Raw genomic sequence first — 57,671 nt, 5'->3', positions numbered from 1 at the left:
AAAACAAAGATAACCCAAAATTTAATTTGACAATGATAATCATTATCACATATGATTTTGTTAATTCAAAATTCATTCTTTCTTCATAGTGTGAATATAACATGATCAAACTAAAGTGAGGGAAAAATAGATGGCTAAATTGTTAGTGGCTTATGCGAGCATGACAGGAAATACAGAAGAAATTGCAGAACTGATTGTGGAAGGAATTACACAGGGAGGCCACGAGGCAGACCTGAAATCCGTAACGGATTGTAATGCATCTGATGTATTGGACTATGACGGATTCATGATCGGCGTCTACACCTGGGGAGACGGGGAGTTGCCAGATGAATTCCTTGATTTCTATGAGGAGCTGGATGAGCTTGACCTGAGTGGTAAGAGGGCTGCGGTGTTTGGTAGTGGTGACACCTCGTATGAGCAGTTCTGCGGTGCAGTTGATCTCGCGGCTGCCAAGCTGCAAGAGCGTGGGGCGGAGGTATCTCCAGAGATGTTGAAAATTGAATATAGTCCGCTTGAGCAGGAGAAAGAAACATGCCGTGACTTTGGCAAACGCTTCGCTGCTGCCGGATTACAGGTGTCCTAAAGATCATGTTAAGACATAATGTTCAGGCAGCGATGCCAGTCGGAAGGAATGATCTTCCTGGACGTCTGCTTGAAGATTACAAATTGGAAGAAATGCTGCGCAGCCCACACCGATTCATCCGCCCTGAACCAGTGTCTGAGCAGCGTCTTCCACTGCAATGGAGGCACCGTGTACAATATGCGGTGAGCCATGCGGTCAATGCCTTTTACAGTCTCGACCCCGATGTTCGCAAAGAGGTACCCGTACAGTATTTACTTGAGAAGTGGTGGCCCAGAAAAACGGATGGTTTCGAATCTGTTCTCCATTACTGGGATGTGAAGAACAAGATTACGGATGAATTGTCACTCGCCATTGCAATGAACGATGATCTGAAGCATCCAGCCATACTTTTTGAACAGTGGAGAACGGAGTTACCTTCATTATCCATGCATCTGTCGATGATATTTCAGGCGGCCTGGCAACCAGAAGGCTGGGATTCGCTGCTTATTCAGAAATATATGGTTGTCCATGACCCAAACGTAGTTGAGGCGTTTCAGCATATGGTCAGTGCATTCTGCTGGGAAGCCTTCGAAAAATTACCGGGTATGATCGAGATATACTGCTTGTTGGAAGGACGCAAAATCAGGTACATCCCTGGACGCCAGTCTCTGATACGTTCCATGGACTACATTCGCTTGATACGTGACAGCATGCCGCAAGCAGAAGTGGTGGAGTCAGAACAGTTTACGACGCGTGATAAAGCGCGCATACAAGAAGAGGTAGATCGCTGGAGAACGGAAGCCATTGAACCGAAAAAAACATGGTTGATGTGAAGACAGTTGAAGGATAACGATATATCATGCAGATAGAGGAGGGGAAGTTGCCATGTCTACCGGTCTAAGTCAAGAGATAAGCAGCGGCAAGAGACGTGCAGGAACTTGCGAATTCAGTCCGTTGCCAGTACCCCAGTCGGTTATACGAAAGTTGCTTGATGAAGCAGACCCTTCATTATATGTAATGAGTTCAGAACCTTGGAGGTTTATGTTGTTTGCAGGCGAAGGACGACAGCTTTATCTGGAAGCGGTCAGACAGAGCTATCCACCCCATCTGGCTGATCGCTACGGCGATTGGGCTACATATCAATACACGGAAGCAATCCCTACCCATCTGGTTGTAGTGGCCCATAGAAATGCCCGCGAGGATGATCTTCTGCCGGCCAAAGCCTGGAGCAAACGTTTTAGTATTCTGGCTGCGGAACAGGGTTTGAATGCTGTCTGGAAGATCAATGATTATCAACAACATCCTGTGTTTATGAATTTGATGGGTTTGACAAGTGAAGAGAAGGTGCTGGGGGTATTCCATATCGGTTACGGAGACCAGCCTGCATTGCGGGATATGGATGCAAGCAGACCAGCCTCTGAACTGATGACGGTCTATGACCATCTGGTATAAAAAAATGTTCATTAGTTCTTTATTTGCTGGTGTTGAATAGGAAATCACGAACGAGTTGACGATTCGTCTGATCTTTGTTGTAGACGGAGAACAACCGATTGGATACCGTAAGGACATTGCCAAAAAAGAATCGTTCGAATTGGGTCTGTCTGCCCCCGAATGATCCAGCCCCAAGCTCCCAGATCAGGCGGAACAAAGCGTTGCGTTCGTGAGAAGCCATATCGTTCCCTTTCAGATATATATTCAGTGAAGGAGCGATATCGGATTGGAACTCTTCTTCCTGAGGGACCATAATCACCCCGCTCGAACCCAAGAGTTGCAGAATTTCAATCATCTCAGGATAAAGTTTCGGAAAAAGGAGATTGGCTGCCATCAACGGTTTGGGTGCAGGTAATACAAATCCTCTTCCATCTGGTATGGCACCTGCCTCCGCGGCCAAGACCAATGCTTTTAACGATTCAAGACCTGCGAACACACGTGCAGATTTCTCTATAACATGTGCTTCCGTATTCAGATCCAGCGTATCCGTGAGAAGCTGGATTGTACCGAGAACAAATTCCGTCTTGGCAATATAACGACACAATACCTGATGACCAGCGTGAATATGAAAGTTGCTACCACTGAAGAGACGCGAGGACATTTCCTCACTTCCTGCAAAAAATATCCGTTCATGCGGAACGAGCACCCGGTCAAAGATGACGATATTGTCCATTTCTTCATATCTGGAACTCAGGGGATAGTTGGTGTGAGATTCGGCTGCGTAGGTGTCTCTGCATACCAGACTGATTCCCGGAAGATCATTGGGGACAGCAAAAGAGAATGCAAACGGATTTTCGTCATCAAATGGGGCGGGAGAAGGTGACGGATAGACAAAAATCTCATCCGAAGTGGCAGCTTGTGTAGCCATCATGAATGCTCCGCTAATAATGAGGCCTTCCTCGGTGCGTTCTACGACCTTTGCGGCAATAGCATCCTCCGTAGCATCCAATTGCCCTGAGATTTTGCTGGCATATGGCTGAATGAAGGCATGGGATAGCGTGATATCATGATCACGGCAGTACGCATAATAATTTCTGAGATTTTCTGCATACTGGGGAGATAATTCTTTCAGGAGATCGGCACTGGTGTAAAAGGACATTATGGCTGTATTCATGTAATCGGGTGAGCGACCAAGAAAACCATGATGGACATTCGTCCAGATATTCATCCCTTCCCGTCGTTTACGGAGGTCGTCGGCACTGGTTGGAGGCAGGAAGGATATGCCCACAGGTTTGCCGTCTGCCGGGGAGGCATACGTCATCGTTTCTGCAAATTTAGGATCAGATTGCAGATCATACATGTACATCTGAGTCTCCATTAAACCAGCAAATGCTACATGTTCAGAGCGTTTTCCAGTAATAAGGTTACCTTTGTACCAGCAAGGGACGGACTGGGCATCAATTCGTTCGCGATACTGTGAGCCACTTTTAACAGGCATTGTTATTCACCTCTTGGTTCTAATCGTTCATGGGATACTGATTTCTTACGTAGTGTACGTAGGTCATCTGTCCAATGTGCATTTAAGAGGTGAGAAGGATTTTTACAGATTAGGGCTTGATAATAATTATCATTCTTGTTACAATAGACAAAGAAAAAAGGAACCGGTAAGGGCTCCTTTAAGTGGATCACATGAAATTACTTATTTTACTTCAAAAGTCTTACAGTCTGTTTCAGCAGACTGACTTGCTTCCTTGTTACTGTGACTCACGATGTAGATCGAAGAAGCGTTACATTTGTTCTCTTGAGCCCAGTGACGACAGGAATTAACTTCACACAATACGTCTTTTGCCATGATTGTTAACCTCACTTTAATTGGATTACATTCGTTGGTATAAAGAAGCCAGATACAACAAGTTGCCGCTTGTGAATCTGGAAAATTTTTGCTCTCGCGAAATTTGGAGGGCATTTTTTGCATTATACACAACGATGCATACTTAGAATAGCAAATTTTTTTGATGCTTGCAACTAAATGCCTCTCTTCTGTGGCAAAATAGTGGACGTGCTGTGGTTATATTTGCAAAAAGGTAGTAGCATGTTATTATTTAATAGTAATAATTACGATTAAGAGTCTAAGTTATTCTATATAATTTGAACTAATCATTTACACGAAACGGAGAGGACAGAAAGAACCTGAAGAAGCGGAGCTAAAAGCTTTTTGAAAAAAAGCTGCATCGGAAGCATATACTTCGCCTTTATCCCCGGATTTCCCCTCTAGGGAAATAATCAAAAAATCTAGGGATAACAGCGATCGGAAGGTTGTTCTGTCATCGAAGTGGTCAGTGTAAATATTCATTAGTTCAACTTATATAACTTGAATCACGGACTAAAACCATAAATGAAGGAGCATGTGGATACATGAGCAAAATAAATCATATGAACCGGATTCCCCGCGCGAAAGGGATCGATATGGCTGCTTTTTACACGCCAAAAGAGTGTAGGCGTAAAGCCCAGCATATTGTATTTTCCGCTGAAAATGAGCGTATCATTAACGAATTCATCACCATTCTGGGCATGAAAGAGAAGTTCAGAGCGCATGATGTATCGATCCCCAACAAAATGGTCATGTTCGGGCCTCCCGGTACAGGGAAAACATTAACGGCATCACATCTGGCAGAGCGCCTTGATCTGCCACTGGTACTCGTGAGATTGGATGCAATCATTCATAGCCATCTTGGGGAGACGGGGAGTAATGTACGCAAGTTATTCGAATATGCACGAATGAATCCCTGTGTGTTATTTCTGGATGAATTTGATGCCATAGGCCGTACGCGTGAGAGCAATGATGAAGTGAAAGAGATGGCTCGTGTCGTCAATACGTTGTTGCAATGTTTGGATGAATTCGATGGGGACAGCATTCTGGTCGCTGCGACGAATCTGGAAACCCAACTGGATCATGCCATCTGGCGGCGTTTTGATACGAAGATGACCTATGGAATGCCTGATGATTCAAGTCGCAGATTGTATATCAGCAAGTTAGTGGGGGCATTTGAACAGGAGACCCGGCTGGAAGATTACATATGTGAACGCTTGAACGGGTGCAGTTATGCGGATATAGAGCAGATTGTTTTGAAAGCAAAGCGGAAAGCGATCATTACCAGTAGTGTACTTCATAAGCAACTGATCTCGGATGCTTACGATGAATACAGGCCACGTGTCTTAGAGTGTTGACTGCTTCCGTTTTGGATAGTTTGGATAAAGCAACAAGGAACAACACTGAAATAGCCCAGTCTCCTGAATGGAATCCTGGGCTATTTGTCATGTTAGCATGTTGCGTTACACTTTAACGGCTGCTCCGTATGCTTTTTCTGTATTCATGGCTTCTTGTGTTGCAGTCCAGCGTGGCAGGCTTAATCTGAACATGCTGCCTTCCGGGCTGCTGGAGACAAGTGTCAGCTCACCGCCTTGTTCCTGAGCAAGTAGCCGGCTATATGTTAATCCTAGCCCCAAGCCGCGGTTACGACGTTTCTTGAGCTCTCCACGATAGAAGCGTTCGAAGATTTTGGGTTGGTCTTCAGCTGCGATGCCTGTGCCGTTGTCCTTGACATCAATGTACAGCATCTGTTCTTCTGCACGTAGATAAATATCGAAGACAGCCTTTTGTTCAGGAGCTGTGGCATGAAGTGCGTTATTGAGCAAATTGACAATGATCTGCTGAATGCGGAGAGCGTCCCCCATGGTAAAGAAGTTAATTGGAGGGGAGTGCAGTTGAACCTCTGGCATTTTGTCCTCATAGGCAATCTTCCACTGATAGATGATCTCACCGACCAACAGCTTCAGATCCGTCCGTTCCTTGCGAACGGCAACACTTCCTGCAGCCATGGCGTTATAGTCAAGCAAATCTGCGACCATACGCTCCATCCGTTCAGACTCCTTCAAAGCGATATCCAAAAATTCTTTCCCTTCCTGTGGACTCACGACATCGTCACGTACTGCCATAACGAGCCCCTTGATGGAAGTTACCGGTGTCTTGAGTTCATGACTTACCCCTGCAAGCGAAAGTGTGCGCCATTCTTCGAGTTGTTGAAGACGAGTGGCCATATCGCGGAATGAATTTACAAGTTCATTGATCTCACGTTCTCGTGTATTCAAGTCAAGGCTCACATCATAATTTCCACCTCGAATCTGCTCAGCGGCATAGGCGACCTGACGAATAGGTCTGGATAACTTATTGGATAGGAGATAGATTGTAAACCATCCACAGAGGATTAGTCCTCCGAGGATTAGAGCCACGAGCCATATCGTCTCTGGACCAAATGTAATGGATTGTTTGGACTGCATAACCCATACTTTACCCAAGGTTTGATCGCCTTCGGATATGTTGACCGTTACACCTGCATATTTGTTGTTTCGCGGTTCAAGATAGTCGTCTGACAGTCGATACTGCACATCTTTTTGCTCCATTTTAGGCTGGGAAAAGATCAATTGATTGTTGTTGTCCAAGATCATGACACAAAAATAATGATCTGTATTAAATAGTTTCTCTCGCTTGGTTACCAGTCTGTCAAGATCGGGTGGAACCTGAAGCATATTATTTTCACTGGTCACTCGATCGGCAATCTCCAGACCAAGCAGTTCTGCGGTTTTGAGGCTTTTCTCAATGGAAGTTGTTCGAATCCAGTAGAGCGCCCCTGCTGCAATAATCGTGAAACCAATGCACAAAATGAGAAAATATCGCAGTGTCCAGTGTGACAGAATGGATATCGTTCGTTTGGGTTTCTTCTGTTTCAGTTGGCGATCCAAAATTGATACCCCATTCCTCGCAACGTCCGAATTTCTCCCGTCTCTGGCGACCAGTGGGAGAGGGCTTGACGTAATCGTTTAATCGATAGATCCACAGCACGGTCACTGCCATCATAGTCGATTCCCCATACTTGTTCAATAAGATGATCCCTGGTAAATGTACGATTCGGATAATCGGAAAGGAAGAACAGTAACGACAGGTCTCGAGGTGTGAGTGCAACCTCTGCACCGTTCAGCAGCACCTGCTTGGCAGCAAGATCAATGACGAGATTTCCAAAAGAACGCTTCTCTTCGCCACCTGAGGTCCAATGTGGATTACGGCGCAACACCGCATTCACTCTGGCGACCACTTCTTCCGGTACAAAAGGTTTGCTCATATAATCGTCAGCACCGGCATTTAATCCGTTGAGACGGTCTGAAATGTCATCCAGTGCGGTTAGCATGATCACGGGACAAGCATTTTTTTCACGAATAATCCGCAGCAGATCCCATCCGTCCATTCCTGGCAGCATCACATCAAGTAATACAAGGGAAGGCGTTACGGTATCAAAAAGGGTAAGTGCAGTCGGTCCATCTGCTGCATGATGAACTTCAAATTCTGCTTTTCTCAGATAAGCAGCAAGTACTCGTGCAATAGCTTGTTCATCCTCGACGATAAGTATGGATTTCAAAAAAAGCGTTCTCCTTTCGCTTTGTAAACTTGTACTGATTTTACATGAGCTAGAGCGTAAAGCCAATCCTGTATTACGGATTTGAAAAAAATATGGGACTTGTCTTATCTTGACTTCTTCCTGACACATTCAATTGATATGATTCACTCCAACAAGCAACTTAAACAATAATATACTGGAGGAAACATACAGATGAACAAGAAAGCAAAAGCATGGCTTATTACAGGTGTGGCGGCGGTTGCCGTAATCGGTGGTGGTGGTTACTATCTCGCAAATAGCTACTTGGGGAACAACGTGGAGATTGAACAGGTGCTTCCTGCCAGCGCAGCAACTTCCACAACAACTGTAGATAGCACAGGAACGGCTGTAGCCAATGAAACTGTAGGAGCAGAGCAACTGAACGGAGACTGGAACATCAGTGAAGGTTCCAAAGTATACTTCTCCGTAACCACTTCACAGGAGACGGTTAATTTTGTGGACGATCAGGTAAAAGGGAATTGGACAATTAATGTAGATGATGCTTCTCAGATGAAGGCAGAAGGACAGATCGAGATGGACGGAATTGATTCCGGGAATGGACAGCGTGATGGTCACGTGAAGCAAGCCGATTTCTTCGACATTGCAACATATCCACAGGCAACTTTTACAGCGACTTCATTTGAAGGGGTACCTGCGGAATGGCCTGTTGGTCAGACGGTTGATATCAAAATGAATGGTACCATCACGGTTAAAGGTATTGAAAAAGAAGTAACTTTTGATGCAAAAGCTGCTTATGAGAATAACGAAGTATTGTTGTCGGCGACATCGATGGTAACATTCGAAGATTTCGGAATGGAAAATCCGCACTCCGTGGTGCTCTCGACTGAAAATGACATTCAGGTACAGCTTGAATTGAAACTTACCAAATAAGTGTAGTAACGTTCATATACCTAAAAATCTGTTCTGTTCTACCTTCCGGTAGACGGACAGATTTTTTTGTTTCTTACAAATAGTGTGATTCTTATAGCTCAAATGTAACTGTCACAGGATCATATTGTTAAAATAACTGCTGTTTCCTTTGGATTATGCCGTGTCGCCTATCACTATTAAGCGCTTACAATGAGGAGGATTCATAACATTCATTGATCCATGCACAATCAAACACAAAAAGGGGGAGATCAAGAGTGAACAAAAGGTACATAAGCGGGTGTCTGGTATTACTGATGCTTTTCTGTGATCTGGGACTGATGGTTCGTCCAGCGGCTGCAGAAGATGCAAAAGTCAACGTGGCACTTAACAAGGCGGTTACGGTAAGTTCGGAATATAAGGAATGGGGAAGTAACAAAGACCATTTGGTTGATGGTAAAAGTGACACGCATTGGACTGCTACGGCGGGAGTGACAACGGAACAACCACAGTGGGTCATGATTGATCTGGGTGAAGACTACAATCTGTCTGGAGCGGAAATAACATGGAGAGAAAACACGGTTGTGAAGTATATGGTAGAAACCTCTGCTGACCAGCAGGCATGGACCAAAGTTGTTGATCAAGGTGAAAATGCCGATCCTAAACAGATCGCTGATCTGACGTTTGAGCAGAATGATGTGCGATACATCAGATTGAACATCTCCTTTTACAAGGGTGAGGGAGTCTGGCCAGAAATATTGGAGTTCAAAGTGTGGGGAGAAGCAGAAGGAACTGAACCAGCCAATATTAAAGGATATGATGAGATCGAAGTGAGAACGGTGACAAGAAGTGCGCCAATTCTGCCTAATCTGGTAAAAGCATGGTACCAGAATGGAAAATCAGGAATGGTTCCAGTGGAATGGGACAGTATTGACCCTTCAGAGTACGCACATGCGGGCAGCTTTACCGTGACAGGTGCGGTATATGGTGCGCCTCCAGAGCCTCAGCTTAAAGCTAAGGTGATCGTTGAGGGATATCGTGAAGACTATGTTAGAGGTGTCGATATTTCCACGTTAACCGCCATTGAGGCTAAAGGCGGAAAATATGTGGACAGCAACGGTACACAGCGTGATTTGCTCGATATTCTCAAGGATCGTGGTGTCAATTACGTACGCCTTCGTCTATGGAATGACCCGCAGAAATCCGGGGGCTATAACGATAAGAAAGATGTAATTGAGCTAGCCGCACGGGTGAAAGCAAAAGGAATGAAAGTGCTGCTTGATTTCCATTATTCTGACGAGTGGGCTCATCCGGGACAGCAACTTCGTCCTAAAGCTTGGGAAAGTTATACTTTCGATCAATTGAAACAAGCTGTATATGATTATACGTATGAAGTTGTAAGTGAGATGAAAGCCGAAGACGCTATGCCTGATATGGTGCAGATCGGTAACGAAATCAACAGTGGTCTTCTGAACGGCTTGAGCAGTGACGTGGATTTCAACGAAAATGTTGCCTTGCTGAAAAGCGGAGTCGATGCTGTACGTGCAGTAGAAGGAGAGATGACCGATAACGCGGATAAGGTGAAGATTATGATCCATCTGGCTGAAGGTGGCAAGGTGGATACGTTCAAATGGTACTTTAAAGAGTTAAGTGATGGCGGGCTGGACTATGACATTATCGGACTGTCGTATTACCCGTTCTGGCATGGGACGTTTGCGGATGTACAGAAAACGATGAACGAAGTGTCAGTCGAGTTTGGCAAAGATGTTATTATCGCTGAAACGTCCTATCCATTTTCCTATAAAAACGGGGATGCTCATGGCAATATCATCGGATCGGATGAAGCGCTTCATGTCGGTGGAGCAGACTTTCCCGCAACCGTTCAAGGTCAATATGATGCCATCGTCGGCATTATGGACATGATTGCGAACGTGCCGAATAATCATGGTGCAGGTTTCTTCTACTGGGAGCCGGCGTGGATTCCGGCCGGTGTAGGCTGGATTGCATCCGAAGGGAATGCTTGGGAGAACCAAGCGATGTTTGACTACGATGAATTTCCGGCTAACGGCGGGCATTCGTATGAAGGCAGAGCGTTATGGTCCCTTGATGTGTACAAACGTGGATTGAGTCTTCTGCCCGCAGACCGCCAGCAACTGGATGCGGCACTTACACGAGCCAAATCATTGGTACAGACTGATTTTACTCCGGAAACCTGGGTGACTCTGGCTCCGGCAATCTCGGCAGCGAATGATGTATACCAACAGGCGTACACGCCGGGCGGGGTAACTCAAGCAGATACAGATGCAGCGACAACAGCATTGGAACATGTGATGCAGCAAATGCAGGTTATCGCTCCGCAGCTTGAAGAGCTCAGAGCCAAAATAGCGGAAGCGCGTACGTATCAGCAGACTGACTGGTCTGCGGCCACTTGGGCGGTATTGACCAAAGCGCTGGAAGGCGCTGAGCAGGTCTTGAATGATCCAAGAGCAACACAGACGGATGCGAATACAGCGGTTAAACGTTTGAATGATGCCATTCAAGGTCTATCCAATGTGGACAAAACACAACTGCACCAGTACATTCAGCAAATGCAACAGCAGACTAAATCTTCCTATACACGCCGGAGTTGGTCTGTATTGGAACAGTCTTTGCAGGCAGCGATCCAGGTCCGAGATAACAATGCTGTTGTCCAGTCTGAGGTGAATTCAGCACTGAATACGTTGAAACAAGCCTTTACTAATCTGGTCTCTCTAGAGGCTTTAACAACGGGCAAAACGGCAACGGCTTCAAGCAGTGCAGGGACAGGAGGCAATCAAGCCAACTCTCCGGAAGGTGCAATTGACAACAATCCGAACACTTCATGGGGAACAGACCAGAGTAAGGATAGCTGGTGGCAAGTGGATTTGGGTCAGGTTGCTAACCTCCGCAAAATCGAAATGTCGATGTGGAGTGGCGGCATAAAGTATACGATCGAAGTGTCCAATGATAACAAAAATTTTGTGAAAGTAGTGGACACCACAAGTGATGTTGTTGTATCGACCGCACCTAGCCATGTACTTCCAGAAGGCACGGAGGGACGTTATATTCGGGTAAGGATTAAAACAGGTCCCACATGGGTAGGATTCATGGAATTTGAAGCCTACGGTACGTTCCCGGCGGACAAATCTGCACTGCAAGCTACTGTAGTTAGCGCTGAGAAATTAAAGCAAACCGAATACACGACTTCAAGCTGGAATGTATTTAGTAAGGCGCTTTCTGAAGCGAAGGCATTCATTCTGGATGTTGAATCTTCAACGCAAGATGTAAGCAATGCGGATCGTGCGTTACAAGATGTTATGAGTAAACTTGTACGTCAAGATGTAACACCTGGCCCTGGCCAGCCATCAGAACCAAGTATACCTTTACAACCTTCCAACCCGGGAACAGCTCCTTCAACGGGGAATCCGAATGTAACACCACCGGATGAACCTGGTAAACCGCCAGCGAAGGGTCTAATAACGGTAAAAGGAACAGCAACCGGGGATGAAAAGTATTCGATTCGTCCAGATGTATCTCAATTAACTCAGGCACTGCAATCCATGGATGCAGGAAATCGTACGTTGAAGCTGCTTGCAGATGTGCCTGACACAGCCAAGACAGTCACATTCCAATTGGCTGCAAATCAACTGGCGGCATGGATTCGTTCCGAGGAAGTGAAATCCCTGGATGTAATCGTAGGACAGACTACCGTTCGTGTTCCTCTAAAATCACTCCCGCTAACCATTGCGGAGACTGCGGGAACGTTCGACATCGTAGTGGCAAAAGGATCGACGGATACACTGACTACATCTCAAAAAGCAGCGATCAGTAATCATACGATTGTTGATGTGAATTTGTTAATGAACAATAAGCCATTGGAATGGACAAACAGAGCGATTGAAGTTGCGTTATCCAATGTGGAGCAACCTAAAAAGAATGATGTAGTTATGGTTGTACATTCCATATCTCCAAGTGGGGAAATGAAACCTGTTACGTATTCCAAGTATGATGACAAGACCAAAATGATGGCGTTCAAACCGTTGGAATCCGGCAGTTATGTCATTGCAGAAGTTGACGTGCCATTACATGATTTGCAAAACCACAATTGGGCAATCCAAGAGGTGAAGAACCTCTACGGTAAAGGGATTATTACGGGGATGAGCGAAAGTCGTTTTGCCCCACAAGATGAACTGACCAGAGCACAATTTTTGCAAATGATAATTAAAGGTATTGGTGATACACGCCAGCCGGATCCATCTATTTCAACACCAACGGATGTGAAGGAAGGGCAGTGGTATGCCGATTCAGTACGACTCGGAATTGAAATGAACATTATTCAAGGCCGGGCGGATGGAAGCTTTGGAGCCAATGAACGTATTTCACGAGAAGATATGGCCGTTATGCTGAACAGAGCACTGAAGGTTGTGCAACGTGAGAATGCGACCCATGCTGTACAAGGAAATATGGTGTTTGTAGACAACGCTGAGATCTCGGCATACGCCAAAGAAGCTGTAGCCTCGATGCAACAACTTGGACTGCTAAATGGCATGCCTGATGGCACGTTTGCTCCGAAAGAAACAGCAAACCGTGCACAGGGTGCTGTTGCAGTCGCCAGACTGATGGAACAACTGTATTAGAAAATAACAAAGCAGGTAAAGAGATCGGATCATATGATTCGGTCTCTTTATTTTTTGCGGAAAAAATGGGGTTCAGACTTCATCCTCCTCTCTAAATAGTTATTTGAACATTTTGTTAATGTCATATTGACAATATCGAATTCATTTGTTATCATTTCGATAATATCAAAACGACAATATTAAGAAATGGGGAATGAGCTATGTTTGGATTCCGATTTGCGAAGTTTCAACCCAGTGAATATGTAATGAAAGTGAAAAATGGTGAGGTACAGCGTCAAGGTGTAGGATTGTCCTTCTATTATTATGAGCCGACCACATCGGTAGTGGTTCTACCCGTGTCCTCGGTGGATGTACCATTCATGTTCGAAGAGATTACGGCGGATTATCAGACGGTTACTGTACAGGGGCAATTAAGCTATCGCATTGTGGATTATTTGAAAATAACGCAGAGCCTGAATTACACATACAATTTGCGCAAGAATCGGTATATTTCCGACGACCCCGGCAAGCTGGACCAACGGGTGATCACCACAGCGAAAGTACTAACCAAGAAACATCTGGAGCAAATGCCGCTGAAGGAGGCCATTCAATCCAGTGAACGGCTGGCGAGCAGCATGAAACGAGAAGTTGTGCAAAGTGAAGAGTTGGAGAAATTGGGCGTTGAGTTGATGAGTCTATCGATACTTGCCATTCTGCCTAATAAAGAGACGATGCGTGCATTGGAAGCACAAGCCCGGGAAGAGATTTTGCGTCAAGCAGATGAAGCGCTCTATGTGCGTCGTAATGCATCGATTGAACAGGAACGCCGAGTGAAGGAGAACGAACTGAACACCGAAATCGCCGTGGAGACGAAGAAACAGCAAATTCGGGAGACCCAATTACAGGCAGAACGCTCGGTGAAACAGAAACAAAATGAGATGGAGCAGGAGCAGCTTCAGTTCAATACAGCGATGGAGGAACGTAAGCAGCAACTGATTGAGTTAACCATTGCCAATCACAATGCGGAAGCGGATGCCAAAGCGTATGAGATTGCTGCCGTGATGAATTCATTGCAAAATGTACAGCCAAATGTACTGCAAGCGATGGCGAACATGGGCATGAATTCCGATAAGCTGATTGCACTTGCATTCCAGGAACTGGCTGAAAATGCAGGGAAGATCGGACAGCTTAATATCTCGCCGGATCTGTTGCAAGGATTGATGTCTCCCGCGCCAAGCAGAGATCAGGGAGGTCGAGTTAGATGAGGTTAGGAAGAAGAGAACAAGCTGAACAGGCAGGGAAATCAGTACGTCAGCAACCTGCCGCCGATGAGCGGATGAGCGAACACAAGCTGATTCTGGTGAAGCGCCGGACCAGACTGGAAGAGTTGGTGGTTCGATATAACACGGTGCAGCAAGCTCAGTTCTATATTGAACGTCTGGGCGCAGACTTTAGTGATTATATGGAGGAAGACCGTCGTTATCGGTTATCTGTGCAGCAGGCACAGCAGCAACTGGGTCAATTGGGACGGGTTCAGACGATTGATCGAGAACATGTGCCCAATTTTATCTTTGGAGAGCAGGATATCGTGGTTGTGGTTGGACAGGATGGGCTTGTAGCCAACACCCTCAAATACGTGACCGAGCAGCCGCTCATTGGTGTGAACCCGGACCCGATGCGGTGGGATGGGGTGTTATTACCTTTTACCGTGGAGGATCTGAGCTTCATTGTTCCTGATGTCATTCGAAAGCAACGAACCTTGAAAGAAGTCACTCTCGCCAAAGTGGAACTCAATGATGGACAGTATCTATATGGTGTGAATGATCTGTTCATTGGCCGGAAGACACATGTATCGGCACGTTATGAAGTGCGTTTGGGTTCATCCGCAGAACAACAATCCTCCAGTGGTATTATTGTATCCACAGGCATGGGATCGACAGGCTGGTTCAAAAGTGTGCTGGCGGGAGCCACCGGGATTGTTGGGTCAGTTGCATGGCAGAACATGAATTCCGAAGCAGAGGTCGCTACAGCATCGGCATCCATTCATGGAAGCAGGCAGGAGCTGAGTCATTTTAACTGGGATGCGCCGTACTTATATTTTTCAGTACGTGAACCGTTTCCGAGCCGGACGACAGCTGCCAATCTGGTGTTTGGACAGATTCATTCAAAGCAACCATTGCACATTGTATCCCAGATGCCAGAGGATGGTGTTATTTTCAGCGATGGGGTCGAGCAGGACTTTCTTGAGTTTAACTCAGGGGTGGAAGCTATCATTGGGTTGGCAGAGAAGAGGGGGCGTCTTGTGGTCTAAACCTTTATTTTCAATCGGTTTCCGACTAGAATGGGTAACTAGATGTGATACACTGACGTCAGGAAACGGAAAGAGGGTTAACGATGCAGTCGATATTGTTGGTTGAAGATGATGCCAAGCTTGCAGGATTGCTGGCGGCTTATCTGACCCGAAATGGATTCCAGGTACAGGTCACAGAAGATTTTCGTCATGTACTGGATGAATTTGTGAAAGTGAAGCCGGACCTTGTGCTGATGGATGTGAATTTGCCTCAATATGATGGATACTACTGGTGCAGGCAGATACGCACACATTCCATATGTCCCATTTTATTCATATCCGCTCGGGATAGTGGTATGGATCAGATTATGGCATTGGAACATGGAGCGGATGATTATATTACAAAACCTTTTCAATATGAAGTCGTTCTTGCCAAAGTCCGCAGTCAGCTGCGCAGAGCCTATGGTTCTTACGCTGCTGTGCAGCAGGAAGCAAAGGTGAAGAACGGTCCCATGATCCTTTATCCTGAGCGATTTGTATTGAAATATGATGAGCATTCTACCGAGCTAACACAGAAGGAAGCGATACTGGTGGAAGCGCTGATGGCGAAGGCAGGACGAGTGGTCAGCCGAGAAAAATTGTTAGAACAGATGTGGGAAGATCAGCATTTTATTGATGACAATACGTTGAATGTATATATTACACGCGTACGCCGAAAGTTGAAGGAACTGGGTGCGGAAGAGATTTTGGAGACGGTTCGCGGAGCGGGTTATCGTGTGTTGGATCTGGATTCGTCCTCACAGGGGAAAGGGAAATGAGACTGTTCCTGAAAGACCACCAGATGTTAGTTGGATTTTATGTGTTACAGATGCTACTGGTTCCATGTGTCTACTGGCTCTCTGGTGAAGATCGCCCGATGAAAATTGTCCTCTATGGCATGCTGATCAGTACCGTTGTGCTGATGGTCTATCTGATCATACGTTACTTCCAGCTACGAGCATATTATCATCTCCTTGAACAACCACGTAAACGGGTAAACGAGCCCTTTCAAACGCTTGGAAATGTGGTTGTGGCGGAGGCCGTCCAGCAATTGTTACATGAACTGGAGCGTAATCGGCAGAACGAGATAGGTCAGTTACGTACTAGCAAGGAGCAGCAGGTGGTATTCATGAATCGCTGGGTTCATCAGATGAAGACACCGTTGTCTATTATTCAACTAACCTTGGAAGATGTGGAAGATGAGACGGCTGGCAGTATTCAGGATGAGCTGGATAAGCTGCGCAAAGGACTTGAAATGGTCTTGCATTCATCCCGGCTTGAACAGTTCGAAGGGGATTTTCGTGTGGAGCTGCTGTCCCTGTATGAGGTGCTTCGAAGCAGCATTGCAGAGAACCGACGTTTGTTTATACGTAGGGGCATTACGCCGGATATCCGTATAGAGGAAGACCTTCAGATATACAGTGACTCCAAGTGGCTGCGGTTCATGTTCACCCAGATTTTGACCAATGCCGTGAACTATTCCGATAGCAAATCAGGCAAAAAAGTGATCATTACTGGCTATAAACAGGAAGAGCGTACAATCCTGGACATTCAGGATGAGGGAATCGGCATCTCGTCCGAGGACATTCATCGTGTGTTCAATCCCTATTTTACAGGCGAACGGGGTAGACAATACCACGAATCCACAGGGATGGGGTTATATCTGGTTCGTGAGATCAGTGCCCGACTGGATAATCGTGTGGAGTTGTTTTCGGAGCCGAATGAGGGAACATTGGTGAGATTCAGCTGGGTTCAATCGAAATATCCGAAGTGAAGAGCGCTTTGCCCATGGGCGAGGTGCTTTTTTTTAATGTACAGAAGTCATAGAGGAGGCAGGGGAACAGAACCTTAAACGTACTGTAAGGGAAGTTTAAGGTAATTCGATAGCACCATTACAGGAGGTCAGTTAGGATAAGAATAGAAATAACGTATATAGAATGATGGATCAGGAGGGGAATACGCATGGAAATGTTACAAGTATCGGCACTCAATAAAGTATATCAGGGCAAAGTGCAAACCCAAGCCCTTAGTGATATTCATCTGACAATCAAGCAAGGTGAGTTTGTGGGCATTATGGGCCCGTCTGGCAGTGGCAAAACCACATTGTTAAACATGGTCTCGACCATCGATGAACCCAGCTCAGGCAAGGTGCTGATTAATGGCATGAACCCGTTTGATATGAAAAAGAAAGAACTTGCCATGTTCCGACGTCGGGAACTCGGATTTGTCTTTCAGGATTTCAATCTGTTGGACACGCTGACGGTTGCTGAGAATATTGTACTTCCATTGACACTGGACAAGGTCAAACTGAAGGAGATGGAGAGCAGACTACATCGTATTACAGCCAAGCTCGGGATTGATCACATTCTGGATAAAAGAGTCTACGAAATTTCGGGCGGACAGCGACAACGAACAGCCATTGCGAGATCAATGATTAATATGCCTTCGATTGTTTTGGCGGATGAACCAACCGGTGCCCTGGATTCTACGTCATCCCAAGCGGTCATGGAGTCACTTGAACAGATTAATCAGCAGGAGAAAACGACCATTATGTTGGTCACACATGACCCGCTTGCGGCAAGTTATTGTAACCGCATCGTGTTCATTAAGGACGGAAAACTGGCAGCCGAAGTACACCGCGGAGATAATCGACAGACGTTCTTCCAGCGGATCATTGATACGTTATCCTTCTGGGGAGGGAATTCACATGAGCTTTCCTCAGTTCGCGTTTAACAATATTCGCCGGAATGGGCGAGCGTATATTGCTTTTTTTCTAAGTAGTGTGTTTATGGTCATGATTTTCTTCGCTTATGCGGTGTTCATCTATCATCCGTATGTGACAGAGTTGCCGATGGGTGACACAACTGCTACGGGGATGCAGGTGGCTTCGATCATTGTATATGTGTTTGCATTTTTCTTTGTCATGTATTCTATCAGTGCTTTTCTCAAATCACGGAACAAAGAGTTTGGCATTCTGACCATACTTGGTGCCGAGCCCAGGCAGATTCGGAGATTGGTCATTCTGGAGAACATGTTGATCGGCTCCCTGTCCATTATTGCGGGTATCGGCGGAGGTATGTTGTTGTCCAAGCTGTTCCTGATGTTAACCACTCGTTTTATCGGCATGGATGATCTGCCATTTTATTTTCCGATCAAAGCCATTCTGATTACGATCGGGGCCTTTCTGTTATTATTTTTCAGCATTTCACTCTTCACATTGGTTTTTATCGGAAACAAACGGACGTTAGAACTTTTGACGGGGACGAGCAAACCTAAAAAAGAACCCAAAGCTTCGTGGTTCTTCTCACTTCTGGGATTGTCGTTACTTACAGTCGGCTTTGTGGCACTCCGCAGCGATTTGAATGGCGGGACGATTATGCTTGCAGCAGTGACAGGCATAGCGGGGACGTATTTTTTCTACTCACAACTTTCCGTGCTCATCATCCACTTATTGAAGCGTAATCGTAAAACGGTATGGCATGGTACGCGTCTGTTATGGATCTCAGAGATGAGTTACAAAATGAAGGATAATGCTCGCATGCTCTTTATGGTGACCGTAGTCATTGCGATTGCTTCGATGAGTGCGGTGGTGATTTTGTCACTGGATCAGGAGAATCGGGAGCAGTTTACCAATAACGATTTTGCAGTCCAATACAATATATACACACCATCGGATCAAATGGATATGAGCTATATTGATTCGACACTTGAAGCAGCAGGCTTGAATTATCAGCAAGTGTATCTGGAGTACTTCTGGTCTGATGCGGATCAGAGTGCTGTCTCGGTTATGACGCTCAGTCATTACAACCGATTCAATGTGATCCTAGGAAAAAAGACATTCCAATTGGATTCAGACTCAGCATTGTTCGTAGATTCCCGTAATGAGAAGGATCAGGCTCAGATCGATCGCAACAGGTTTCGCAATTATGCGGAAGGAGACACATTGACTCTGAATCTGGAAGCTGGCCCAATGCAAGCAAGAGTTACAGCTACGGATGTTGAGACACGGTTTGCAACCTTGATTTATTCATCAGGTGTAGTCGTTCTGCCGGATGAGAAGTATGAAGAGATCACACAACAGCACAAAGGAAATAGATTATCTGGCAAAGTTCTTTATCAGATTCCGGCATGGGGTCATGCTGTACCTGACCGGCACTCCTCGGAAGCCATGGTTAGCGATCAGCTTCTGTCGTCCGCAGATACCATTCGAAGCGATAATGCTTCGGATGAGAATTACTCCGGCTTTCTGACCACTCGATATGGAGATTTTGAGAGATACAGACAGGGTACATCACTCTTTACCTTTCTCGGCATATTTATCGGATTAATCTTCTCGATATCTTCCGCAAGCTTTCTGTATTTCAGACTGCATACCGATCTTGAAGCAGATGGGAAAATGGTGCATTCTCTTTCGAAAATGGGTCTCAGTTTCGACGAGATGAAACGATCATCCACCGTTCAGATTGCCATTCTGTTCTTTTTACCGATTGGGGTAGCTATCATTGAAACGTTGGTAGTGGTTAAGCCATTCCTGTCTGAATTCGGAATTACGAATTATACGGTTCCGGTGTTGACTGTATTTGGTGCGTTTCTCCTTGCACAGACATTTTATTTCTTTGTTATCCGTTCCAGATATATATCTTCTCTGCGCAAAATGATGGTGTAATCATTCAACAAACGAATAGTTATATGGATCGACCATGATCTGTTCATGGCCCGCATTTTCTTGATTCAGATCAAGGAAACGCGGGCTTTCTTGCGTTAAGATGAATGCATTCACAGATTATATTATCGAGGAGGACGATTATCATGAGTATCACGTCATTGCAAGAAGTCAGAACATTCAGTGAGGATCGTTTCACGAAACGGGTTTTATTCCAACAGGGTGGTGGAGTGACCTTTGTGCTTCATTTTCTGCCGGGACAGCTGCTTCCCGTTCATAAACATCCGGGCACAGACGTTATTTTGCTGGTGGTCGAAGGCACAGGCACACTTATTCTGGATGGAAAAGAACAAGCGGTGAACCAAGAGGATGTAATCCATTGCGGCGGTGAGGTGGAGTTTGCATTCCATAATACAGGAGATCGGGAGGTCCGTTTGTTCGTGGTGTTAAATAAAGTACCCGCAGCATCGTATGCAAAGGACATCTAACATCTAATATCAAGGAATCGATAAAATGATTCACTGATCGGTACTTAATATGAGGGGAACTCTTTTCTGGAGTTTCCTTATTTATTTTTTTTAAGAATACTCTTCTCCAAGCAAAACAAAACAAAAAGCATACTTGGGTGCAGGGTGGTCACGTATCCCTTTGTTGCTTCAAAGCTTGCAAATCATGAATGATAATCCGGTTGCGATCCACTTCGAGCAAGTTCTCTTTTGTAAGCTGGTTTAAAAGCCGATTTGCTGTTTCCCTTGTTGTACCAATGGAATTGGCAAACTCCTGATGTGTCATGGGCAGGTTGATGATAATCTGGTCTCCATGCATATGTCCGTGCTGCTCTGCGAGCATAAGAAGGAAGGAAAGCACACGATTGCGTACATCCTGACCAGAGAGCACCTGCAATTTATCCTGTAATTCTCTTATTTTGTCACCGAGTACACGCATAATTTTGATCGCAATTGAAGGTGTGCTCAGCATTAATCGTTCGAAAAGTCGGACAGGTATGGCTAGTAGTTCAGTAGGGGTAATGGCTTCTGCGGTAGCAGGGTAAGGGTGCGCATTAAAAAAGCCGGTGTGTGGGAACATATCTCCTGTCTTGAGGAAAGAGACGATCTGTTCATGCCCGTTCTCATCGGTTTTATAGGCCTTTACAATGCCGGTACGGATGAAAAAGACAGCTTCTTTTTCGCTTCCTTCGCTGAAAATAACTGATTTCTTCTGAATGCTTCTGGAAATGGCGATTTCTTCGACTTGCTTTAATTCCTCAGAGCTAAGGTCCTGAAAGATGGGGAACTGTTGTAGAAACTCCGCTGTTGTATCTTTGTTTGCCCTACTCATGAGAATCTCTCCTCTCTGTGTTCATATTTCTGAACGACGACATCATTTCATCATAGCGTGATTTCTGAACACATCAGGTGATATAGATCACCGTAAAGCCACATCACTGTTTTTGATTGCTCAACCAGGGTTAATGGAATGATAGAATATGATTGAACAAGAGAGGGGTCGGCCCGGATGTGGACTGCATTCATGTGGGGCGGCATCTCTGCCTCAGCGGTAGTCATTGGCGCACTCGCAGCATTGTTTCTGAAGATTCCCAAACGAGTCATTGGCTGGATCATGGCTTTTGGGACAGGAACATTAATTGGTGCAGCGACCTTTGAACTTCTCGGAGATGCGCTGAATGATGGAGGAATTATACCTACAGCCATTGGATTTACGGCGGGTGCCGTCGTGTATACCCTGTTTGACCTGCTCGTTTCTGCAAAGGGAGGGGCAGGGCGTAAACGTTCGGCAAAGTCGGGAGACTCGAATCAAAGCGGGCTCGGGATCTTTGCAGGAACAGTAATGGATGCTATCCCGGAATCCATCATGCTTGGTGCCAGCTTACTGGCCGGTAACGGTGTTAGTGTGGTCCTGGTAGTATCGATCTTTGTCAGCAACATCCCTGAAGGTCTGTCCAGTACGGTTGGACTACAGGGCAAGTACAGTCGTGGCAAAATCATATTGATGTGGCTGAGTGTACTGTTGATCTCCGCGATTGCAGCACTGGGTGGATATCTGTTTCTGGAGCAGCTTCCAGAGGAGATGGGTGCAGCGATTGGTGCATTTGCAGGTGGTGGAATCATTGCCATGATCTGCTCGACGATGATGCCGGAGGCCTTTGAAGAGGGTGGGCCTGTTGTAGGTTTGATTGCATCCATGGGATTGCTAGTGTCGCTGTTGTTGGATCTGTAGATGACAGAATAAGCTTCGGATCTATGAGTTGAATTTATAAAAAAAAGAGTATCCGAACAGAGTGGTTTCTGATCGGATACTCTTTTTTTCCAAAACAGCTTCCTCCGTATCCGCATGCTTCCTTACGTAATTCATTGGCTTCGTGCAGGCGGTTCAATTCTTTCCCTAAGCTGCTCCAGTTGAAGAATCAGGATGCAGTTTCCTGTAACCTGAAGCAGTCCCTGAGTTTGAATCATGGTAAGTTTGCGACTAAGCGTCTCTGGTGTAATCCCGAGCAGCAGAGCCATATCTTTTTTGAAAACAGGCAAGCGAATCTCATGCTTTGCATGATTTCGGGTATGGAAATACAAAAGCAACTTGGCAATCTTCTGTTCCGTTGTCATCGCACTAAGCGAGCTGTTCCATTCATCGGTTTCACGGAGAAGATTGGAAATGGCAAGCAGGAAATGATAAGCAAGCTTTGGATCATGTTCAAGTAACTGGTCAAAGTCATGTTTGTTGATGGAGCAGATGGCTGATGGCTCCAGAACTTCGGCGTTCGCGGCATGTGGTTTTTGGTGTAACAGAGAATCTTGTCCGAAGAAATCGCCGGGAAACAGAAACCGAATAATATGTTCCTTGCCATTTTCATTGGTTTTGGATAACTTCACACATCCCTGATGAACCACGTAAAGCGTATCTGAGCGTTCGTCCTCCTGAACGACAACTTCACCTTTGTTATATTCACGGGTATGCAGAAGGGAGATCAGCAATGCAGATTCGGATGCATCAAGATGCTGGAACAGAGATACTTTGGAGAAACAGGCATCCTTCACTTCGTGCGCACAGATCATCGTTCAATCACCTCGAATTATTCAGGATGGGCATAGCCATTATCTATTGTTATGTCTCAGTGAGACATTGCGGCTCCACCGTGATCAGTACCATCCTTGGTCACACGCAGAACATAGTGGCACAACCTTTACTCAAGTGATTTTGGTTCACAATTCAAAAAGCACATAACCTTTTATCCATTTTGTTGATTAGGGCGTGTCTGAAAACTCCGAAGGAAGCAGATTTTGCTGAATTTTCGTTCCAAGCAAGGAAGTTTTCCGCAGGCGTACCGGGGCACGTCAAGAGGAAGTGACGCAGCAGGGGGCGAAAAGGCGGTAAAAGATGAACTTCAGCGAGTTTTGAGACACGTCCTAGTAATAGATTAAGGTATAGAAGCAGGTACGGGTGTGATGAGGCACACACTTGGTTATGTCATATTAGAGTCAATTCCAATAATCTGCCTTCTATTCTTGTGCTGAGGAACGGAGTTTCATATAATTTTAGAGAGATGGATTGGTAAATGTTGAGTATTCTGACGCGGTGTGTGTCATAGTTTCAGGAGAAGGGTGGATACAGGATGAAACGTTTCGAAGATGAGGGTGCGTATAAGTACAGTTTCTATTCGGTACTTCGTCGGGGCGAGCGGGTTGATGTGAAATGTCCCAAATGCGGTGGGCACGCTTCGATTGAACAACGGAACGATCAACTGGGATGGAAGTGTTTCGAATGTTACGCTCAAGCTTTTGAAGAACCAGTGTATCAATATAAGGCCAAGGGGAATTGTGCTGTATGTGAACGTTGGTTTAACGTGGAAGTCACAGACGGGAAGAAGACTTCTCACCGATCAACGCATGTGGAATGTCCGCATTGTGGTGCTGTTAATCAGGTTGAATTACATGCCAAATCGACATACGGAAGGTGTTTTTCCGAGATTCGTGCAGGGAAAGATCCTGTATTCGGGTTGGAGCTATACTTCCTGGATGAGTTCAGAGGAAAAATCATATGGGCTGTGAATCGGGAGCACCTGAATTATCTCATTGCTTATGTTTCCGCAGATCTGCGTGAGAAACCTGGAAATATGCCTTTAAGAACAGCTTCACATAGTATTCCGGCTTATATTAAAGATGCGAAGAACAGGGATATGGTTGTGCGTACACTGTCGAACCTTCAGCATAAGACTGGATGAGACTGAAAGCGAAGATGAAGCATTAAAGCTGCAAGGGAGAGAAGACATGAAACTACGAGTTAAACTTAGCATTTTTGCAATCATTCTGGGTATGTTGATGATTCCAGCTTATTTTATTTTACAGACTTATGGTGTATTTCAAAAAGAGACAGTATTATCTGACTATGCTCTGGCCGTTGATGTTAATGGGAAGTCCTATGGGGCTTGGCCGCTGATTAACAGTTTTGCAGCGATGGACAAAGAGGAAGATAACCGTGAGTTTTATTACCGGATTGATATGAATCATATCCAATACCTGTTTAATCTGGCTTATAAGGAGTATGATGTGAAGCCAGGCGGGGACAATCCGTATCTGGCTGGTACTGTAAACTATCAACATACGGATCACAACTATGTGCAGACTGAAAGAAAGTATGAGAACGCCAATGATTTTGCAACGGTCTTAAATCTGTATGATCAGGATGGGCAGGTGATCTACACCTACGATAATACCGGCAAGGGAGATAAACAGCTGGTAGAATCCATCATTCATCAGGGAATGAGCCGTAATAGTGGCGGTAGTAGCGAAGCTGCCCGCGATCCGTATATCAATATTACGGCGTTATTTCGCGACAAGCTTAACATTGATGTGAAACTGACGGTGGATGAGGAACACAGAGTGGTTACCATTCGAATGAACAAATCGGAGGCGAGATGATGAATGCGTATGGTGTACAACACGGACCTGCTTATCTGGAAGGATTAATTAGGAAGGAAGAAGTCATTAAATCCGATGAAGTGGAGTGGAAAGGCAAACTTCAATCGAGTGACGGACATGATAAATTCCATATCTTTTATTATGGTGACTTGATGGAAGATGATCTGATTACCTGGCATGATTCGACACCGCTTCTTGTATATGCGGAGCATACTGTCACGGGTGAGCGCTATCTGCTCATTGATGCCGCCAAGCATGGATATGATGCCATGTTATGTGAGACCTATTCGGAAGAAGCACTACATGACAGACCCCTTCGTCCTTATCTGGATGTTGAAGGAGAAGATATCTTTGAAGTAGAGTTGATGGCCTACTACAATGTGCCTTGGGATGAAGAGTTTGGCGAAGAAGTAGATGAGCGTGGTACGTATGAACTGATCACGGGAGAACGCATGCATTTTGATCAGGTCAAGCGTGATGGATATGATGCCTTTGCCATTCGCATTCTGAATCGTAAAGGGGTATGGACTGAAATTGTACAGGAAGAACTGGCTTAGATCTGATCACGAATGAACCAAACTGAGATGGGAGATGTCGACTAATGTATATTGTATCCCGTGTACTTAAGCCGGTTCCAGCAGAGGAACTAGATCACTTTGAACAACAGCATGCCATCTCGCTACCTTTGTCATACCGTACCTGGATTGAACACTACGGGGAAGGTACATATACGGGATGGATGAATGTGCAGAGACCGGACCCGGAAGTGCTGAAGCCTTTTGTTGAATATGATTTTTGGATACATACGGATGATTCGCCTATAAGTCAGCATCAACTTGAGCAGTGCATCTCCATCGGCAGTTCTGTAGATGGAGATTTCCTTGCTGTTCATCCGGAAGTTGAGGGACTGTTGTGGCTACCGCGTCATGATGAGAATATCACCTTATGGACATGCTCGGAGACTGAATTTGGCGAAACGCTGGACCGGATCTATTGTGGGTATTACCATCAGGATAAACCGATAACGCCACTATACTTTGAACCGTGGAATGAGCTGCGGAAACATACGTTTTACCATTTTTCAGGGACAGAACAGGGAAGCTCCATGAAGGAACTCGCCGCTACATGCAAAACAGAATTTAAGTGGGATGTTGTGTTGGAGAATGAGTACATGTGCAAGATGTTCATGGTGTCGATGGGAGGATATTTACGATTTAACTATGCAACCGGGAGAGAAGTTGCCCTTTTCTATGAAGAAAAGAATGGTGCGGAGGAGGCGACGGATAACGAAATCAGTTTGTTCTTGCAGGCACATCATTGTACGGCATATGAGTAGAGGCAGAGTGGAGGGGAACAGATGAGTTGGTTAAAGGAAGACATCGCGGAACAATGGCGCAATGAGGGCAGGCGTTATGCAAGGGATGTCAATGCATTTGTACGGAAAGGCATGGAGGGAGAGCAACCAGATGAATCCGAGCTGAAGGAAGATTCCAGAAGCGGTATGAGTACTGAAGTATTCCATATGGTGAGACAGGCCAATCTCCACGGTGACTTGGAGATGCTCCGACGTGAGCTGCCAGCAGCGACGTGGCCATTGAGCGAGGCATTTCAGGCTTCCATGCAGGCTGTCAAAGTTGTAGGTTATCTGAACGAGGAAACGGTTGTATGTCATACGGGGATTTTCACGGAGAATAGTCAGATATATACGATGGATCAGCAGGGGTGGCAGTTGATTTATTCGTATACTTTTGCTGGTTGCTCATCAGACGGTTTGGACTATGCGCTTGCAGGACCGGATGGGATTCGTGTTATTCGTCAGCCAGATCGCAGGTTGGAAGGACAAGAGATAGCGACATATCGTTGGGAAGATATTCAAGCCCGGGTACAGTCGTCCTTACCTCGGATTGAATCACTTGCGGACTGTGAGCATCCCGAACGGACACTTGAAGGACTTATACCTATGGATGAAGGGAGAGCACTACTCATCCATTCACGATACGGGATATATCTCGTCACACAAGCTCAGGTGACCTTGCTTCATCCCGATCTGGCAGAGATCGAAGAATATGAGCTAGAGGATACACAGTTAGACATGGGACATGCAGCGGTATCTCGGGATGGTCGATGGATTGCATTTGGTAGCCAAGGGAGCAATCATATGGTGATGGACCGCCAGCTGAACAAAACATACTCTCTCTATCCAGAATCGAGCTACCCTCATTATGCGGCATTCACCAGTAATAACCAGACCGTCTGGTTTAACGCATGTCATTTCTATAACGGAGTCACGATACAGGTTCCGCTGGAATCAATCGCAGGTAACGAAACGAAGGAAGATTGGCCGGTCATGGATGAGAATGCACGAGTGTATGCAGCGGTGGAAATAGAGGCAGGCATGGTGCTTGGTGATGCATATGGTTATCTATATTGTGTAAATGGCGAGGGTAAGGAAGTATGGCGTCATTTTGTGGGAAGTACCATCTATTCTCTCACCGTATCGCCGGAACAGTCCAAACTTGCAGTTGGCACGTATGGTGGCATGCTGCATGTGCTCGATCTTCGTTCCAAAGAAATGGACGAGTACGGGATCGGTACAGGCACTCTTCGGGAGCTGGAGCGATATGTGTTGTGGCGTGGAGAAGAACCTCTGCGCTGGTAAGGTCGTATTACAACCTGCAAAGGGGTGAAGGAATGGAACGTGAAGAGGCTGTAACGTTATTAAAATGTCATTCCTTTTCCTATGATGATCTGAGTCATCCCAAGATGGAGAAAGGTTTTATTGGCAGTCTGCGGCCCTTTCGTGGACATTTGATTGAGCAGAATTTTCATGAGTTGATGGAGATACTGCGGGTTCTGGCACCAGAACTTGCACGGCCTTCACTGGACCGGGAAGTCATGGCATGTCTATGGGGAATTACTCATATGGCACGCGCCTGGGCCGTTGAACCTGAGGGTATGCTTCGAAGCAACAACCTCATCTCGGACGAGCAGGTGGCGTTGATGGAACAATGGCTTAATTTGTTATCTTACGCAGTCATGATTCTGATTGAAGGTGGCGGAGAGGAAGAAGCGTTTTGGGAATATCATCAATATCTACAAGAAGAGAAGGGCTGAGATAGGGAGGTGTGGTGAGATTGGAGCCGAATGTATCGTTAAACGTGCTAATGGACGAGCTGAATCACTTGTTAGATGAGAAAATACAGGATCACGAGATTCGGCAATTGTTCGAAGAATATCAACATCGGGAAGGTGCATCCGAGGAAAGTCTGGATTTATTCGAAAAGGAGTATGGCGTCCGGCTGCCTGGTGATTTTCGTACCTTTTACCAAAGGAAAGACGGCAGTGGTTACGGGTTGCATGTGCTGTACCCGGGTGATGCCGAGACAGGCCGATGTACACCCTTTTATCTGATGTCATTGGAAGAGATTCGAGAGACCAAACAATACTTCTGTGAAGTGGATGAGAAGTTGGAAGAGTATTATTCTGCAGAAGAAATTAAGCAGTTGGACCCGGAGATCAAGCCATACCTGTTCCATAAACCATGGATTCCTTTTGCCACGATCGCGGGAGGTTCACTGTATCTGATGCTCGATTTTGATCCAACGGAGGAAGGAAAGTATGGGCAGATTATTATGTACGTGCACGATCCGGACTTTGTCTATTATCTAACGCCTACCTTCACGGATCTCCTCAGTATGTCAAACCATAATCTGAAGATGATGGGTGAGATCACGTATTAAATCCTGCACGATTAGAGAATTCCTTCAATAATAAAGAAGCCGCCCGAAGCAGCTCCTTTATCTGATCTGAACCAGTACTTTGAATAAGTCTAATGATTACGGATTACCACTGGAAGAAACGATGTCCGTGAAATCCGCCGCCTGGAGGTCCTCCGTGTCCACCTGGACCACCCGGACCACCAGGTCCACCTCCGTGAGGTCCACCGGGATAGCCACCTCCTGGGAAATGACCAGGGTGTCCACCGGGGTAACCACCGCCGGGATAGCCACCATGCCACCAAGGACCACCGATCGGATATGGCAGTGGAACAGGAACGATGGGCGGGTATGGATAGGGATAAGGGTAAGGATACGGTGGGGGTGGCGGATAATAAGGGTAAGGATAACCCGCAGGTTGCGGGGATGATACTGAACCAGGGCCGTATGCCATGTAACAAGCCTCCAATAACTGGATTGATGATATCAGCCTATGCCACAGTGGTTTCAGATGATACAGCAGATTGAAGATTAATGAATAATGAGGGGGAACCTATGGTAGCCGTAGCTTTTCACACTGATCCAAGAGGAACTGCCTATGAACTGTTGATTGACGAATTGATTGAGAAGACAGATCGTTTTATGCTGGTTGACAGAAAGTATGCAGTAGAAGGTACACCTGAAGGAGTTGCCAAAGTGTTACATAGGCTGGAACCGTACCTGATTGGAAGCTGTACCATGGAAGAAATGATGATGCAAAGTGGTGCCATGTATGCAGAAGGCATCTATTACATATATCGTTGTATGCCTGAATCCGGGCAGGTCCTTAAGGAGGAAGCCAATCGCTTTCATGACTGGTTATATCCGTCATTGCCGGATGATCTTTGTTTTCTGAAAGAGGATGGGAGCGATTACTTCTACACCGTTGCTCATGAGAATATGTATGGCATGCACATTACACAAGAAGAAGCAATTGAGCTAATGGAGCGTATCACAGGGTTGTTTTTTAGGTTAGATCGACATCAGGACATTCATTCCTTACTGGACGATGCAATCAGGCATCAGACCGATGTGCTGAATATTAGTTCACATTACTTGAAAGAGATTCCGGAACGGATTCGGAAATTGAAGCACTTGAAACGTTTGACGATTTTTGAGCAGGATGTTTATACACTTCCTCCAGCCCTTTTTGAACTGACAACATTGGAAGAATTGGAGATCATGACTGCGGATTTGGGAGGTATTCATCAAGACATTGGAAAATTAAAACAACTTCGAGAGCTTAGAATTTATTGTGGTAGTTCTTATCATATTCCGACCGGATGGAAGCCAAAGGAGAAGTCGGATCTTGGTCTGAAACATATTCCAGCCGAGATTGGTGAATTGAGCGAACTCGTAACTCTGGATATAGGGTACTCGGGTATTTGTGAGCTTCCGCCTGAACTGGAGAAATTAAAGAAACTACGTTATTTGAGTGTAACTGATGGTTTGATCGAGGGAACGCCAGACATGCTCAAGCGAATGAGTTGGCTTCAGAGTGTAAATTTGAACAGTACTCCATTAGGGATTAGTTGGGGGGACATCTCCGACGAAGAAGAATTTTAACAGCCAATGAGCCCTGCTCGGGATGTCCGAATCAGGGATATTTGTTATGTGGTGAAAACTTGGCGGAAATGGGCTCACGTATCTGGGCGCTGGGCATAAGCTGGCATATAGGTTATGACCTAAACCGAGAGCGAAGGGCAGGCGTTTTATTTTGGCAACCTCATACATGGATTACACTTTACCAACCACCGAATTTACTTACGATTTGAGCAATAACCCGTTATTCAAGAAGGATGAGAACAACTATATTAACGCTCTTTCCATCAAACAGTTAAACACACTAGGCAATACTTCTTTATTGGATATTTTCCTCAATACAGGCAATGTGGTTGAACCACATACGCATCAGAATGCAACCGAGTTGGTATACTGCATCAGCGGTTCGGCAGTTGTTTCCCTCATTAATCCGTTTACCAACGAGCTGCTTCATTTCCCGATTACTCCGGGGCAGGTGGCTAACGTTCCTCAAGGCTGGTGGCACTATGAAGTGGCCACTGTAGATCATACGCACTTACTCGCAATCTTTGATGCTCCTGTTCCTGAAGCGATATTTGGCTCAGACATCTTACGTCTTACACCTGCAAAACTGTTGGCTTATACGTACTGTCTGGATGAGAAAACAGTGCAAGAAGCGCTGGCTCCCATTCAAAAGACAGTGATTATTGGCCCACCGGCAGATTGCCAGCCTTCAACTGCTCCTGCCTCTAACAGTGCTCCGAATGTGAATCACCAGCCTTACGTAATGCCTAATGTACAACCCAATGTACAGCCAAACACACAACCCAATGAACAACCAAACATGCAGCCCAACAACCAACCAAACATGCAACCAAACATGCAACCAAACATGCAACCAAACATGCAACCAAACATGCAACCTTACGTGAACCGTCTTCCGTACTGGGGCACTTGGGTTGATCCACGTATTATTCATGAGCCGGGCTGTCCGTATTATAGAGAGCTTCCTGTGAATACGAATAATCAAGGATAAACTCTAATAATGAGCTCCCCCATACGTCATGAGTATGACGTTGGGGGAGCCCATTGATTTACATAGTTGAATTCAATAAGTCGGTAATTTGCACTTTTCCTACGTTTTCTTAAGTTTACTCATAAACGGAAAACTAATAACCTTATCATATAAGTTATAACTTTTATTTAAAAGTAATTACGGTGGCCACCGATTTTTCTTGATAACGCTTTCTTTACGGTTGTTGACATTTATGCTAACCAATACAACAAGAAAAGGTGATGAAGAGTGAAAAAATTGGCGGTTTTATTAAGTGCAGCCCTATTACTTACTTCTTTTCCAGCTGTATCTGCTCCTGTTTCAGCTGCAGTACCTGCACAGTTTACAGTGGATCTTGCGACGCAATATAGACCTGTAACCCATGTTGCTTCAGGTTCGTTGTATGGATTAGCCGAAGAAGGCAGACCCTCAGATCAATTGATTGGTCCTACGAAGCCAAAAATGTTTACTCAAATGGCTCCAAATGGGGGGCAATTGCCTAATGGAGAAACAACACCCATTGGTGATGCACTAGAAGTAGCACCCATTGCTGAACGTAATGGCGCAACAGTGACGATTCGTATGCCTGATATTTATCCTAATTTTCCATATCAGTGGGTGGGCTGGGATGATTGGTTCGAAAAAGTAGATCGTATCGTTGATGCAAGATTGAACTCAGGAGCCCAGAACATTTACGGTTATGAGTTATGGAATGAACCAGATGGAACATGGAACACCCAAGCGGCGGGATCATTTAATGAAGGTTGGAAAAAAACATATCTACGGATTAAAGAAAAAGACAAAAATACCAACATAATAGGTCCTAGTATTACTCAGTATAATGAAAGCTGGCTTAGAGACTTTTTGACTTATGCGAGAGATCATGATGTGTTACCAGATATTATATCTTGGCATGAATTAGGGGCACCAGAAGGTAATTATATCAATGGCCCAGCACCACAATATATTTCTAAACATATAGAGGCTTACCGTGCTATAGAAACTGAATTAGGGATTGCTCATTTGCCGATCAGTATTAATGAATATGGTGTTGTTGATGAGCAGGCCGTTCCAGGAAATATGATGCGATATATTGCTGAATTTGAGCGTTCGGATGTAGATACAGCGAATATAGCATTTTGGTTCCGACCAGGTCGGTTAAGCAATCTGGTTACAGATACGGGATCACCTAATGGAGCATGGTGGATGTACAAATGGTATGGTGATATGTCTGGTCAGATGGCGATGACCACACCAGCCCATGCAACTGCTTTGGATCTGGATGGTATTGCTAGTGTAGATGACTCCAAGCAAGAAGTGAATGTTGTGTTTGGTGGAGGGAATGGCAATCGCAATATCTCTGTCAAAGGATTTGAAGCACTCCCCTATTTCTCCGGTAATGCTCATGTTACATTCGAAAGTACGCCTTGGTATGGAGTCGATACCGCAGTAGATCAAGCAACAACTGAATTTGAAGGCAATTTTACAATAGAGAATGGACAAATATCTGTGCCTGTGAGCAAGCTAAGAGAATCCTATGCTTATCGACTGGTCATTACACCAGAAGAGCAGTCAACGATCAGCCGTTATGAAGCAGAACATGCGACGATTCATTCCGCCAGTCTGTTCAATAATATGAGCGCTTCTAATGGAACTTATGTAGGCCAAATAGATTACAATGATAGTTATGTTCAATTTGCAGTCGATGCTCCTGTTACAGGGGATTATCATGTAACTATTGGATATGCAAATGGAGGTACAACTTCATCTACTCAGCAACTCACTGTAAATGAGCAAGATCCTGCAACACTTCAATATCCAACGACTAACGGTTGGTTGTCAGAAGGGAATAACGATACGATTCAGACCGATGTTTCTTTAAAAGCAGGTAGGAATATTCTGAAATTTACTAAGGGAACAACCGGTTATGCTGAGTTGGATTATATACAATTAAAACCCGCAGGTGACTTTAAAGTTAGAATTGAAGCAGAAGAGGCTAAAATAAACAACGCTAAAGTAAGAGGTAGTTCATTTGCTTCTAATCGTCTTTTTGTTGGAAATATAGACCACCCAGATAGTTCGGTTACGTTCTCCGTATATGCTCGAGAAGCAGGCTCATATAACATGGAGATAGGCTATGGTAATGGCACCGCAGGTGATTCTAGTCAAAATGTGTCGATTAATAATCAAGCGCCAACTGTAGTTACGTATCCAAAAACGGGAGGCTGGATATCTGATTTACCGAATACAGGTACACGTAAAATAGTAACGGTTCCTGTAACGTTGCAGCAGGGAGATAATACAATTGTGATCAGCAAGGGTAACACGGGGTATGCAGAGCTGGATTATATTGAAATCAAATAGTCTGATATAACAGAAAAAACCTTGTTAGCGATATTCGATTATAGAATATGTGCTAACAAGGTTTTTATCTAGCTTATATTAAAACTATTCTTCTAACAGATGCTTCGGAATAGGGATATCAGGGTCTACGGTGACCGTATTGATATAGGTATTGGTATACGTATCACGGAACTGAGTAGGTGTCATACCTACATAATTTTTAAATAGTTTCATCAAATACTTCTCATCACGAAAATGTAATTGATAGGCGATTTCTTTGATCGAGGAATTCGTTGTACACAACAGCTCTTTAACTAAGTTTAATTTCAGTGTATTGATATAACGGATCGTACTTATCCCAAGATGTTTTTTGAATAAACGAGTGAGATGATCGGCGTTAAAACAAAAAGTATCTGCTACTTTTTGCACGGTAAGATCATGGTAAATATTGACTCGAATCCATTCTAAGATTTGCATAAATTTCTGATTATATTCTTTATGGAAAAGCTCATTATGAATAAGCGGCTGCAGATATTTATCCGTAAGCTCAATCATCAACTCCGTGACGAGATAATCTACAGCATAAGTGCTGTAATACGAAGTGTTAGATGTATCCAGAATCTGCTTCATCAATATAATCGGTTTATCCAGATAAGGCAGCGAAAAGAAGTCTGGCAAACATACATATTGATTAATTTCATTCTTCTGCTCTGTGATAACGTTACCAAACAAACTATTCAAAAACTCATCCCCAGATTCGGTTATGGTGGTATGTCGGGGGAAGAAATGTAACCAAAAAAAGCTGGCTCCAGCTTTAGAAGCAGCATATCCAAAGTATTCAACACCAGGTTTAATTAATATTACATCCCCGTGCTCAATTTCATACTGCGTATCACCAACCTGAAGAAATACCGATTCCTTCAAGCCAATAATGAGTTCATAATCTTTCTCAAGCTTCCTTTTTTTGTGTTTCCAGCCTTCATCACTTACAAATTGTCCGCATTTAAAATAAGCAATAGGTCGCTCAATACTTATTTTTGATATCGGTTTCATTAGCATATCTAATCACTCCTTATCGAAATGTCAGTTTTGGATATCAAAAGTCGGATTTGTACACAATAAGAAGTTAAAATATATTCATAGATTATTCGAATGGTATAATAGCTCAATTTTAAACGTCTACAACGGATTTTGTAAATCTATTATTTAGTCGGAAATGGATACCTTTCCTACGAAATCATAAGTTTATCTTGAAATCGTAAGCGCTTACTATTAGATAAGAAAACGCAGTTGCATTTACATTTTGATTTGAACCTGGAGGTTATATTATGCAAACAACGCCCCAATCTTCGCCAGAGCACCCTTCAACTCTTCTGTCAGAGAAAGTACCTTTTCATCGCAGAATAAGTTATGCGCTCACAGATACAGGAGGAAATTTGTTATACAGCATCATAGGTGCTTACCTGCTTTATTTTTATACAGATGTGTTTGGTTTATCTGTTGGGGTAGCAGGGGCATTATTATTGATCACCAGATTAGTCGATGCGGTCGATGCTCCACTCTGGGGAATCATTGTAGATCATACTCGAACTAAATATGGGCAAAGTCGACCTTACTTTTTATGGTTATGCTTCCCATTTGCTGTGTTTACCGTCTTGACGTTTACAACGCCCGATCTGGACGGGACATGGAAAATCGTATATGCCAGTGTAACGTATATTCTGGCAGGGATTGCTTATACGGGGATTTCTACACCAATCACTTCTATTTTACCGAATCTGAGTAGAAACCCGGATGAACGAGTTGTGCTTAATTCATTTCGTATGGTTGGTGGCAATATAGGTAACTTTGCAGCAGTTACATTTACTTTACCATTGGTTGCCTTTTTAGGGGCAGGCAATGATCAAAAAGGATTTTTTTGGACCGTTTGTTTATTCGGTGTTGTTTCTATCATTATGTTTTTGATTGCTTTTGCTGATTTGAAAGAAATCAATACGGAGAAAATCAAAACCATCCCTTTCAAATCAAGCTTCAAAGCGATCAAAGGAAATTGGCCGTGGGTTATTCTAGTTATAGCTAATCTGATATTCTGGATCGCATTAACGATACGTACATCAACGCTAGTTTATTATTTTGAATATAATATAGGACACAAAAATCTAGTACCACTGATCAACGGCATTTCTGTTATTCAAGTTTTAGGCATGATCCTTATTCCGTTTATTGTGAAGGTCTCCAATAAATATTCCACAATGATTTTGGGTTTTGTGCTGGCGGCGTGTGGACAAGTTGTTCTCTTTTTTGCAGGAGAGCATATTGGAATTTTAATTGTTGGCTGGATTATCGCCTGTATTGGATCGGGCATTGCTTGTTCTATGCCTTTTGCTATGTTGTCAGATACCGTTGATTACGGAGAATGGAAATCAGGTTTACGTGCAAGTGGTATGTTGACAGCGATTGGCAGTGCTTTTTGTATCAAAGCTGGATCAGGATTAGGTGGATTCATCCCTACACAATTTATGTCGGCTTTTGGCTACGTACCAAATGTAGCACAGAGTGCCCAGTCGTTAGCAGGTATCCAATTTGTATTTATCTGGCTGCCCGCAATCGTATTTGCACTAGGCATTATCCCGATGTTATTTTATCGACGCTTTGAACGTAATGAAAGCTATATTCGCAAACAATTGTTGATCAAAGAAAATTAAGCTACAGATTAAACGATATTTTGATGTGGCGTAACAAGTTGTACACGATGAGAGGAGATATACCATGTCACTACAATTAAAATCATTAAATATTACAGATCCATTCTGGTCTAATTATCGTGAACTGGTACGTACGGAAATGATTCCTTATCAGTGGAATGTATTGAATGATACTGCCAATATAACGATCGAAAAAGAAAGAAATGACGATACCATTCCTTCTGAAAAGAGTCATGCCATCGAAAATTTCAAAATTGCTGCCGGTTTGAAGCAGGGGAATCATTATGGCTGGGTGTTTCAGGATAGTGATGTATACAAATGGCTTGAAGCGGTTGCTTATTCGTTATCGATACAACATGACCCCGATCTAAAAGAATTAGCCGATGGCGTGATTGATCTTATTGCTTTGGCACAGGAGGAGGACGGTTATCTAAATACGTATTTCACAATTGAAGAACCCGAGCGCAGATTCAAACAGCTTGCTGAAAGTCATGAATTGTATTGTGCCGGACACTTTATTGAAGCTGCCGTGGCTTATTATGAATCGACTCAAAGTGAAAAAGCACTAACCATCGCTTGTCGATTGGCGGATTGTATCGATAACCATTTTGGTAAAGGCGAGCACCAAATTCAGGGGTACGATGGTCATGAAGAGATTGAACTTGCATTAACGAAGTTATACAGCTTAACCGGGGAGCAACGTTATCTGAGACTAAGCCGTTATTTTCTATATGAGCGCGGAACGGATCTCACCTTTTTTGCCAGACAAAAAACAGAAGATGCAGGAACCAAACCTGTGGTTGAAGGCATGAGCCACCGCCAGCTTCGATATTATCAGGCACACCAGCCCGTCTTGGAGCAAGAGACCGCCGAAGGGCATGCGGTAAGACTTGTTTACTTGTGTGCAGCGATGGCTGATGCAGCAAGGCTTGCAGAAGATACTCCCATGTTAGAAGCATGCCGACGTCTTTGGGCCAATATGGTCAATAAACGCATGTATATTACCGGAGGTATCGGCTCAACAGTAGATGGAGAAGCCTTTACCCAGGATTACGATCTTCCTAACGATACGATGTATTGCGAAACATGTGCTTCGATTGGACTTATCTTTTTTGCCTTTAATATGCTGAAAAATGAAGCACGGGCTGAATATGCAGATGTATTGGAACGAGCCTTGTACAACACTGCGATTGCTGGAATGGCGCTCGATGGCAAGCACTTCTTTTATGTGAATCCGCTAGAGGTAGATCCGGGTAGTAGCCGGAATGATCCTGGCAAAAGTCATGTGAAAGTAACACGACCAGATTGGTTTGGCTGTGCTTGTTGTCCACCTAATCTGGCCCGATTATTAACCTCACTTCATAAATATGTATACACGGTTGGGCTGGAGCAAAATACGATATATACCCACTTGTTCATTACAAGTACCGCAGAACTGGAGATGGATGAGCATAAGGTACAGATTGAGCAAACAACGGATTTACCTTGGGAAGGTCATATCTCGATGGTGACTCGGACGGAAGAGCCAACAACGTTTACTTTGGCCATCAGAGTGCCATACTGGGCAGAACGATACACCTTATCGTTGAATGGTAATCCGATTCAGGCGGAAATGAACAACGGATATATTCATATTAATCGTACGTGGGAAAATGATGACACTATCGAATTTGTTGTACCGATGGAGATCAAAGAATATGCAGCCCACCCGCTTGTACGAGCTGATATTGGCAAAGTAGCGATAGGTCGTGGACCTTTGATCTATTGTGTAGAAGAAGCAGACAACGGGAATCATCTTCACTTAGTTCGTTTAAATGTTAAGCAAGATTACGAGTACACCTTCAATCCTGAATTATTAGGTGGAATAGGTACAATCCATGCAGAAGTTGAAAAAAGAAATATTGAGCCGGAATGGGAAAATGTACTGTATGCGTCTCGGGCGCCTGAAACCTATACACCTACACAACTGCGTTTTATTCCTTATTATTGCTGGGCAAACCGAGATTCAGGTGAAATGCGTGTATGGCTTACCAAAGCATAATTAAACCTGAAAGGGAGAATGCATAATGAAATCCAAAATGAAAATTGATCCGGAAAAGTTTGCTTATGCTGTGATTTCAGGTTATTCTTCGGATCAAGACAATGCAGAAGCTATGGCTAAAGATCATTTGGGTTTATTTTTAAATGCGTATATTGTCGTAGAAAGATTTAATGAATTAGAATCGCAGCTGGTCGAAAAGGCGGAACTGAAAGATTTCAAAGCGTTGTTAGCCAAACTTATGGAAGCAAAACTGTTCTAGCTGGTACCACAATGCGTGCAAACGGAAAAAGAAGATGCCTCATCCGCCTTCAACATGGCGGAGGACATCTTCTTTTTGTTGGTGGTTTAAGTTCAGGATGTGTAATTTCGTCCCAAGCCAAGCTCCGTTAATAATTGACGATAAGCAATCGAAGTACGATCTGCGGGGATATGGGCCTCGGCATGCAGATCAAGGGGCAGATCCTCCGGTTTCTGTGACTCGACCATCTCGCGGTCTTCTTCAAAGACCTGCAAGTTGAACTTGATTGTGTCTTCAATCGGAGCGTCTTTGTCAAAATTGCGTGTGATTGGACAGAATAAACGTGTATAACGGGCAGAGATCGGCGAAGCACAATTCAGAATATTCAGCTTGTCGTCTCCTGGAAAATGTACCGTAAGAGAAGCCGCAAAAGGTGGGAACACTCGAAACTCGCGCAGCCATTGGAAACCTTCAGGTGCAACAAGATCCTGCCCTTTGCCATAATTACTCACCGTACTCCAATACTCGGCCAGTAACTCATTACCTTCGCGTTTCACTTTGTATTGGGGGACTTCTGTGTTGTTTCGGTCACCAAACGTTTCGGTATGCACATAGGCAAAATGGGAAACATCCAGGAATCCCTCCATTTGTCGTCCAGAGGAACCAGCAATGTCAAAGTTGGGTGGCAAAATATTGATATAATCCGGATCATCCCATCCAGGGAAGGAGGGGATCTGTTCTTCCGTTCCTGCCAAAGTGGTCCAGATCAAGCCATAACGTTCAACTGCCGGGTACACAATGAGTTTGAGCTTAGGCGAGATCTTGGAGCTTGGGTGCGCAGGCACTGCGGTACATTTTCCTTCACAATTATAACGGAAACCATGATAAGGGCAGACAATCTCGCCATTTTCTACCCAGCCTTTGCTAAGTGGGGCCCCGCGGTGAAAACAAAGATCCTTGGCTACCACAACCTGATCATTACTGCGATAAAGGACCAGCTTCACATCGAGTAATTGAGCAGCCAGTGGTTTGTCTGTTACTTCGGTTGCTTGGGCTACCGGATACCAATATTGGGATAATACATGCCAGTCTTCAGCGGTGAACGTACACCCTCTAGGTAATTCGGACGTCACATTACGGTTTGCATTGGAAGTTATCATCGTAAACACTCCTTGCCGATATGAATAAACGATTCTCTTTTTAATGTTAGAAAAGTTAACTTGATTAGCCGTATGTTACACCTCTTTTGGTCAAAGTATCAATATATCCAACCTACTTTTGGTTGAAATCACAAACGATACAGCAAAAACCGTACATGAATACGGAAATTTTCAGATTTTCATTACGTCAGATGTTAGTAGTGAAAAGTTTTCGCAAAGAATGTCACAGATCCCGGCCGTCATTTGTCTACAGTATGTAAACCAAATGACGGAGGCGAATGAGAAATGAATTTAAGAACGAACTACAGAGCAGTGAGTCCAGGCGCTTTTAAAGCGATGATGGCAATGGAGCAATATATATCCGGGCAATTTGAAAATAAAGTATTGTATGAGTTGTTAAAAATCCGCGTGTCCCAGATCAATGGCTGCGCCTTTTGTCTCGATATGCATGCCAAAGATCTGATGAAACTGGGAGATTATGCGGATCATATTCTCCTGCTGAGTGTGTGGCGTGAAGTGGCTTTCTTCACGGATCAAGAACGTGTTATGCTGGAGCTGGCTGAAGCGGTGACCCGAATCTCGGAACACGGTGTACCACTTGCGTTGTACGATAAGGTTCGTGAACATTTCAGTGAATCCGAACTGGTGGATCTGATCCTGGCCATTAACACGATTAACAACTGGAACCGGATTGCGATTACAACAGGGATGTATCCGGGTTGCTTTAACTAAAACTACACGCACCATGCCAGAGGGGGCCATTCTCATGAATTTCAATCTCCACGCCAATGAGCCAGAAGTGTCTTCTCTGGATGTTGGGGAGTTGTATATTCGTTATAAAAATTATGCATTTTCAATAGCTTACCGCATGCTGGGCAGTGTGGTAGAAGCTGAAGATATTGTGCAGGATTGCTTTGCGGGGATTCAGAGCACGTCTCAGGATATTCGTAATCCCAAGTCCTACATCGCCAGACTGGTTGTGAACCGAAGCTTGAATCTGCTAAATTCAGCCCGTAATCAGCGGGAAAGTTATGTTGGTGAGTGGCTGCCAGAGCCGATGGGTGACAGTGAAGAGGCCAACATGCCAGAGGAAACGATGGAGAAGAAAGAGCTGATCTCCTACGCCTATCTGGTCATGTTGGAGCGTCTATCGCCCATGGAACGGGCTGTTTTTGTCCTTCGTGAAGCGTTCCGATATGATTATTCCGAAATAGCGGATTGGCTGGGCAAAACGGAGAGTAACTGCCGTCAAATCTTTAGCCGCGCCAGACGGAACTTGCCTGAAAGACTTCCGCCGATTGAGCAGAGTGATGCGGATATGATAGCTAAAGGTGAATTGCTGAGCCGTTTTACAACGGCTTTCCTTCGTTATGACGTCTCTGCCATGCTGGAGTTACTGGCGGATCAGCCTGTATTTACAGCAGATGGCGGTGGCGTTGTGCATACGGTTATGAGAACAATGAACGTTCATAAAGGTGTACTTGCACTCCTGACCTCACGGCGAGTCCTTACGCGATTGCGTGAAAGAGAATGGGTACCCATGTGGATCAATGGCGAACTTCAACTTGCGTTGATGAAAGAAGGGCAGTTGTCCGAGGTACTCTGTTTGGAGTTGGACGCTTCCGGAGAGAGGATTGAGGGCGTGTATCTCGTCGTTAATCCGAACAAACTTACATCAATAGGCACTTCAACTCTTTGATCAAAATGTAATGACTTGATATGTAAGCTTAAAAGCGGCAACCTCTGTCTCGAGGACTGCCGCTTTTTTTGCATTCACATTTTGCTATCCAGCATCCAATTATTCAGAGGCAAATTGTTGTTGAACAGGTTCAATGATTGCTCTGACTTCAGGTGTAAGCTCATCATTGTTCTGATTGAGAACCAGCAAAATCTTTTGCATGGCATCCAGAAGAACACTCTGCGTATGGGGCTCCCGGTAAGCCAAAGCTTTCTCGTAAGCCCGTTTCACCTCAGGGTCCATGGTGCGAATTTCTTCATCCGTGTACCAATCATAAGCAGGTGTGTTGTCACTTCCGTAAAACAGATAATCCACAAATAACCCTTGCTTCACTGCTGATGTGCGATTGGAATTCGGGAAGTTGTTCAAAAAGGCTTCTTTCTCCAATGCACGCTGGATTAATTCGTTCCAAGGGATGATAATGCCACCATCTGAAGTTGTCATTTGGTTGGACTCGGTAGCCATTATTTTAATGTAGGCAGCAATGTCTGCCTGGACGAAGGGCTTGAACTTTTGGTATATCTCATAATTGATGATGGGGTAATACAAGCCTTCACTGGTTTCTAGTTTGAACCCGAGATCTGATGCTTCCTGCAGAAGTTTCTTCACGGTCGAATCTTTAATTTCTTTCAGCAGACGACTAAATGTAAGCTTTTGTTCGTAACCAAGTTGTTCATGGGCTTGAGACAAGGCTTGTTGAAACTGTTCCGTATACATTTTCTGATCCATATCAGCCAGCTTCAAGTTCTGCATGTTCTCCAGTTGCAGCGTCATTAGTGTGGCCTGCCAAGGACCGACTTTATCGATATGATTCATCAGGTATTTACGTGCTTTAACCAGACTTTCTGTGGACTTTACTGCTTCTGTTCGATAGGTTTGGAATTGATGAAACACCGCTTTGGAAGTGGGAACAGGTGCAGCCAGTGTTGTTGAAGGTGTGATTATTGAGCCAATGGCAGTACAGCCGAGAGCCATAGCCAGTAAACCAAGTTTAGCAGGTTGCTTCCATCTCATTTGTATACCTCCTTATAATGAAAAAAAGCCATTTGAATTTGGTTTTAACTGCATTTTACCGTATTTTATATGTAGGATCCGTATGTTGAATATGTAAGTGCTGTCTTTGATTAAACCAGTTTCTGGTAAGCGAATCAAGTGTCTTCAGTAGGAAATGATTATAAATAACCAAAGAACAGCCTCTAAAACCCGTATGGGTTGAAGAGACTGTTCTGGGGAATCGGACTTTATTTTCTTATTAATGAAGTGGTTTATTGCTGGTAGGCATCTGAGGTGCTCCGGTTGCTGGAATATATGCCTGAAGCATCTGTTGTGTATCACTTGGATTGAGTTGAGGTACTTGATAATAGGCATTTTTATTCTGGAACATGAAAATTTCATAGGCCATCTCGATAAAATGCTGGATCTGAGAAGCGATGACTCGGCGAACCGTACCATTGGTGATCTCGCTGCAGGACATGCCGAGCAGACTCGCATGTGACTTAATCAGTCCCAACATATGAGCACTAATCCCGGCATCCTTTACATCGGCCAAGCTCTGGTTTGGCTTTTTCGGTGCTGAGGGCTTAAGGCCATATACCGGTGGTTCGATGTTGGGGATCATATAGGTTGCTGTCTCTTGATGAGGCTTCTGTCCGGATGCAAAACACTCTGCTGTCAGATTGTACTGGGATAATATGAAATTGTATTGCCGGTCCAGAATGCCAATCAGTTCCTGACTCTGCACAAATGTACGAAAGATCATATATTGATCCAGCACGTTAATGGTGGAGGACAGAATCTCATGCACATCGAACATCTCATGACCGCCATGATTCATGTTAGGGGTGATATTTGGATTGGTGTTCAATGTAGGTTGTACTAAATTCTGAGGGTTCATGGAATTTGGATTCATTGTAAATTTGATTCTCCTTTGGTAAATGGTATGATTCTATATAAGTTGAACGAAAGAATATTTACACTTGCCACTCCGATGACAGAACAACCTTCCGATCGCTGTTATCCCCAGATTTTTAATTCAATTTTACAAAGGTGAAAATCCGGTGATAAGCTTATGCTTCCGAAGTAGCTTTCTTGTAGAAAGCTTTTAGCGAACGCTTCGCTTCTGTAGTTTGTTTCTGTCCTCTGCGTTCTCGTGCAAATGTATAGTTCAACTTCTATAGTATGCTTGTAGAGTAGTAAGTTTATGTAATATGTTAGGAATATTTGCACAAATAGGAATAGGCATGGTGGTGGTTAAAGATGGAAGAGACCGATTGGGGTGTAGCAAAGGATTTGTTCCTCAAACATTACGGGAGCGCTATACAGATGCATCGAGAAGGCGTATATGCCGACTATAAGCGCTGGGATGTACCCCAAGAGTTAGAAGAACAATGGATAGGGGAGCGGATTCAACAATTAAGTTCCGAGCTGTCTATCATGAATTGGGATGCGGTGGATGAGCTTGCGTTGATTGCCAAACATCGGACAGAACCCAGTATTATTATGGCAATTACAGCATTTGCATCGAGACAATTGAAGAGTGCTGACAGTATGGTTCGTCTTGTGTATGCTGAACGTCTGATTGAGCTGATTAAACGGTATGAATCTTCTCTGCCGATGGACAAGATACGGGAAACCTATCAATTGACGATGGACTTGCTGGTTGATGTGGCGACGAAACCGTTGGTGCTTGATCCAGGTCATGAATTACAGCAGTATGGATTAAAGGATAAACGTGGATTGAATTTGCGCGTGGAAAAGAATAAGGAAGAAATCATCCGATATTTTCAAAATTAATTGAATTTTATCAAGTGAGGTCAGAAACATTGAGAAAACTGAATTATATTCGCATATTTATTTTCCTTAGTGTGGTCACAGTAGTAACGCTTGGGCTGTACTATGTAGCCGCAGATTGGCTGGATCAGCGTTATTTCCGCTTCCTGATCTGGAATCTGTTCTTGGGCTGGATTCCTTTTGTGTTCTCTTATGCATCCTATCTTCTAATTGATGTGAAATGGAAAGGTGCCATATGGCTAGCAGTCGCAAGTGGGATGCTGTGGTTGTTATTTTTCCCGAACTCTTCTTATATTGTAACGGATTTGGTTCATCTGACAGCAAGAAGTTCCCGGTATTATGGTGGTAATGGGGTCGACTACACGTATTGGTACGACTTGAGTGTTGTATTGATGTTTGTCTGGACTGGACTCCTGCTTGGATTCCTGTCGATGTATCAGCTTCAGGAAGTGATCTATCACCGAATTGGACGCTGGGCATCCTGGATCTTTGTACTGGCTGGCTGTGCTTTAGGGAGTTATGGAGTATTGCTTGGGCGTGTATATCGACTGAATAGCTGGGATGCACTGACGAATCGTGAGACGTTGATTGAGCTGATGCACGAAAGTGTAAGCCGCCCGTCTCTTGCGTTTTGCCTGTTTTTTGGCACGTTTATCCTCACAATCTATGCCACCTTGTATTATCTGATCAATACGAGGTCTCCCCGTGAAATGAAGAAGAGTGCAGGAAGTCCTGAGGCGGACCTGCAAGCGTTACGCTAACGTATGTTTTTTTAAGGCCGAACTCATTCGATCTAATCTTAATTTATATTGCTTAAAGGGCTGTTCCAAGTCATATTCATGGCTATTGGAACAGCCCTTTAACATTGCATCGAGCGCAGGAACTTCTGAAGAAAAATACCTCTACTTATCAGAGATTAACTCAAGGATTGTTTTCACAACCAGTTCGGGTTGATCGTGAATAACCATATGACCACTGCGTGTGGCCATGATAAGCTGACTATCCTTCGATATATTCAACATGTTACGCTGTCCCGATTGCCATATGGCTTCAAGCTTCTGCCCAATCTCAACCGGAATCCCTGCTTGAGCATATTCTTGAGGACGTCCACGTGCAATGATACGTACAGGGATTGATCCAAGACGTTGGCCACGAATGGCATCTTCTGTTGAATGAGCGTGGAGGGCTTCTTCTTCTTTGGCGTGAAAATAGGAAGGAGTAGCAATCACATTAACAAAAGTATTCCGATCTTGCTTGGCAACCAGACCATCAAGCAAAAAGTCTGGAAATAATCTGAAAGCGCCGGATAACTTCAGTAAGGATAGGAGGAAGGCAGACGGGTTTCCCTGAAACTGAGCCTGTTCCAACATAGCCTTAGTATTCTGTTCATCATCCTCAGGTCTCGCATCAATGAGGACTAGGCTCTGAACCTCACTTGTATAGGTCTGTGCAAAGAGTCTGGCATACATACCACCAAGGGAATGACCTACCATAACGTAAGGTCCCTGGATATTCTCCTTCTCCAGAGCTGCATGTAACTCTTTGACGATATTCGCACCTGTACGTTCTGTAGGGGCAGATTCACTCCAGGCATATCCTGCACGATCATACGTGACCACCGTTGCATGTTGGGCGAGTGCCGCAGGAATTTCTCTCCACGACAAACTCGTCTCACCACTTCCAGCCTCCATAAGTATGGTCGGCGAGCCATTGCCTTGTTTATGAATGTGCAGTTGGTAACCGCCGACTTGAACTAACGTACCCGGAGGTGGAAAATCCTTTTTGGCCTGCGACGAAGCAAACCACTCGTAAAGAAATGCTGCAACGAACAGGAGTAGCATTGTGCAGAATAGCCTTACTATTAAGATGGAAAATCTGAATTTCTTGCTTTTCGAGGTGGGGGTAGTTGTATGCATGATTTTATGAATTCCTCTCCTACAGGCTGTTTTTCTATTTAATACAATGTGTTAAAAAGATTATAGCACAGTGTATTACAAAAAGAGAAGTTTGGTGTATAATGTTGTCATGCCAAAAATCGTAGATCATGAAGCTCAAAGGAAAATCGTTGCTGATGCAGCAATACGGGTCATACAAGAGCATGGACTGGAGCATGCTACAGTTCGGAATATAGCGAAGGAAGCGGGACTATCTGTAGGTTCTATGCGTCATTATTTTGCCACACAGGCCGAATTATTCACCTTTTGTATGAACCTTTTTGCAGAACGGGTACAGAAAAGGGTGGAGGCGTTACAGATGAGTGGATCTGTCCTGCAGGATATGAAGAATCTGCTCTTGCAATTTCTGCCGTTGGACGAAGACAGAATGATGGAAATGGAGGTCTGGTTTTCGTTTACAGCCAAATTATTGGTGTACCCCGAATTAAAAAAGTTAAGTGATCAGATGCATCAAGGGATGTATCGGTCTGCTCAGTGGGTAATACAGGAGTTGCAGAAGCAGGGCATGACACATCCTGAACTGGATGCCGAGATGGAGATAGAGAAGTTATATGCTGTTGTGGATGGACTCGCCATTCATATGTTAATGCAGCCAGATAGACTTACGGTAAAACGAGTGGAACAAGTGATTGAACAGCATTTGAGCATGCTTTGTCAAACTTAATATTGCGTTGTTTGAAGAAGGGTTATTTCCTTTTATAAGGGAGTAATCCTTCTTTTTATGAAAATGTGGCAGGTATACAGGATATGACGAAGAATTAAGAATGAGAATGTAATGAATACATAGACAAGTAGGTGAACAACAAAATGTTGAATGCAGTAGAGCTGACAACAAAAGTAGAAGAAGTCATGGAACACGTGAATTTTTCGGGTGTTGTATTACTCCAGCAAGCCGGGAAAACCCTTTTGAATATGAAACGTGGTTATGCGAATCGCAGTGAAGAGCTTGCCAATCAGGTGGATACACGCTTTGGGATTGCATCAGGATGTAAGATCTTCACGGCAGTGAGTATATGCCAACTAATTGAAGCAGGCAAGTTGTCCGCGGATTCCAAGCTTACGGATGTGTTGGATGTGGAGTTTCCACTGTGGGACGAAGGAATCACCATCCAGCAGTTGTTAACACACACGTCAGGCATTCCCGATTATTTCGATGAAGAAGTGATGGATGACTTTTCAGAATTGTGGAAAGAGAGACCCGTCTACGCGATGCGGCGATTAAGTGACTTTCTGCCCATGTTTCAGCAGTTGCCGATGAAGTCGTCTCCGGGTGAACGTTTTCACTACAACAATGCGGGTTTCATTGTGCTAGGGCTAATCGTGGAACAGCATTCAGGACTGTCGTTTACAGATGTTGTGGAAGAGCACATTTTCAAAAGGATTGGCATGAAGGACTCCGGTTATTTCGTAACAGATCAGCTTCCGCGTAACACGGCTTTAGGGTATATCGATCATGAAGATGGCTCATGGAACACCAATATGTTCTCCATTCCTGTCAAAGGTGGATCAGATGGTGGGGCCTATGTTACGGCGCCGGATATGATTCGATTTTGGGATGCTTTGCTGGATCACCAATTGTTGAATGCTGAGACAACACGGCAGTTATTAACTCCACATGCTCATCAAGAAGGTGAAGAGTATTATGGGCAGGGTATCTGGATTGACCGCAAGGGGGAAGGGATTTTCAAATTTCATGTCATGGGGTTTGATCCAGGGGTGTCGTTCATGTCTTCCGTGTATCCAGACTATGATCTACAACTGGTTGTGCTCTCGAATCAAGAGTTTGGTCCGTATCCAATCACGGTTGCCATCGAAGAAGCATTGGCATAACAAAATAAACCCTCAGCCTATGGATTGGTTATCCTACAACAGGTTGAGGGTTCATTGGTTTAACCATGGGTCGAACAAGATAAAAGTACGGCTTACATGTATAACATTTTCCATAGTTCAGGAGCGATTAAACGAGGGAAAACATCCAGCGGAGGTTTCTCTTTCTTTCGTTTGTCATTGGTTAACACGGTAACGAGTTCAAGTTCTGGAACAATATATACATACTGACCACCAAATCCTCGCGCGTAATAATAATGGAGATTGGGTCTGTCGTTCTCAGAAGCACTATCTTCGGCAACAGACCTTTCATTCGGATAGACATCGACCCACCAATGCCAAGCATAACTGCCGTAATTAGGTGGGCTGACTGTAATGAATGGCTGCGTAGAACGGGTAACGAGATGATTGGAAATGAGAGACTCCCCTTCCCACATTCCTTGCTGTAGAAAAAGCTGACCAAATTTCAGCAGATCTACGGGTAACATCTTAAGACCGAATCCGCCGGTGTGTACACCTTGGGGGTCGCTTTCCCATTCATAATCCTTAATTCCCAGCGGCTCAAAAAGATAACGTTCTGCGAACGCGGCTACGTTCATACCTGCATTTTGCATCAGAATGGCGGATAGGATCTGTGATACTCCTGAGTTGTACTCCATATGTGTACCCGGTACATGACTTAACCGTTGTTCCAACGCAAAATCCACCCAATGATCGGTGCGGGTCATGCGAGGGAATGAATTCTGCCCACCGAACTCGTCCCAGTTGAATCCGGCTGTCATGGTGAGCAGTTGTTCCAGTGTAATCGCTGGTTTGCGCGGGTCAGGATCGGATGTCAACTGTGGGAAAAAGGTGGAGATTGGGGTTGATGCCTCTGGCAACAAACCTTTATCCATTGCTATACAGATGAGTGCGGACAGCACACTCTTGGTACATGAATTGATTTTTGCAATATCGGTCGCAGCTTCTTGGTTGCGGTAGTGTTCATACATAATCTCACCGCGTACGCTGACCAGGCAGCTTCGCAGATCCAGCGGTGGAATGATACGTTCTAACTTGGATGACAGTGATGAAGGATTCATAGTGTCCTTTCTGTGCGGTTATTTGTTAGAAATTATGTGGAAATAGGTGTCCATTATCTTAGCATACTCCCGAGGTAGGGCTCAACAAGCGCTACATTATTATGTTACAGTAAGCATGTAAAATGCTATTTTCAATGTAAGCGATAAGAAACCCATGCGAATATCGCATAAATCCCCAGCATTGTCTGTCAATCTTATATAATTGTCATGAGAAGAGCACAAGACATTTATTAGAGAAAGGGGGATGTGAAATGGGAAATATAATAGAAGAATTATATTACGGTAACCTGAGACCAGAAGAACGTATTGTTCCTAAAGATTCGGCGTATCGAGCTATTAATAAGGAGATTACAGCTTATATCGAAAAATTCCAGAGAAAGCTTTCGGAGGATGACTTTAAACAACTCGAGGTATTGTTTGATATGATGGATCAAGTTCACTCTATACATTCAAAAGAGGCTTTTGCGAGTGGTTTCAAAATTGGGACGTTGATTATGATCGAGAGTGGATTCACAAGCTAATATTTTGGTTTTTCACAATTTGTGGTTACATAGTTAACCTCTTTCCTATTACCATGTGGAAGAGGTTTTTACTAATATGAACATGCCAATATAGGAAAAATATCATATGAAACATGAACTGTGTTAGTGCGTATTAAGGTTAGAAATGGTAAAATATCAATGCCTAAACATAGAACAAGTAGATGGAAGATCAATAAAATAGGAAATAGTGTAGAATCAGTGTTTTAGCAAAAGAACTTTTTAGTAAATTATAGTAATCTAATACTGAATTGAGGAATTAAACATGGCGATTATTGACGTAATTAAGTATGATGGCTCACCTGATGTGTTTGCTTGGAAACATCCTGAGACTGAACTGGGAACATGGACTCAGTTAATTGTGAATCAATCTCAACAAGCAATTCTTTTCAAGGATGGAAGAGCGCTTGATATGTTTGGACCCGGAAGGCATACGCTGAATACTGCGAATATCCCAATCTTGAACCGACTCGTTAACCTTCCGTTCGGAGGAAAATCACCTTTTGCAGCAGAAGTATGGTATGTCAATCAAGTAAGCGCATTGGACGTTAAATGGGGAACGGCGAATCCGATTCAGATCCAGGATCCCAAGTATAATATTATTGTTCCCGTAAGAACATTTGGACAAATGGGAATTAAAATTTCGGATTCACGAAAGTTTTTGGTCAAGCTTGTGGGCACACTGCCTGAGTTTAACCAAGTTAATATGATTAATTACTTCCGCGGGCTGATTATCATGAATATTAACTCCATGTTGTCATCATATCTAATACATAGAAAAGTAAGTGTTTTGGAGATCAATGCCTATATCGCCGAGATATCACGACATTTTGCAGATACGGTAGCTTCTACTTTTGAAGAATTTGGTATTGAGTTAATTAACCTGTATATTCACAATGTCAATCTGCCCGAAGAAGACCCTTCAGTCATTCGATTAAGAGAAGCGCTGGCACGCAAAGCTGAGATGGATATCATTGGGTACACATACCAGCAAGAACGTTCGTTTGATACGCTTGAAGGTGCAGCGAAGAATGAAGGAAGCATGCAGTCAGACATCATGGGCGCAGGGCTTGGTATGGGCATGGGGGTTGGTCTGGGTGGTTCTTTCAGTGGCGAGATGTCCCAGATGTCTAAAGTGATGTCTACGAAGGAAACGCCTGCAGTAAGTATATGTAAGCAGTGTCATCATCCGAACCAGGAGAACAGCTCTTTTTGCAGCAAATGTGGCAATTCATTAGCCGAAAAATCGGTAGCAACAACAGATTGTAATAATTGTGGACATGCCTTGCCAAAGGGAACCAAATTCTGTTCTAACTGTGGTGACAAATACCATGCATGTCCTTCATGTGGGGCGGATAATGCGGAGAACGCATTGGAATGTATCCAATGTCATCAACCGATGCCTAGCCCATGCCCAAATTGTAACCATATGAATTCCGGTCATACAAAATTCTGTGGCAACTGTGGCACAAGTTTAAGCTTGAAATGTAGTCGGTGCCAACATGAAGTAAAACCCGGCCAGAAGTTCTGTCTCGATTGCGGAAACAATCTGCAAGAAGGAGGACAGTCATAGTGATGGTAAAACGGAGCAATCTCTTGATTTTGGATGTTGTCTATTTCATATGCATGTTCGTATCGTCAATCGTCTCATTTACGCTGTTTAATCATGCGCTACTATCATTTTCGTTTTGGATGAATCTCGTTGCTTCTTATGTAGCGATTACGGCTATTTGGATCTACGCACGGTTCATCATGCAAAATATGGATAGGTTTAAACGATTTGTTCCAGGTTACACAGCGTTAGGTGTAGTATTGGTTATTTATCTGATTTGTGTGATGATCTACACGTTGTTAACAGGTTCAGCAGATCATGCGTTTCGCTGGTTCGTATTGTTACACACGGTAACGATTGCGATCGCAATTATTTTGTGCGGAATCATTATGATCTATATTCAGAGTGCGCGCCGTCATGAAGCAGATGAACATACAAAAATCGGAAACTTACATTTAATCGAAAAAGCTTTACAGCAATTGCTTCACACCATGGTGCAACAACCCGTCCTAACTGTGGAAGAGGAGCGCAAAACCGTTGAATCATTAATTGAACTTGTAAAGTATAGTGACCCAATCACTCCGGATTCACTTGAGAAAAATGACCGCCAGATCTTGATGGACATTGAATTGATGAACAGTGAGCTTGCAAATCAATACGAAGCAGGGGAATTGGTAAATAGTGAACGTCTTGCTTCGCAACTATCCCAGTTAAAGTTCCGTTTGAAAGAGCGCAATCAACAGATCATGACATGCAAATCATAAATTGCAGGAGGAAATGCCGTGAAAAGATTTTTTGGAATTATATTAATTATCATTTCGTGTCTGACGATCCTGTTCTCTTTAATCATGCTGTCTGAAGGAACGGAGATGGCCATTTTTAGTACAATTGTGTTTTTTATACCAGGGGTTATCGTACTTGTTACGGGCATTAAAATGTGTGGTCGACCTAAATCTCGTTCTAACACTGAACAACACCATCATTACGATTCTAATGATAATCAATATTACGAAGATCAGCATCATGAGAAATATGACGAGGCACCTCAAGAATCTGTAGCCGTGAATTGTTCAGGGTGTGGAGCCAAGGTAAAGGTATATCCTACTTTGTCTGCGGATTGTGAGTATTGCGGAACAACGATGAGGATCTCGTAAACTGCATAGGAGGAATCGTGTTGTTAAGGAAGTTATTTGGACTCTTTTTCATGTTTTATGCCATTGCGATCCCGATTGCCATGTTTAATGCAAATAATTTCAGAGGTACTAAAAATCTCATTGCTATGGCTGGAGTTATTATCGTTGAATTTTTATTTTTATATTTGGGTATTGCGTTGCTGAGAAAAAAACGAGTCCCGGAGCGAAAGTTTTATAGTGAAGTCTATGAAAGTGATTCCGATCGTGAAGATGTGAATCCGCATACTTATTCAAGTTACAATAGTAACACCGTGAATTACAGCAATCATAATACAATTAACTATACAGAGATCAATTTCTCGGATAAGGAAAACACTGAAGAGAAAGTAGAAGAAAAAGTTGAAGAGCCACAAAGACCTGTTTCAGTGAGTTGCCCGGGATGTGGGGCGAAGGCAAAAGTGCTTCCTAAGCAATCAACGGACTGCGAGTATTGCGGAACAACAGTTGTAGCAACTTAGAACGGTTCAGAATGGATACGTGAAGGGTTAGCCTGATTCCTATGGAGTCAGGCTTTTTATCTCTTCAATTTTGAATCTAAAAGTCCCCCAAACGATCAAATCGTCATATAATTCCACGTGAGTTGCCTTAATGTGGTCCCGATAATGAAACGTTTCGAATTTACATTTATAAGTAATCCATATTATATTCAGTTTTTGTAAGCGTTTTATTTTCTTGTTTACGGAAATGGGAAAATTATGATAACATATACACGAAACGTTTCGAATCCATTTGAAGGGAGAAAATTATGAAAAAAGCAAAAAAATTCAGCTTCATTTTAACTTTTTGTCTGTTAGCTAATCTAGCTTTAACTCCTATGGCTTCAGCAGGTGACTCAAGCCATTTAATTGGATTTCGAGCAGAATTGAAAGCGATTGCATATAAGACCTATACGTTTTTTGAGGACTATACGGATCAGAATACCGGCTTGACTTACGATGAAGTACGGCTCACTGAAAACGGGACAGAAGAAGCTAAACGTACCTCGCCCACGAACATCGCAATGTATATGATGAGTACCGTTTCAGCGCAACAATTGGGCATTATTTCTAAGAAAGAAGCTGTACATCGCCTGCAAACGACTATAAATTCCCTCGAAAAGTTAGAAAAGTGGAACGGCCTATTTTATAACTGGTATAACACAGATGACGGGTCAGTGAAGAAAGATTGGGGACAATTTATTTCCCAAGTCGATAATGGCTGGTTATCCGCTGGTTTAATTGTTGTTGGGCAAGCCTATGAAGAACTTTATGGGGAAACAAGCAAGTTGGTTGAAAATATGAATTATACTCCGCTATATGATCCTGAAGTCGGCCAATTCCGCGGAGGTTATGATGTGGCTAAAGGCGCGCTGACGGACCACCATTATGGGATGTTTTATACGGAACCACGTGTAGGCAGCTATATTGCCATTGGGAAAGGTGACGTTCCCCAAGAACATTGGTGGAAGATGTATCGCACATTACCTCAAGAATGGGATTGGCAAGCTCAGATTCCTCAAGGCAAATCCGTTAAGTACGATGGAGTGGATGTGTTTGAAGGAAGTTATGTATACAAGGATAAAAAGTTCGTGCCAAGCTGGGGAGGCAGCATGTTTGAAGCTCTTATGCCCGGTATGGTCATAAAGGAAAAAGAGCTGGGTACTCAAGCTTTGGGATTGAACAATCAGCGTCATGTCGAATTGCAGATCGAATATGCCAAAGAAAAAGGGTATGCCGCATGGGGCTTTTCACCTTCTGCAACTCCAACAGGTTACAGTGAGTTTGCAGCAACGCCGTTAGGTACCTCAGGTTATAAAGATGGAGCAACGGTAACAGCACACGCAACATTCCTTGCCTTGGATTATGCCCCTGAAGCTGTTCGAAAGAATATTAAAGCTTTAAAGAACTTCAAAATGTTTGGCAAATATGGGTTCTATGACTCAGTCAATGTTGAAACGGGAGAACTTACAAAAGCTTATCTGGCACTGGATCAAGGGATGATTATGGTATCGATCGCTAACTATCTTCAAGATGGCGTTATCCGCGATTATTTTCACAGTGATGTGATAGGGCAGACACCAGAAGAATTATTGAAAAAAGAAGTTTTTTCCATTCAATAAAGGGTTGCTTTAGATTAGAGCAAGTTTACTAACGAAATGGGACGAAGATAAAAAGATGGGCGGAACGAAGCAGGGTATCAGCATGCTTCGTTCCGTTTTTGCGTTTACCATTGATAATGAAGTCGCAGATCGATTAGATTATGGAATTTATCCGGAAAAAGAAAAGGCATTTACAATGGCGATTTTAAGACTTACGTTGTGGGGCATAAGCGCAAAGAAAGACGCGTACGCCTTCAGTGATGATACGTTTAGTTTGTTCCTCCTCTAATGTCCCGATTTTTCCCGGTTGATTGAATACCAATAAAAACGTTAATGCAGCGAAGTGCTTTGCAGCCATTTTAGGATCAATCACATCGAGCAGTCCGTTTTGTCCAAACTCTGTAAACCTCCTGATAATTCCCTCTTCAGTTGCGTTATCCAGCCTTTCAAAAAACGAGTCTGGCAGGTTGGCAGCTTCCACCATAACCAGACGGATCAAAGCCTTGTAATCGGACGAACCGTTTGCAGAAGCTACGATTTGTTCACAAAATAAGATGAGTGCCTGCTCAAGATCTTCGAATTTCCAGAGGTGGTCTGAAATCCCTTGCTCAATCATGACCAGAACCGCCGAACTGGATTCTTCAACAACGGCAAGCAGTAGGTTCTGTTTGTCGCCATAATAATCATAAACTGTCCGTTTGGAAACTCCGGCTTTAGTTGCGACCGCATCGACGCTGGAACGATCAAACCCGTCTGAAAGAAACAGCTCTCGTGCCGCTGCAATAATTTTAGCTCGTTTGTCTGAAGAACCTTTGCGAATTCTCTTGTTTTCCGTATTATCCATTCTTACGTTTCCCCCTGTATAGGTATACTTTCAGAATTCGATTAGAGTCCTGCTTTACAAACTACACTGTACGGTGTAGTGTAACAAATGTAGCGTATCAAATCAATGATCAAGGAGGTTTTTATCCATGAACACCATACCGTCTATTGTTGATGTTCTCATTGTTGGGGCCGGACCCACAGGGCTTACACTTGCCTGCGACCTTGCCCGTCGAAACGTCAACCATCGTATTATTGAACGAAGCACCGTGTATAACGTTGCATCTCGCGCCAAAGGAATCCAGCCTCGCTCGCTTGAAGTCGTCGATGATTTGGAAGCCGTTCACTACATTGTTGATACAGGTGTTGTGGACTTGCCTGTTCGTTATTATACCGCAGATGGCAGAAGTGTGGACAAGCCGACTATTACCGTTGCAGCCAGCGCCGAACTTGAGACACCCTATCGTGATCCGGTCTGGATTGCTCAATTTGATGTGGAAAAAGCATTGCGCGACCGATATGCAGTATTTGGCGGTCAAGTTGAGTTGGGTATGGAAGCTGTAGGGCTTGTTCAGGATGTGGATGGTGTAACGGTAAACGTGAATACACCACAAGGAGAAGAGCAAATTCGTGCTCGTTATGTAGTCGGCGCTGACGGGGGCAAAAGCAACATCCGTAAATTTATTCACTTACCGTTGGTTGGCGAAACACATGATCATGAGCGATGGTATCTTGGCGATGTACGATTGGAAGGGTTAGATCGTGACCATATCCATATCTGGACTTCTTCGGAGGGGATGGTCGGGGTGACGCCGCTGCCAAAATCCGATATTTGGCAACTGCAGGCTACAATTCCGGCAGACATCGATGAACCAGAGCAGCCGTCGCTAGAGGCGTATCAAGCCATGTTTGACCGTCGCGCCGGGTCCAGACGCGTTCGGCTTACGGATGCTTCTTGGTTGTCCATTTACCGGGTCAACGTTCGTATGGTTGAATGTTACCGAAACAACCGGGTTTTTCTTGCCGGTGATGCGGCTCATGTTCATTCGCCGGCCGGCGGTCAAGGCATGAATACGGGAATACAGGATGCATACAACCTCGGCTGGAAGCTGGCGGCTGTCATCCGCGGAGCGGACACCGCCTTACTCGACACGTACGATGAAGAGCGCCGCCCAGTGGCTCAAGCCGTGCTTAAAGACAGCACAAAGAAGATGGGAGGCGTCATAGGAACGGCGACAGAAGGCGGAGGGTTGTCCCAATCCTTGAGCACCATATCCGACGATCTGACGAGTGGGCTCCTCATTTCCTATCGTTCAAGTTCGCTTACCCATCCGTCTGCTCGAACAAAGGCTACCCGTTTACTTCCTGGAGATCGTGCTCCTAATGCTACGGGACTGCAAGGTACCGGGTTTGCAGGAAGTGTCTTTGACCTCTTGCGCGGCCCACACTGGACACTTTTGGCTTTTGCAAACTACATCGATCCTTCTCTGAAGAACTTCAGGAACGATGCACTCCACTTGCATTATATCCTTCCATCGAAGGTGGAGGGGGCGGAAGGCATAATTGACACTGCAGGGAACGCCTATCGAATTTACGATGTTGCAAGTAAAGAACTTGTATTGATTCGTCCTGACGGTTACATCGCCCTGCGCACCTCCCTTGATGATACCGCATCGATCCTGAATTACTTGAATTTGTGTGGCTTATCATAGGATCGAGCGACCCAAGGTTCTGTCCGAGTCATGCCGAATTGCTTTGCGATGGGCGAGGCCGCAGGTGCGGCTTCGGCAATTCTGGCGGAGAAAGGCTCACGCCAAACACGCTAGTGAGCATATGGAAATAAATCAAAAATTAGTTATGCCCACCAGCTCCATAAATTGTGAGAGAGCACTTGTCATGTACGAGTCACGTCGTCTTATAAACACCGTGGGCACTTTTCCATACGATTCTGGTAATGGATGACAGCTAATTTTCCCCTGCTCTATGCGTGATTCAACCATCGACACGGGTAAAACAGTGACTCCTAGCCCGTTCTCGACACATTTAAGGACACCCTCTAGTGTGCCATATTCCATGACCTTCATAGAAGCATAACCATTGTCCTCTAGCCATCGCTGCCAACGTCCCAAATAGATGCAATGGGCGAAAGACGAAAGCAGTGGTTCATGTAAAATCGATTCTAATTGAAAGGGCTTGGGAGAGAAACTCGTAATCAAAACTAAAGATTCTTCAAACACAGGGTATTCAACAATCTCCGGATGAAGAATGGGTCCATCCACAAATGCACCGTCTACCTTATATTCGAGAATGGTACTTACTTGATCTACGGTAGGTGCCATATATAAGCTTAATTCTACTTGTGGAAATTTC

The 57,671-nt window shown here is 44.3% G+C and carries 55 protein-coding genes and 1 pseudogene (1 of these 56 cut by a window edge); 41 read left to right on the top strand and 15 right to left on the bottom strand.

Features of this window, described 5'->3' with window-relative positions:
• Positions 1-130 precede the first annotated feature (130 nt).
• Genes QVE09_RS05240 through QVE09_RS05230 form a run of 3 tightly spaced genes read left to right on the top strand, consistent with a single transcriptional unit; the run spans position 131 to position 2,014 of the window.
• Entirely contained in the window at positions 131-583 is a 453-nt protein-coding gene (locus QVE09_RS05240; RefSeq protein ID WP_017687802.1) for a flavodoxin, read from the top strand.
• Positions 584-588: 5 nt separating this feature from the next.
• Positions 589-1,395 (top strand): hypothetical protein, encoded by an 807-nt coding sequence (locus QVE09_RS05235; protein ID WP_315935975.1) that lies wholly within the window; start codon positions 589-591, stop codon positions 1,393-1,395.
• A gap of 52 nt (positions 1,396-1,447) precedes the next feature.
• Positions 1,448-2,014: a nitroreductase family protein gene (locus QVE09_RS05230; RefSeq protein ID WP_315935974.1), complete on the top strand. Its 567-nt coding sequence runs from the start codon at positions 1,448-1,450 to the stop codon at positions 2,012-2,014.
• A gap of 19 nt (positions 2,015-2,033) precedes the next feature.
• Here the strand turns inward: QVE09_RS05230 and QVE09_RS05225 are convergent, their stop codons facing one another.
• Positions 2,034-3,491, bottom strand: a complete 1,458-nt coding sequence (locus QVE09_RS05225; RefSeq protein ID WP_315935973.1) for a 4-hydroxyphenylacetate 3-hydroxylase family protein — start codon at positions 3,489-3,491, stop codon at positions 2,034-2,036.
• A gap of 201 nt (positions 3,492-3,692) precedes the next feature.
• The gene (locus QVE09_RS05220; RefSeq protein ID WP_076209985.1) at positions 3,693-3,845 is read right to left on the bottom strand and encodes a DUF1540 domain-containing protein; all 153 of its coding nucleotides are present in this window, start codon (positions 3,843-3,845) and stop codon (positions 3,693-3,695) included.
• A 563-nt stretch (positions 3,846-4,408) separates the two neighbouring features.
• Here QVE09_RS05220 and QVE09_RS05215 point away from each other — a divergent pair.
• Entirely contained in the window at positions 4,409-5,221 is an 813-nt protein-coding gene (locus QVE09_RS05215) for an AAA family ATPase (RefSeq protein WP_315935972.1), read from the top strand.
• 105 nt (positions 5,222-5,326) lie between these two features.
• Here QVE09_RS05215 and QVE09_RS05210 read toward each other — a convergent pair whose 3' ends face one another.
• The gene (locus QVE09_RS05210; RefSeq protein WP_315935971.1) at positions 5,327-6,793 is read right to left on the bottom strand and encodes a HAMP domain-containing sensor histidine kinase; all 1,467 of its coding nucleotides are present in this window, start codon (positions 6,791-6,793) and stop codon (positions 5,327-5,329) included.
• Positions 6,778-7,464, bottom strand: coding sequence for a response regulator transcription factor (locus tag QVE09_RS05205; protein WP_315935970.1), 687 nt, complete (start codon positions 7,462-7,464; stop codon positions 6,778-6,780). Before QVE09_RS05205 ends, QVE09_RS05210 begins: the two co-directional genes overlap by 16 nt.
• 192 nt (positions 7,465-7,656) lie before the next feature.
• Between QVE09_RS05205 and QVE09_RS05200 the strand changes: the two genes are divergently transcribed.
• The 9 genes from QVE09_RS05200 (at position 7,657) to QVE09_RS05160 (ending at position 20,463) form a co-directional block, all read left to right on the top strand.
• Positions 7,657-8,373, top strand: coding sequence for a YceI family protein (locus tag QVE09_RS05200; RefSeq protein WP_315935969.1), 717 nt, complete (start codon positions 7,657-7,659; stop codon positions 8,371-8,373).
• 254 nt (positions 8,374-8,627) lie between these two features.
• Positions 8,628-13,004, top strand: coding sequence for a glycosyl hydrolase 53 family protein (locus QVE09_RS05195; RefSeq protein WP_315935968.1), 4,377 nt, complete (start codon positions 8,628-8,630; stop codon positions 13,002-13,004).
• A 200-nt stretch (positions 13,005-13,204) separates the two neighbouring features.
• Complete coding sequence (locus QVE09_RS05190; protein WP_315935967.1) at positions 13,205-14,248, top strand: SPFH domain-containing protein; 1,044 nt, start codon at positions 13,205-13,207, stop codon at positions 14,246-14,248.
• 71 nt (positions 14,249-14,319) lie between these two features.
• Positions 14,320-15,294 carry a diacylglycerol kinase catalytic domain-containing protein gene (locus QVE09_RS05185; RefSeq protein WP_315936099.1) on the top strand — a complete coding sequence of 325 codons (975 nt, stop codon included), beginning with the start codon at positions 14,320-14,322 and terminating at the stop codon, positions 15,292-15,294.
• 83 nt (positions 15,295-15,377) lie between these two features.
• A complete protein-coding gene (locus tag QVE09_RS05180) occupies positions 15,378-16,091 on the top strand; it encodes a response regulator transcription factor (RefSeq protein WP_315935966.1) in 714 nt (237 codons plus the stop codon).
• A complete protein-coding gene (locus QVE09_RS05175; protein ID WP_315935965.1) occupies positions 16,088-17,086 on the top strand; it encodes a sensor histidine kinase in 999 nt (332 codons plus the stop codon). Before QVE09_RS05180 ends, QVE09_RS05175 begins: the two co-directional genes overlap by 4 nt.
• Before the next feature lie 188 nt (positions 17,087-17,274).
• A complete protein-coding gene (locus QVE09_RS05170; RefSeq protein WP_315935964.1) occupies positions 17,275-18,045 on the top strand; it encodes an ABC transporter ATP-binding protein in 771 nt (256 codons plus the stop codon).
• Positions 18,020-19,978 carry an ABC transporter permease gene (locus tag QVE09_RS05165; RefSeq protein WP_315935963.1) on the top strand — a complete coding sequence of 653 codons (1,959 nt, stop codon included), beginning with the start codon at positions 18,020-18,022 and terminating at the stop codon, positions 19,976-19,978. The genes QVE09_RS05170 and QVE09_RS05165 overlap by 26 nt, the downstream gene beginning before the upstream one ends.
• Before the next feature lie 143 nt (positions 19,979-20,121).
• Positions 20,122-20,463, top strand: a complete 342-nt coding sequence (locus QVE09_RS05160; RefSeq protein WP_315935962.1) for a cupin domain-containing protein — start codon at positions 20,122-20,124, stop codon at positions 20,461-20,463.
• A 148-nt stretch (positions 20,464-20,611) separates the two neighbouring features.
• Here the strand turns inward: QVE09_RS05160 and QVE09_RS05155 are convergent, their stop codons facing one another.
• The gene (locus QVE09_RS05155; RefSeq protein ID WP_315935961.1) at positions 20,612-21,313 is read right to left on the bottom strand and encodes a Crp/Fnr family transcriptional regulator; all 702 of its coding nucleotides are present in this window, start codon (positions 21,311-21,313) and stop codon (positions 20,612-20,614) included.
• A gap of 177 nt (positions 21,314-21,490) precedes the next feature.
• Here QVE09_RS05155 and QVE09_RS05150 point away from each other — a divergent pair, with 177 nt between their 5' ends.
• Complete coding sequence (locus QVE09_RS05150; RefSeq protein ID WP_017687819.1) at positions 21,491-22,213, top strand: ZIP family metal transporter; 723 nt, start codon at positions 21,491-21,493, stop codon at positions 22,211-22,213.
• A gap of 131 nt (positions 22,214-22,344) precedes the next feature.
• On the opposite strand, the gene QVE09_RS05145 is transcribed toward QVE09_RS05150, so the two are convergent.
• Positions 22,345-23,046: a Crp/Fnr family transcriptional regulator gene (locus tag QVE09_RS05145; RefSeq protein ID WP_315935960.1), complete on the bottom strand. Its 702-nt coding sequence runs from the start codon at positions 23,044-23,046 to the stop codon at positions 22,345-22,347.
• Between the two features lie 557 nt (positions 23,047-23,603).
• Between QVE09_RS05145 and QVE09_RS05140 the strand changes: the two genes are divergently transcribed.
• The 7 genes from QVE09_RS05140 to QVE09_RS05110 are packed head-to-tail and all read left to right on the top strand — an operon-like array spanning position 23,604 to position 28,649.
• Positions 23,604-24,212: a hypothetical protein gene (locus tag QVE09_RS05140; protein ID WP_315935959.1), complete on the top strand. Its 609-nt coding sequence runs from the start codon at positions 23,604-23,606 to the stop codon at positions 24,210-24,212.
• A gap of 46 nt (positions 24,213-24,258) precedes the next feature.
• Positions 24,259-24,909, top strand: a complete 651-nt coding sequence (locus tag QVE09_RS05135; protein WP_315935958.1) for a hypothetical protein — start codon at positions 24,259-24,261, stop codon at positions 24,907-24,909.
• Positions 24,906-25,466 carry a hypothetical protein gene (locus QVE09_RS05130; protein WP_315935957.1) on the top strand — a complete coding sequence of 187 codons (561 nt, stop codon included), beginning with the start codon at positions 24,906-24,908 and terminating at the stop codon, positions 25,464-25,466. The genes QVE09_RS05135 and QVE09_RS05130 overlap by 4 nt, the downstream gene beginning before the upstream one ends.
• A gap of 44 nt (positions 25,467-25,510) precedes the next feature.
• Positions 25,511-26,245, top strand: coding sequence for an SMI1/KNR4 family protein (locus tag QVE09_RS05125; RefSeq protein ID WP_315935956.1), 735 nt, complete (start codon positions 25,511-25,513; stop codon positions 26,243-26,245).
• A 21-nt stretch (positions 26,246-26,266) separates the two neighbouring features.
• Positions 26,267-27,568 carry a hypothetical protein gene (locus QVE09_RS05120; protein ID WP_315935955.1) on the top strand — a complete coding sequence of 434 codons (1,302 nt, stop codon included), beginning with the start codon at positions 26,267-26,269 and terminating at the stop codon, positions 27,566-27,568.
• A 32-nt stretch (positions 27,569-27,600) separates the two neighbouring features.
• Positions 27,601-28,023 (top strand): hypothetical protein, encoded by a 423-nt coding sequence (locus QVE09_RS05115; RefSeq protein WP_315935954.1) that lies wholly within the window; start codon positions 27,601-27,603, stop codon positions 28,021-28,023.
• Between the two features lie 20 nt (positions 28,024-28,043).
• Positions 28,044-28,649 carry an SMI1/KNR4 family protein gene (locus QVE09_RS05110; protein WP_315935953.1) on the top strand — a complete coding sequence of 202 codons (606 nt, stop codon included), beginning with the start codon at positions 28,044-28,046 and terminating at the stop codon, positions 28,647-28,649.
• A gap of 103 nt (positions 28,650-28,752) precedes the next feature.
• Here the strand turns inward: QVE09_RS05110 and QVE09_RS05105 are convergent, their stop codons facing one another.
• The gene (locus QVE09_RS05105) at positions 28,753-29,079 is read right to left on the bottom strand and encodes a hypothetical protein (RefSeq protein ID WP_249912298.1); all 327 of its coding nucleotides are present in this window, start codon (positions 29,077-29,079) and stop codon (positions 28,753-28,755) included.
• Positions 29,080-29,180: 101 nt separating this feature from the next.
• Between QVE09_RS05105 and QVE09_RS05100 the strand changes: the two genes are divergently transcribed.
• From QVE09_RS05100 to QVE09_RS05090, 3 genes are all read left to right on the top strand, one after another.
• Positions 29,181-30,230 (top strand): leucine-rich repeat domain-containing protein, encoded by a 1,050-nt coding sequence (locus QVE09_RS05100; RefSeq protein WP_315935952.1) that lies wholly within the window; start codon positions 29,181-29,183, stop codon positions 30,228-30,230.
• Between the two features lie 151 nt (positions 30,231-30,381).
• The gene (locus tag QVE09_RS05095; protein ID WP_315935951.1) at positions 30,382-31,221 is read left to right on the top strand and encodes a cupin domain-containing protein; all 840 of its coding nucleotides are present in this window, start codon (positions 30,382-30,384) and stop codon (positions 31,219-31,221) included.
• A 267-nt stretch (positions 31,222-31,488) separates the two neighbouring features.
• The gene (locus QVE09_RS05090; RefSeq protein ID WP_315935950.1) at positions 31,489-33,603 is read left to right on the top strand and encodes a CBM35 domain-containing protein; all 2,115 of its coding nucleotides are present in this window, start codon (positions 31,489-31,491) and stop codon (positions 33,601-33,603) included.
• Between the two features lie 84 nt (positions 33,604-33,687).
• Here QVE09_RS05090 and QVE09_RS05085 read toward each other — a convergent pair whose 3' ends face one another.
• A complete protein-coding gene (locus tag QVE09_RS05085; RefSeq protein WP_315935949.1) occupies positions 33,688-34,641 on the bottom strand; it encodes an AraC family transcriptional regulator in 954 nt (317 codons plus the stop codon).
• A 269-nt stretch (positions 34,642-34,910) separates the two neighbouring features.
• Between QVE09_RS05085 and QVE09_RS05080 the strand changes: the two genes are divergently transcribed.
• The 3 genes from QVE09_RS05080 to QVE09_RS05070 all read left to right on the top strand — a co-directional run bounded on the left by QVE09_RS05080 (position 34,911) and on the right by QVE09_RS05070 (position 38,587).
• Positions 34,911-36,287 (top strand): MFS transporter, encoded by a 1,377-nt coding sequence (locus QVE09_RS05080; protein WP_315935948.1) that lies wholly within the window; start codon positions 34,911-34,913, stop codon positions 36,285-36,287.
• A gap of 64 nt (positions 36,288-36,351) precedes the next feature.
• Positions 36,352-38,328, top strand: coding sequence for a glycoside hydrolase family 127 protein (locus QVE09_RS05075; protein ID WP_315935947.1), 1,977 nt, complete (start codon positions 36,352-36,354; stop codon positions 38,326-38,328).
• 25 nt (positions 38,329-38,353) lie between these two features.
• Positions 38,354-38,587 carry a hypothetical protein gene (locus QVE09_RS05070; RefSeq protein WP_315935946.1) on the top strand — a complete coding sequence of 78 codons (234 nt, stop codon included), beginning with the start codon at positions 38,354-38,356 and terminating at the stop codon, positions 38,585-38,587.
• Positions 38,588-38,679: 92 nt separating this feature from the next.
• Here QVE09_RS05070 and QVE09_RS05065 read toward each other — a convergent pair whose 3' ends face one another.
• Complete coding sequence (locus QVE09_RS05065) at positions 38,680-39,726, bottom strand: aromatic ring-hydroxylating oxygenase subunit alpha (RefSeq protein ID WP_047843487.1); 1,047 nt, start codon at positions 39,724-39,726, stop codon at positions 38,680-38,682.
• Between the two features lie 285 nt (positions 39,727-40,011).
• On the opposite strand from QVE09_RS05065, the gene QVE09_RS05060 reads away from it, so the two are divergent.
• Positions 40,012-40,458: a carboxymuconolactone decarboxylase family protein gene (locus QVE09_RS05060; protein ID WP_249912302.1), complete on the top strand. Its 447-nt coding sequence runs from the start codon at positions 40,012-40,014 to the stop codon at positions 40,456-40,458.
• Between the two features lie 34 nt (positions 40,459-40,492).
• On the top strand, positions 40,493-41,425 hold the full coding sequence (locus tag QVE09_RS05055) for a sigma-70 family RNA polymerase sigma factor (RefSeq protein WP_315935945.1): 933 nt from the start codon (positions 40,493-40,495) through the stop codon (positions 41,423-41,425).
• A 99-nt stretch (positions 41,426-41,524) separates the two neighbouring features.
• On the opposite strand, the gene QVE09_RS05050 is transcribed toward QVE09_RS05055, so the two are convergent.
• Both QVE09_RS05050 and QVE09_RS05045 read right to left on the bottom strand, forming a co-directional pair.
• Entirely contained in the window at positions 41,525-42,478 is a 954-nt protein-coding gene (locus QVE09_RS05050; protein ID WP_315935944.1) for a hypothetical protein, read from the bottom strand.
• Between the two features lie 238 nt (positions 42,479-42,716).
• A complete protein-coding gene (locus QVE09_RS05045) occupies positions 42,717-43,358 on the bottom strand; it encodes a spore coat protein (RefSeq protein ID WP_397387012.1) in 642 nt (213 codons plus the stop codon).
• A gap of 362 nt (positions 43,359-43,720) precedes the next feature.
• Between QVE09_RS05045 and QVE09_RS05040 the strand changes: the two genes are divergently transcribed.
• A complete protein-coding gene (locus QVE09_RS05040; protein WP_315935943.1) occupies positions 43,721-44,257 on the top strand; it encodes a hypothetical protein in 537 nt (178 codons plus the stop codon).
• 29 nt (positions 44,258-44,286) lie between these two features.
• Complete coding sequence (locus QVE09_RS05035; RefSeq protein WP_315935942.1) at positions 44,287-45,015, top strand: DUF1361 domain-containing protein; 729 nt, start codon at positions 44,287-44,289, stop codon at positions 45,013-45,015.
• A 141-nt stretch (positions 45,016-45,156) separates the two neighbouring features.
• Here QVE09_RS05035 and QVE09_RS05030 read toward each other — a convergent pair whose 3' ends face one another.
• Positions 45,157-46,095 carry an alpha/beta fold hydrolase gene (locus QVE09_RS05030; RefSeq protein WP_315935941.1) on the bottom strand — a complete coding sequence of 313 codons (939 nt, stop codon included), beginning with the start codon at positions 46,093-46,095 and terminating at the stop codon, positions 45,157-45,159.
• 184 nt (positions 46,096-46,279) lie between these two features.
• Here QVE09_RS05030 and QVE09_RS05025 point away from each other — a divergent pair, with 184 nt between their 5' ends.
• Positions 46,280-46,873 (top strand): TetR/AcrR family transcriptional regulator, encoded by a 594-nt coding sequence (locus tag QVE09_RS05025; protein WP_315935940.1) that lies wholly within the window; start codon positions 46,280-46,282, stop codon positions 46,871-46,873.
• 143 nt (positions 46,874-47,016) lie between these two features.
• Positions 47,017-48,039 carry a serine hydrolase domain-containing protein gene (locus tag QVE09_RS05020; RefSeq protein WP_315935939.1) on the top strand — a complete coding sequence of 341 codons (1,023 nt, stop codon included), beginning with the start codon at positions 47,017-47,019 and terminating at the stop codon, positions 48,037-48,039.
• A 92-nt stretch (positions 48,040-48,131) separates the two neighbouring features.
• On the opposite strand, the gene QVE09_RS05015 is transcribed toward QVE09_RS05020, so the two are convergent.
• Positions 48,132-49,118 carry a serine hydrolase domain-containing protein gene (locus QVE09_RS05015; protein ID WP_315935938.1) on the bottom strand — a complete coding sequence of 329 codons (987 nt, stop codon included), beginning with the start codon at positions 49,116-49,118 and terminating at the stop codon, positions 48,132-48,134.
• Between the two features lie 251 nt (positions 49,119-49,369).
• On the opposite strand from QVE09_RS05015, the gene QVE09_RS05010 reads away from it, so the two are divergent.
• The 6 genes from QVE09_RS05010 to QVE09_RS04985 all read left to right on the top strand — a co-directional run bounded on the left by QVE09_RS05010 (position 49,370) and on the right by QVE09_RS04985 (position 54,500).
• Complete coding sequence (locus QVE09_RS05010) at positions 49,370-49,639, top strand: DUF6809 family protein (protein ID WP_315935937.1); 270 nt, start codon at positions 49,370-49,372, stop codon at positions 49,637-49,639.
• Positions 49,640-49,922: 283 nt separating this feature from the next.
• Entirely contained in the window at positions 49,923-51,230 is a 1,308-nt protein-coding gene (locus tag QVE09_RS05005) for an SPFH domain-containing protein (protein WP_315935936.1), read from the top strand.
• A complete protein-coding gene (locus QVE09_RS05000) occupies positions 51,230-51,973 on the top strand; it encodes a hypothetical protein (protein WP_315935935.1) in 744 nt (247 codons plus the stop codon). The genes QVE09_RS05005 and QVE09_RS05000 overlap by 1 nt, the downstream gene beginning before the upstream one ends.
• 18 nt (positions 51,974-51,991) lie before the next feature.
• Positions 51,992-52,363 (top strand): hypothetical protein, encoded by a 372-nt coding sequence (locus QVE09_RS04995; RefSeq protein WP_315935934.1) that lies wholly within the window; start codon positions 51,992-51,994, stop codon positions 52,361-52,363.
• A gap of 20 nt (positions 52,364-52,383) precedes the next feature.
• Positions 52,384-52,860 carry a hypothetical protein gene (locus QVE09_RS04990; RefSeq protein WP_315935933.1) on the top strand — a complete coding sequence of 159 codons (477 nt, stop codon included), beginning with the start codon at positions 52,384-52,386 and terminating at the stop codon, positions 52,858-52,860.
• A 287-nt stretch (positions 52,861-53,147) separates the two neighbouring features.
• Positions 53,148-54,500 carry a glucoamylase family protein gene (locus QVE09_RS04985; protein WP_315935932.1) on the top strand — a complete coding sequence of 451 codons (1,353 nt, stop codon included), beginning with the start codon at positions 53,148-53,150 and terminating at the stop codon, positions 54,498-54,500.
• A gap of 184 nt (positions 54,501-54,684) precedes the next feature.
• Here QVE09_RS04985 and QVE09_RS04980 read toward each other — a convergent pair whose 3' ends face one another.
• Positions 54,685-55,323, bottom strand: a complete 639-nt coding sequence (locus tag QVE09_RS04980) for a TetR/AcrR family transcriptional regulator (protein ID WP_315935931.1) — start codon at positions 55,321-55,323, stop codon at positions 54,685-54,687.
• 127 nt (positions 55,324-55,450) lie between these two features.
• Here QVE09_RS04980 and QVE09_RS04975 point away from each other — a divergent pair, with 127 nt between their 5' ends.
• Positions 55,451-57,013, top strand: a complete 1,563-nt coding sequence (locus QVE09_RS04975; protein ID WP_397386999.1) for an FAD-dependent monooxygenase — start codon at positions 55,451-55,453, stop codon at positions 57,011-57,013.
• A gap of 15 nt (positions 57,014-57,028) precedes the next feature.
• Positions 57,029-57,127 (top strand): annotated as a pseudogene (locus QVE09_RS31520) (FAD-dependent oxidoreductase); the annotation flags it as partial.
• 18 nt (positions 57,128-57,145) lie between these two features.
• Here the strand turns inward: QVE09_RS31520 and QVE09_RS04970 are convergent.
• Positions 57,146-57,671 carry the 3' portion of a LysR family transcriptional regulator gene (locus QVE09_RS04970; protein ID WP_315935930.1) on the bottom strand. It continues 341 nt past the right edge of the window, so only the last 526 of its 867 coding nucleotides appear in the window; its start codon lies beyond the right edge, outside the window; it ends in the stop codon at positions 57,146-57,148.

Source organism: Paenibacillus sp. ClWae2A, from assembly GCF_032452295.1.
Taxonomy (GTDB): Bacteria; Bacillota; Bacilli; order Paenibacillales; family Paenibacillaceae; genus Paenibacillus.
The sequence above is the reverse complement of the archived record's forward strand: the minus strand, read 5'-3'. Positions and strand labels throughout refer to the sequence as shown.

Coding starts and splice junctions, on each gene's coding strand:
- QVE09_RS05120 (WP_315935955.1), top strand. CDS start 26,267: ATGAGTTGGTTAAAGGAAGACATCGCGGAACAATGGCGCAATGAGGGC.
- QVE09_RS05040 (WP_315935943.1), top strand. CDS start 43,721: ATGGAAGAGACCGATTGGGGTGTAGCAAAGGATTTGTTCCTCAAACAT.
- QVE09_RS05085 (WP_315935949.1), bottom strand. CDS start 34,641: ATGCTAATGAAACCGATATCAAAAATAAGTATTGAGCGACCTATTGCT.
- QVE09_RS05135 (WP_315935958.1), top strand. CDS start 24,259: ATGAAACTACGAGTTAAACTTAGCATTTTTGCAATCATTCTGGGTATG.
- QVE09_RS05235 (WP_315935975.1), top strand. CDS start 589: ATGTTAAGACATAATGTTCAGGCAGCGATGCCAGTCGGAAGGAATGAT.
- QVE09_RS05200 (WP_315935969.1), top strand. CDS start 7,657: ATGAACAAGAAAGCAAAAGCATGGCTTATTACAGGTGTGGCGGCGGTT.
- QVE09_RS05130 (WP_315935957.1), top strand. CDS start 24,906: ATGATGAATGCGTATGGTGTACAACACGGACCTGCTTATCTGGAAGGA.
- QVE09_RS05215 (WP_315935972.1), top strand. CDS start 4,409: ATGAGCAAAATAAATCATATGAACCGGATTCCCCGCGCGAAAGGGATC.
- QVE09_RS05230 (WP_315935974.1), top strand. CDS start 1,448: ATGTCTACCGGTCTAAGTCAAGAGATAAGCAGCGGCAAGAGACGTGCA.
- QVE09_RS05065 (WP_047843487.1), bottom strand. CDS start 39,726: ATGATAACTTCCAATGCAAACCGTAATGTGACGTCCGAATTACCTAGA.
- QVE09_RS05240 (WP_017687802.1), top strand. CDS start 131: ATGGCTAAATTGTTAGTGGCTTATGCGAGCATGACAGGAAATACAGAA.
- QVE09_RS04985 (WP_315935932.1), top strand. CDS start 53,148: ATGAAAAAAGCAAAAAAATTCAGCTTCATTTTAACTTTTTGTCTGTTA.
- QVE09_RS05020 (WP_315935939.1), top strand. CDS start 47,017: ATGTTGAATGCAGTAGAGCTGACAACAAAAGTAGAAGAAGTCATGGAA.
- QVE09_RS04980 (WP_315935931.1), bottom strand. CDS start 55,323: ATGGATAATACGGAAAACAAGAGAATTCGCAAAGGTTCTTCAGACAAA.
- QVE09_RS05080 (WP_315935948.1), top strand. CDS start 34,911: ATGCAAACAACGCCCCAATCTTCGCCAGAGCACCCTTCAACTCTTCTG.
- QVE09_RS05005 (WP_315935936.1), top strand. CDS start 49,923: ATGGCGATTATTGACGTAATTAAGTATGATGGCTCACCTGATGTGTTT.
- QVE09_RS05160 (WP_315935962.1), top strand. CDS start 20,122: ATGAGTATCACGTCATTGCAAGAAGTCAGAACATTCAGTGAGGATCGT.
- QVE09_RS05185 (WP_315936099.1), top strand. CDS start 14,320: ATGAGCGAACACAAGCTGATTCTGGTGAAGCGCCGGACCAGACTGGAA.
- QVE09_RS05190 (WP_315935967.1), top strand. CDS start 13,205: ATGTTTGGATTCCGATTTGCGAAGTTTCAACCCAGTGAATATGTAATG.
- QVE09_RS05100 (WP_315935952.1), top strand. CDS start 29,181: ATGGTAGCCGTAGCTTTTCACACTGATCCAAGAGGAACTGCCTATGAA.
- QVE09_RS05115 (WP_315935954.1), top strand. CDS start 27,601: ATGGAACGTGAAGAGGCTGTAACGTTATTAAAATGTCATTCCTTTTCC.
- QVE09_RS05140 (WP_315935959.1), top strand. CDS start 23,604: ATGAAACGTTTCGAAGATGAGGGTGCGTATAAGTACAGTTTCTATTCG.
- QVE09_RS05060 (WP_249912302.1), top strand. CDS start 40,012: ATGAATTTAAGAACGAACTACAGAGCAGTGAGTCCAGGCGCTTTTAAA.
- QVE09_RS05075 (WP_315935947.1), top strand. CDS start 36,352: ATGTCACTACAATTAAAATCATTAAATATTACAGATCCATTCTGGTCT.
- QVE09_RS05180 (WP_315935966.1), top strand. CDS start 15,378: ATGCAGTCGATATTGTTGGTTGAAGATGATGCCAAGCTTGCAGGATTG.
- QVE09_RS05165 (WP_315935963.1), top strand. CDS start 18,020: ATGAGCTTTCCTCAGTTCGCGTTTAACAATATTCGCCGGAATGGGCGA.
- QVE09_RS05150 (WP_017687819.1), top strand. CDS start 21,491: ATGTGGACTGCATTCATGTGGGGCGGCATCTCTGCCTCAGCGGTAGTC.
- QVE09_RS05225 (WP_315935973.1), bottom strand. CDS start 3,491: ATGCCTGTTAAAAGTGGCTCACAGTATCGCGAACGAATTGATGCCCAG.
- QVE09_RS05015 (WP_315935938.1), bottom strand. CDS start 49,118: ATGAATCCTTCATCACTGTCATCCAAGTTAGAACGTATCATTCCACCG.
- QVE09_RS05070 (WP_315935946.1), top strand. CDS start 38,354: ATGAAATCCAAAATGAAAATTGATCCGGAAAAGTTTGCTTATGCTGTG.
- QVE09_RS05030 (WP_315935941.1), bottom strand. CDS start 46,095: ATGCTACTCCTGTTCGTTGCAGCATTTCTTTACGAGTGGTTTGCTTCG.
- QVE09_RS05010 (WP_315935937.1), top strand. CDS start 49,370: ATGGGAAATATAATAGAAGAATTATATTACGGTAACCTGAGACCAGAA.
- QVE09_RS05125 (WP_315935956.1), top strand. CDS start 25,511: ATGTATATTGTATCCCGTGTACTTAAGCCGGTTCCAGCAGAGGAACTA.
- QVE09_RS05045 (WP_397387012.1), bottom strand. CDS start 43,358: ATGAACCCTCAGAATTTAGTACAACCTACATTGAACACCAATCCAAAT.
- QVE09_RS05220 (WP_076209985.1), bottom strand. CDS start 3,845: ATGGCAAAAGACGTATTGTGTGAAGTTAATTCCTGTCGTCACTGGGCT.
- QVE09_RS05155 (WP_315935961.1), bottom strand. CDS start 21,313: ATGAGTAGGGCAAACAAAGATACAACAGCGGAGTTTCTACAACAGTTC.
- QVE09_RS05025 (WP_315935940.1), top strand. CDS start 46,280: ATGCCAAAAATCGTAGATCATGAAGCTCAAAGGAAAATCGTTGCTGAT.
- QVE09_RS04975 (WP_397386999.1), top strand. CDS start 55,451: ATGAACACCATACCGTCTATTGTTGATGTTCTCATTGTTGGGGCCGGA.
- QVE09_RS05175 (WP_315935965.1), top strand. CDS start 16,088: ATGAGACTGTTCCTGAAAGACCACCAGATGTTAGTTGGATTTTATGTG.
- QVE09_RS05055 (WP_315935945.1), top strand. CDS start 40,493: ATGAATTTCAATCTCCACGCCAATGAGCCAGAAGTGTCTTCTCTGGAT.
- QVE09_RS05145 (WP_315935960.1), bottom strand. CDS start 23,046: ATGATCTGTGCGCACGAAGTGAAGGATGCCTGTTTCTCCAAAGTATCT.
- QVE09_RS05105 (WP_249912298.1), bottom strand. CDS start 29,079: ATGGCATACGGCCCTGGTTCAGTATCATCCCCGCAACCTGCGGGTTAT.
- QVE09_RS05050 (WP_315935944.1), bottom strand. CDS start 42,478: ATGAGATGGAAGCAACCTGCTAAACTTGGTTTACTGGCTATGGCTCTC.
- QVE09_RS05170 (WP_315935964.1), top strand. CDS start 17,275: ATGGAAATGTTACAAGTATCGGCACTCAATAAAGTATATCAGGGCAAA.